The following is a 55175-nucleotide window of genomic DNA, read 5'->3' as shown; positions in this document are numbered from 1 at the left end:
GCTTTCAGCGCTTCCAGCCCTTCGATACTCTCAATCAGCAACCCCTGCTTGAGCGAGATTTCACGGATGTTCTCTTCCATGTAGCGGCCCAGCGGCCACTGAATAATCACGCTGGCAATGAGGATGATGGGGATCGCCGCCAGCGGAACATACGCCAGCGCGCCGCCAATCATGTAGATGATGAACATGAACAACGCACAGAACGGCAGATCCGACAGCGTCGCCAGCGTCGCGGAGGTGACGAAATCGCGCACCGCTTCAAAATCACGCAACTGGTTGGCAAACGTCCCGGACGACTGCGGTTTATTCTCCATGCGCATCGCCATCACCTGGCGGAACAGCTTCGCACCGAGGATCAGATCCGCTTTTTTCCCGGCGACATCAATCAGCCAGGTGCGCACCTGGCGGGTGGTAAATTCAAAAACGATGGCGATGATCACGCCCACCGCCAGCGACCATAACGTGACGTATGCCTGCGTCGGGATCACGCGGTCGTATACGTTCATGGTGAAAAAGGTGCTCGCCAGCGTCAGCACGTTCGCCAGCAATGCTGCCAGTGCTGCGCTGTAGAAATAGCGGCGATAGCGCCAGAGGGTCGAAAACAGCCAGTGGCCTTCGCCCGGCCCTTTTGGTAACAGCTGATCATCCGCGCGCGCATCCAGTTTGGGTTTCGGCGTCGCCACCAGGGCGTACCCGGCGTAGATTTCCAGCAGATCCGCTTCGGCAAGCATTAATGCGCCGCCGCTTTCCGGGACCACCACCTGATACAGGTAATGACCGCGTTTTCCCCGGCGGGCCGTCAGAATGCAATAGGTTCCGTCTTTACGGGCAATCAACAACGGAAAAAGATAAGAAGACAGTTTATTCAGATCACGCTTTACCCAGCCCGCAGAAATACCGACCTGTTCCAGCATGCGCAAGGCAGTTTCGGGATCAAGTCTTTCTGTACGGGGTAAACCGGAATATAAAACTTCCTTACTTACCAGTTTTGTGTGATGCGCGCAAATCCACTCCACRCCCCACAGAAGTGAATCTTTTCCGTGGTCTTCTATATTTTCAAAATGAGAAGAGGAGGACAATTCAGCCGCAGAATTCTGAACATTCATCTAATCTTCCAGTTTCCTTATCTTTTCCATATCTTCAATAAGATATTCAATGCAAATTTGATGTACAAAGCAACGGTTGTGGGGCGTAACATTTTTTTTGAGTTCTAAAAAATCTTTCCTGTCTTATTTGTGCGTTTGTTGTTGCGGTTGCTGTTGTAATTGTTCACAACCTTCATTAATGAAAGGGAAAAGTTTATTTATATGTTAAATTGTCTTTGTTTTTATCTTTTAAAAGATGTTAAATAATTAATGTTTATAAACTAACATGATCTTTAAATTGAATCATTAAGGATGATTCATTGTCTATATGGGATTATGCTATAATCATTTAGGAATATTCTATTAATTTATTGTATTGGCGTTGGGTGAAAGCTGTTTGTTAATCTTATTGTATGTCATAGGGATCATGTTATGACGTTTTATTATTATATATTTAGTTGTTTGTGAATATATTCAATGTATATTATAAAGTGTTATTTTCTTGGGTTTTATAAAATGTTGACACTTTTTAAATGAATAGGAAACGCAAACAATTGCATTCACGTTAGAAGGAACTTTCGTCATACAGTTTTCTACATGTAAAGAAAAATGCTATCATAAGTACTGTCTAGTTGTAGACCACACAGTATCTGTGTAGCTTTCTCGACCTGCGCTGTGCATGATAAAGTCAATTTTCATTTTCAGTATTCATGACCTTACTTCGATTAAAGTGTGTATTGTATATGCAGTAATACTATTTCTAAGTAGTGCTGTAGTTTAAGTGGGTATGGTATAGAAGCGTTGAGACAGCAGTGAGAAATAAAATGCGAAAGGCATAATTTCTACATGTATACATTATTTCGATACCTCATTTTATTGTTTTTAATCGCCTGTGTGAGGTTAGCTAGTAGTTCCTGTAAAAGTGTAATATTCTTATGAGTATAGAGAATATTCCCTTTTTATTGCATTTGTTTATGTGTTTATAATACGTTAAAAGGGAGGGATAGCTTCCATGCATAGTAATCACTGCAAATGAGTTTATCTGTGACAGGTACAGGAGGGAGAGTGATAAATTTTACTGTGATCATATCTAGATGTAATTTTAGTGCTGAGGGGTTATTGCATTTAATTACAGGTAAATATGGAAATGATAATATTGTCTCTTTTAGAGAACTTAATGAGTTTGATGGCTGGTGTAAGAGAATCCGTGGGGATGTATCACTAAAGTTATACATAATGATATCAGCCAATTTCAATGATGTTCAGGGTTTTGATTGTTTAATATCATCTTCGGATATGCTGAAAAAAAATAATGTTTTTGAAGTTATTATTTTAAATGAGGCGAGGTTGTTACCCGATTTATTTGTTTCTATTTGTTATTGCTACGGATGGAAAATTATTAACATATATAAGTTGCCATGCGTTGAAATTATTAATAAAATAATCGAGCTCGAAAGGATGGGGGGGGGGAGAAATGATATAATACTAACTCATAGAGAATATCTTGTTCTTGGGTATCTCTTAAAAGGCCTTACCTTGCGAGAAATAAACAGAATCATAGACGTTAATATGAAAACAACATATACATTCTGCACTAACTTAAAAAAGAAATTAGGGGTGATGTCTACCTGTAAAGTATATGACTACAGAAATATTATCAATAAAGCAATAACGAACGGTATCATTAGATTAAAGTAAATTCTGAGTCTTTGATTATTTATTATATTTAATGACTCTCAAGGCTCAGAGTTGGCTATTTTGTATTTGCCAGATGATTATTCTGGAATAATAATTAGTATATGTAATAAAATCGGATGTGTGAGGGTTTTTATAGTGTAGTTGTAGGGAACTGTTTTTTCTTCTGTGCAAGTTATTATGTGTATAATAACTGCATTGTGACGCTTGCATTATAGTCTTTTGGGGGATATGGCGATGACATATTTTATTGATATTATATATGCTTAACGTATTGATATATCTTTTGAAAAATAAAAAAGAGAGATTTGTGTGATGCAGATCATGTGTTCATAATTTGTTGAGGGATATATGTAATTTGTCATTTTCTTGGATGGTGTATTATTTAACATAAATTAAACATTAAGCCGCGTTTCAATATGGCTATGATTAGGATTAGTTAACATCGATATAGGAATGATAGAAAGAAGAGTTCTCTTGCATAATGCTTAAAACTAAAATAATAGAAGTATTACAATCTGGAAGGAAAAACGTATCTTATTGTAGGTGTGGTTTTCACATTTACACAATGCACTAATATTTATGCTGCAACACGGCTTATTTGGGATGATGGTCCAAGTAAGTGGTTTGACCGTGGGGACATTATTGTTACAGGTAAGAGGGTAAAACAGAAATTACCATAAATGGTGGTATCAGTTGGCGATATCCCAGCAATGACCAATCGACAGCATTTTTTGATGGTATCAAAAAAATAAATTTTAATATTCTCAGCAGTACACCAAATGTGACAATGTCTGCATTTTATGGAGGGACTGCCAATCTTATTGCCAGTGATACTGATGTTAATATTAACACTGTTTACAATAATAGCGATATATTAGGTCGTGGTAGTGAATACGGTATTATTGCCGGATCGAGTGTTGATGCAGGAGTTGCGGTAGATGATGATAAATTTACATCAACGCATTTTGCAACAACAGAGGTGAATAATTTAACTGTTTCTCAAACTATTAATACAAGTGGTCTGGTTGGGACAACTTTAAATTCTGCTATTCGTTCCATTCAAGGTGCATATAAAGATTCTGGCACTGGACCCGCCGGTCTGGTAAGAGTTAACGGTGAACTGTCAGTTTTGCTAGATGGTGGGCGTCAGGAAGCTATTTATATTTCAGGAAAAGGTAATGCTGCTGATTCAAAAGTCAGTACTGTTATATTAAATGGTAACTCATCCATTACCCTCAAGAACGGAAAAGGTACCGATAACAGTGCTATCAAAATAGGTAAGTCAAGGAGTATCGAAACTGGTGAGGGCTATCTTGAATCACATGGTCAAATGGATATTGATATGACAAATACTCCTGGCGCTGCTATTAAAATGGCTGTATCCGGGAGTACTTTGAAGGCTGGCTTCGCTAATAGTTCTACAAGCATAAAAACTAATGGTAACGCAATAAATGTTGGTCAACAGGACTGGGGAACACAACGTTCTGCTTCCGGTATTTCAGCTTTGTTTAAAGATGCTGTTTTTGTCACTTCCTCATTAAAAGATGCACTTCTGAAAGTGTATAAAAATCAAGGTGATGTAAACTTCATTTTTTCAGGTGATAAAACTGATTTATCTATGCAGGAGGATCAGTCGTCGATTGTTGATGTCGATGCTAATGATGCAGCAGATGTATTATATCATAATAATGTAAATTTTAATCTTAGTGATAGTGCTAAAATGTCGGGTTTAACAAATATACAGGGAGATAGTAAATTAACTATTAATCTCGACAATAACTCTGAATGGAACATAAGGAAAAACAATGCAGGGACAACATCTACATTTACTGATTTAACCATTAAGCAATGGGTCGATGTTGAAATCGAACTCTGATAATTATACCCTCGTTGGTAATGTAAAAAATCAGTCAAACTCAGTTACTCAGATTTATGATCCGGAAGAAAAAGGTTTTCATACATTAACCATTAATGGTGACTATTCCGGTTCGGGTGACACTTCCGTAATATTTGGAACTGCACTTGGTGATGATAGTTCTCCAACAGACAAATTGATTATTACGGGGAATGCAACAGGTACAACGAAAGTCGTTGTAAACAATGTCGGCGGTGTTTGAGCCGAGACTCTCGAGGGCATTGAGCTTATAGAGGTAGGAGCCCCTAATGCGACTGATACGTTCGTGCAAAGTTCTCGTATTGTTGCAGGTGCATGGGATTATCATTTGCAACAAGGGACAAAAAGCGGTCAAAACACGAATAACTGGTATCTTACCAGTATGAAAAGCCCAGAAGAAAAACCGGAAAATCCTGAACCACCAAAACCTGAGGAACCAAAGCCACAAAAACCAGAAGAGGAGCATAACTTTCGACCTGAAGTAGGTAGTTATGTATCTAACATCCAGGCTGCTAATAGTATGTTTAACCTTCGCCTTTACGACCGTCTGGGGGAGACTCAGTATACTGATGCTCTGACCGGGGAGCAGAAAGTGACGAGTATGTGGATGCGGCATGTAGGTGGACATAATCGTTCATCCGCAATGTCCGACAACTAGGTGAAAACACAAGCTAATTACTACGTTGTCCAGATCGGTGGTGATATCGCGCAATGGACTAGTACAGGTAATGATCGCTGGCATCTTGGATTAATGGCCGGTTATGCGCAGCAAAACAGTCATTCTAAATCCGTGTTGAGTGGTTACCATTCGCGTGGTGAGGTGAACGGATACAGTACCGGTATTTATGGGACATGGTTCAGTAACGATGAGGAACGATCCGGACCTTATTTGGATACCTGGCTTCAGTACAGTTGGTTCCGGGACAATGTTTCAGGCCAATACCTCCCATCTGAATACTATAAATCTAAGGGATTATCCGCTTCTGTAGAGTCTGGGTATCGGTTTCGTGTCGGGGAAAGAAAAACCAGTACAGGCGTTCATGAAACGTTCTGGTTGCAACCAGAAGCACAGGTCATCTGGTCTGACGTAAAGGCTGACCATCATACCGAGAAAAACGGTACGTCAGTGGAGAGTTTCGGTGACGAAAATTTCCAGACACGAATCGGCCTTCGTGCAAGTATGATGAGTCATAATGTCCTTGATAGTGGAAAGGACAAGGAATTTGAACCCTTTATGGAGATTAACTGGTTGCATAACACCAGAAATTATAGTGTAAGGATGAACAATACATATGACTATTTATCCGGCCCCCGTAATACTGGTGAAGTAAAAGTCGGGGTGGATGGTAAGGTCAGTAATCATCTTAACCTATGGGGTAATGTTGCTGTCCAGGCTGGTAAAGAAGGATACAGCGACACGAAGGGGATGGTTGGTCTGAGGTACATGTTCTAACTTGTTGCTTATGGAGGACTGGTACGTACAGACCTCCTTTTTTATAGTATTTTGGTTGTTATACGCAAACCTTCAGGGGTATTCAGGATAACATGGTGGATCTGAGTAGGGATGGCTGCAGTCTGCCCTTATATTGAACAGTTTACTGGTTTAGACGCAAAATTTTGTATTCTGGGTGCCTGGAGCACAGAATTTACCAGCAGATCGAGGTTAAATGTACACAGATGGCCGGAGCAAGCTTTGAATCACCACGGGTTTAACAGCCGTTTCTCAGTCATTTAACATGACTTAAAAAAGTGGTGTTCATCAGTAGTAAGCTTTATCCCGCAGAGTCAAAAATCGAAGCTGTCAATCAAAGGTTATTGATCACGTCCATTCTGTTTCCATGGGGCAACTCGCCTTGATATCGCTCCCCGTAGTTCTTACGTCTGGATGAAGAAGTACGGATCGGACCCCTCTATCAACAAAGAACAGACAAATATTCAGGTTAAGATCTGGCAACTCCAGAAAGAACTCAAGCGGGTGACTGACGAGCGGCTCATATTAAATACTTCGCAAAGCTGTCTGGAGATGGCGGGTCAAGATCACTTCGCAAAGTTGTCTAACTGAGCTACGTCTTCACGGGTTCACACAGATCAGGGAAGTCAGTTCACAAGTCATGAATGGTAGTTGTTACTTAAATTACAGGGACTGGAAGCCAGCATGCGCCGTCGAGGTAACTGCAACGATAATGCGGCTGCTGAAAGTTTTTCCAGCTACTGAAACGTAAAAGGATAAAATTCAGCGAGAAAGTTTATTCTCAGCTCTGGTCGCTCGATATACTTCCTCTTTTAGAGAATAGAACCGGATATTGGTTAGGTTGTTATGAATGCAAATATAAATTATATTTCACTCTTGTATGAAATTACTTTTCGTATTAATTATTTTTGCGGGCTGTTGTATGCCAGTGGCGTAATTACAGTTACGCACTCATGATGTCATGAATGCGTAACTGTTGACGCAGTATTATGTGTCATATTAAATGGTTGCAAGGTTATTAGCATTGAAATAATGAATCTGTCTTTTACCCACGACATATCTTATGATTATACTATGATAACCATTAGTTGATGTTTTAGATATTAAGATAAATGCAGGAGCATTAATTCGAAAGTCTTGAGATTAGAACTCCAAGTTTGAGCTCTATTCTTTTCTTCATTGCATATACATTTTTAACACTGGTTTCATTTTTTAGTGCTATCTTTTTGGGTAACTCACCTTTATAGAGAAAAGAAAACAGTGAGTACTCATTTGTACTTAGTTTTGGTTTATTTTCTGCTGGCTTTGTGATTTTAGCCAGAAAGGAATTTTTCACCTTCGCAACAATTTCATCTTTTGTGTCATCATAGAAAATAACTGCACTAATGATTGTGTCAACCGTATCATTGTAAAACCAGTAATGTGCAATAGCCGTCATTTTTTTATCTGCCACAAGAATTAATCTCATGTTTTTAAAACAGTCAAGCCAGTTTTTTGATAAGAAACAATCAATGTTTTTGTGGTTGAAATCAATAATCACAATCGGTTGAGAAATTAACTTGTCATTAACCTCACGGACATAAGGGAGTATTCCCTCAACAAGATATGAGTTATTGTCGGGCCAAATATAAAATTCGAGCCCATTACAATCTTTGTTTTTGTTCAACTTAGCACATTCAGTAGAACATCTTCTATCACATCCATAGCAATACATTAATGGTCTCTTGTTATCATATTTTTTATTTTCTGAATGAAATGCGGCGTTCTGGATACTCTGTTGTAAACTGTTTTGCATAACATACCTTATGTATACTTAGCGTAAAAAAATATACCAGCATCTGTAATACTGGCGCACCAAAGATGAGTCATCATTTTGTTAGGATTATCCTGCATTTGGTTAAGAGCGCTTACTAAAATGGTATGAATCATGCTGGCAAAAATTTTATTAAAATTTTTTATTTTTAATTATCAACTTGTTACGTTTCTCTTGAAAGAGGGAGTTGTGCGTGATTACGCGGCAGTAGCCAATGACAGTCGCTAATTTTAGAGGCGGAAGGCATTTATTTGATGGGCGGAATCCCATACCTATAGTGTGGTTTACTGACTTTAAGTGTTGAGGAAGTTAACACTTGGTGATGACAGAAGGATGTTACATATACTTGGTATTTATCTTTATCTGAGTGCCAGTAAATGTTTTCATGGTTCCTGTAAGAGTCTAAAAAATGAAGAGTTCTATACCTGACCTGAGCCAGTAGGGATATAATGTAGTGGATGTAACTAATTGTTTTTATCTGCATATGGCGGCATGACAGAAAAGAAGATCTTTTAACGTAAGGGAATGGGGTGTTTAGAATAAAGTTATAACGACCTTGAGGCTAATTCTTTTGGCTATAAAATGGTTTGCTATTCATAATATAAAAAGTATTGAATTATGATTTTCGTTTTTTATTTTCATGATTAGCACAGGAGCTGGAAATAGGGTTTGTTGATAACTCTATGTTACATTTTTATCCCTAATGGTTTTATAATAAACATACTTTTCTGTCAGGCATCGTTGTTTTCTGTCATTTTGTATGGTTGATCCTTTCTTGGTGAAATGCTAATCTGCACATAAAGATTTCTTTTTGCTCTTCATGCATGTTCCCCGCTACACACTTAGGATCCAGAAATGTTCCATTTTGCTGGATCTTTGCAACACTGCGAGCCAAAAAGTCTAAACCTGTAAATGAGCATGAAGAATCAAATCTCATCTGGTGGTTATGTTTGGTATGCATTTCTTATTTCCTTATGTGGTTCAATATGAGAAGTATTATGATTATTTTGTATTCTTCAGTCTATCTCTTGCTAACCATTCTTATGGTAAACGTGGACTAATCCTATGAGGTGGTGGTCTTGTCTAGATGTCTGAATTATATTCCAGTTGTTCTGTTTTATGAGTCTTTTTCCAGACATGTAAGTCAATAAAACGCTCTTTCTTCTTTGGAATATAAATCAAGGATGACGATGGCTGGTAGTCATGGGCTTCATAGAGTTGGGGCATAAATGATAGTGACTGACTGAACTCGGTATACTATCTCTGAATCATATTTTTCAATAACACAATGTCTGCACGTAACAGACTGTGACAATCAATGATGAGGATATAAATATGAAGAAAATCTCCACCTTGTGTTAAGTGTGCTGTTCCTGGTCCCAGCCGTATCTATGGCCGCGGACAAAAGTAAACCTGTCAATGACTGGACTTGTGAAGACTTCCTGGCGCTGGATGAGTCTTTCAGGCCAACAGCGGTTGGTGTAGTAGAGGCGCTTAACAATAAAGACAAACCTGAAGATGCTGTTATGGACGTACATGGTATTGCAACCGTGACACCCGTGGTCGTGCAGGCCTGTACTGATGATAATAAATCCAGTTTTAAACAAAAAGTTATTGGTGAGTGGAACAAGCTTAAAAAGCATTTGTAATTACAAATAATTGGATGTTTGTGTCATCTAATTAACCCTCCATGAACAGTATCTGATGGCCATCAGATACTGTTCTGTTTGTGATGCTCTTGCTCGTAAATCTTGTTATTATTATTCTCATGTACTTGTTGACTGAGACTCAAATTTTGACCTTTGCGAAAGTGTGGGAATGCTGAATATCTCTCCACTATAAAATCTACATATGCAGGTTACACCTGCATGCTGGTGTCCTTACCAGATGAGATTCCGGTTCTGCTGTCAATACAATTTATATTCCTTTCTAATGCATAACCTATTGATTTTAATTTATTTAGTGACTCGGAAATAAAGTGGGTATAAATTTTTTTGATTTTTTCTTTTTATGAAACAAAAAATGTACTGATATTATGACACTTCACTGCCGTGCAGACTGCTTAGAAAAGTATATATAATTACAGATAACCAGGAACAGCGTTGACTGCCGTGCGGGCAGTTGTAAGAGTCCAGCGAGAGCCGTATTGACAGAAGAACACGGATATTATTCTCCGGCTGCGTGATTTATCGTAGCAATAGTTCGCCATCGAAATCTCCATAATGGTGCTGTTGGATGAAGTGATAGCGCGAGTGTACGAAATTCACTTTATAGGGGACTGTCAGTGAACAACTTCGGCACCGGTTTCCCAGCTTGTCAAAGCTCGCTAGGCTATGACCTCGAGGTGAAAATTGACAAAAGTTTTATCGATAAAAGTGTCGTAAAGAAGAGGATTGAGTTGCTGGCGGCGGTGATCGGCTTTTGGCACAACTGGCGATGATGGTGGCGGTTGAAGGGGGAGAAAACGATGCTCAGTGGCAACTTCTGCGCGAGCTGAACTGTCCGGTGTTGCAAGGCTATCACCTCGTCAAATTGCTGCCGACGCAGGTGGTTACCGACTGGATTAAGACGTTTATTCCGGCACATATAGGATAATAACCTATGAATAATAAATGGTTACCAGCTCTCAATTTGCGGTTGTTGATAGTGTCGTTTGCACTGCTGATCACTCTCATCACCCTCTGCAACAGCTTTTACTCCGCTTACCGGGTGCAGCGGCAGGTATTGATCGACCATGCGCTGGAGCAGAATCAGGCGTATGCCGAGCGGGTGGCCTCTTCTATTGAACGGTATCTGAACGTCGCGCAAGAGCGGCTGGCTTACGGCGCGCGATTCTGGGCAACAATTTTCATAATCAGAGGGTGCTCGATGGCGAGTCGAAGCGCCTGCAACAGCAGGATTCTGACTTTGACACCATCAGTGTGGTTGGCGCCGATGGTCGGATATTGTCATCCTTCCCGCCGGAGCATGATCTGGTGGGGCAGGTGTTGATCGCACCTGATAGCCAGCAAGGGGTGCAGGAGCGCAAGCCAGCGGTGAGCAACGTCTATAAACTGAATTCCGGTACTCTCCTGGTATACGTTTCCCAGCCGATTACCGACAGTCGGGGAACCTATCTGGGGTTTATCAGTGGAGCGAACTACCTGCAGAAAAAGAACATGTTGTCGGCGCTGGTCAGTAATCATTTCCACCAAGATGACACCCAGGTCTATGTGGTGGATCGGAACGGTCAGATGCTGTCCCATTCCGATACCTCGAGGGTCGGTAATAAAGAAAGAAGTGCTGTGGTGAAAGCGGTAGTGCAGGGTAACCATGGTGCTATGGAAGTGGTGAACTCGTACGGTGTTCGCATGCTGGCGGGTTATGCCAGCGTGCCGTCATCGGGGTGGGGCGTAGTGGCTCAACAACCGAAGGAGAAGACGTTGACGGCTCTGGGCGGGTTGATGCGACAGATGTTGATGGGGGCGTTACCTCTGGGGCTGGTCGGGCTGCTGATTCTGTGGTGGCTGGCGAATGAGATTGTGCGGCCGCTGCGTCAACTGGCGGACAGTGCGGCAGTCATCGACAGCACCGACAGCGTGGAGCGGGTGCAGGCGGTGCGCTCCTGGTATTTCGAAGCGGCACATATTAAGCTGGCGTTACTGAATGGCATTAACCTGATACGGGAGAAGATTAACTGGCTGAACAGCCAGGCGCATACTGACCCGCTGACCGGGTTACTGAATCGCAGGGCGATGGAGGCGGCGCTGGTACAGATGTCTGAGACGCGGCGGCCGTTCGCGGTGATTTCGATGGATGTCGACCACTTCAAACAGGTGAACGACACCTTCGGGCACGACGTGGGGGACACCACGTTGCGTACCTTAGCCCAACTGATACAGCTGTGCTGCCGGGACGTGGATTTAGCCTGTCGGGAGGGCGGTGAAGAGTTTACTCTGCTATTGCCAGATACTACTACTGCCGATGCTGCGTTGGTTGGTGAGCGATTACGCGCGCTAGTAGAACATACCGAAATCGAAACGGTGGGACATATCACTATTTCGCTGGGAGTAGCCAGTTGGCCACATGACGACGAGATGGTAGTTGAGGTGATGAAAAAGGCTGACGAACTGATGTATCAGGCCAAACGAACCGGTCGCAACCGACTGGTGGCTTCGATAAAGTAAGAGGGAATGCCAGTAGTTTGACTTACTCGTAATGTGCCGATGAATACAGTGCGTATAGCGAGGTGGGAGGGGCCTGCGATGCAAAACAAAGGTCATGAAAAACTTGAGTTAATGTAATGAGGCATTCAGTTACAGTGGAAAGAGAATAGGGGAGCAGTCACTTGTCATTGTCTTCATATTTATCTCTATCTTGACGAAGTGATTCGATGAAATCACGCTGCTCTTGTGTCAGTTCAAGCTCATCCATCAAGCGATCCAGCTCGGTTTCCGGAGGTTTCTTTTTATACAGTGGTTCTTGATTAGGCATCTAATTTCTTAGATTATTAGGATTAATCTTAGGCTATAGGACAGGAATGAAGAATGCAATAACAAATAATAGATAGCAACTGGTCGACCTGAAAATACCAATTCATCAAAAGATGATTAAAGCCATCCGTGGCCTTTAAATCCTATTTTTTACTTTGGGCGAATTCAAACGGTGTAATGTGTTCTTCTTTGTTGGCATCAAGGTAGTCTGCCCACCATTGCAGCATAAGTTTTCTCTCTTCGAGGTGCTCTGCTTTATGAATGTATGCAGCCCGAACTGAGTTACGCTCTTGGTGGCTCATTTGACGTTCAACTGCGTCTCTTGACCATAACCCTGACTCAATCAATGCACTACAAGCCATGGTTCGAAAACCATGACCACAAACTTCTGTTCGTGTGTCGTAACCCATCGTGCGAAGAGCCTTGTTTACGGTATTTTCGCTGATTGGTTTATCATCACGACTAAAACCAATGAACATAAGATCTTTATCACCACTGATAATATGGAGCCTTTCGAGCAGAATTTTGGCTCGATTACTGAGAGGTACAAGGTGAGGAGTTTTCATTTTTGAACCTCTTCCCGAAAACCTTACCCCTTTCAACTCCTGTCGCTCCGCTGGGATCGTCCATAACGAGTTTTTGAAATTCACTTCTGACCAGCGAGCGAATCTTAATTCGCTGGAACGAATAAAGGTAAGCAGAGTCAACTGAACCGCGATTTGAGTGATACCTTTGCCTTTATAAGCATCAATCCGTTTAAGAAGAGCTGGAAGCTGTTCAAGCGGAAGGGCAGGGCGATGATTGCTCTTGGCTGTAATTACAGCACCTGCCAGGTCGTAGGCAGGGTTTTGTTCAATTAATGCATTATGTACAGCATATCGCATGATTGCTGTGATTCTTTGCTGTAAACGAGCAGCCAATTCAAGATGTCCCGTAGCTTCAGCTTTCTTTAATGGTACCAGCAGATCACGAGTTTTTAGTTCACAGATATTTCGTTTACCAATTACTGGAAACAGGTGAGTGATTAAGCTGTTCAATACCGTAGTTCGGTGACTTTCAGACCAGGTTCTGTTGCTTGAATGCCAGTTACGAGCCACAGTCTCAAAGGTGAGCAAACCTTTTTCTTCAATCTTATCTGCTTTTCTCTGTTCACCTGGGTCAACATTGTTGGCAATGAGTTGTCTTGCTTCGTCCCTTCTACGTCGGGCTTCTGACAAAGACACATCTGGGTAAACACCCAGAGCCAACATTCTCTGTTTTCCTCCGAAGCGATACTGGAGTCGCCAGTACTTGGAACCTGTCGGGTGAATCAAGAGATGCATGCCATTTCCATCAGTTAGCTTGACGGGTTTTTCTGCAGGTTTCGCCTTTCTGACTTTTACCTCTGTTAGCGCCATTGGAACTACCCCGCTGTTGGTATCTTGATTATCGAACTTACAATACCAACAGTCATACCAACAAAGCAATGTGGATGCCTGTATAACCCGGTAACCTTTGATAGACTATGTTTGATAGTAAGTGATTTAAAGTTAAGGGGAAAAATAGACTTTGATGTACGTTCGTGGACAGTATCCTGGCGTCCCCTGCAGGAATCGAACCTGCAATTAGCCCTTAGGAGGGGCTCGTTATATCCATTTAACTAAGGGGACGAAGCGGCACGAGTATAGCGTTTTTCAACCGGGGCGTTAAGTGGCTGCGCGGCTGAATGCTCAAACTCTCGCCACCGCCTTACTTTTCTTCTTCTTTCGCCTGCTGTCGCAGACGCGTTTCCTCTTTTTGTTTCGTGCTCATATCGTTACGGATCTGCGCGTGGCTGAGCAGGGCGAAGATAAAGGTGCCGCCGCAAATATTGCCCGCCAGCGTCGGCAGGGCGAACGGCCAGATAAAATCGTACCAGGAGATCGTGCCGTTAAAGATCAGGTAAAAAATCTCAACCGCACCGACCACAATATGCGTGGTGTCTGCCAGCGCGATAAGCCACGTCATGAGGATGATCACCACGATTTTCGCGGCACCGGCAGCGGGAAACATCCACACCATGGTGGCGATGATCCAGCCGGAAATAATGGCATTGGCGAACATCTCGCCGGGGGTGTTTTCCATCACCTTCATACCGATGCCGACAAACGCGTCGCGGGTCTCCTCATTAAATATTGGCATATATTCAAATGCCCACGCGGCGATGGCGGTGCCGATAATATTACCGAGCAGCACCACGCTCCACAGGCGCATCAGCAGACCGACGTTACCGGCCGTCGGGTTATGCATCACCGGCAGTACCGCGGTCACTGTGTTTTCGGTAAACAACTGCTGTCTGGCCATGATGACAATAATAAAGCCGAAGGTATAACCGAGGTTCTCCAGCAGAAAGCCGCCAGGCAGGTCTGCCAGATGGACATGAAAAATCCCCTTCGCCAGCAGCGACGCGCCCATTGACAGCCCGGCGGCGATGGCCGACCACAGCAGCGCCATCGCGTCGCGTTCCAGCTCTTTTTCCCCATCCTGACGAATATGCTCATGAATCGCCATCGCGCGCGACGGCAACCGCTCCTCATCAAGTTCTATCTCTTTTCCCTGTAATTTCTCGTCGCTTTCCACTTTCAGATCGTCGGTGTGCTTATCGATTTTGTCGTCTTTGGGTTGAGGCATATCGGTAATACTCCGCAGGATGGGCCAGTTGTAAGCGTAGTGGTTTTTTCGAACGGGGCGGGAGGGCGTAATTCTTAATTTGCCCGGATGGCAAGAATAGCGATACGGGTATGTCAAAATATGTATAAAATCACCTCAGAGCTGAGATGACTCGCTCCACGCTATGCTGAACGCTGATGTCTGCCTTTTCGGATATAGACTTCATGCCGTGCGCTGTTACAATTTGCGGCTAACATAAGACGGAATTTCAAACGGTTCCGTCATGGACGGCAATCAGCACGAGCCATACTAATCAGGGAGACCTCTATGAAATTTCGCCTGTCAGCGCTGGCGCTGGGTGCGACATTACTGGTGGGTTGCGCCAGTTCCGGTGAGCAACAGCAGGGTCGTTCAGATCCGTTTGAAGGGTTCAACCGCACCATGTACAGCTTCAACTTTAACGTACTGGACCCGTATGTTGTGCGCCCTGTGGCGGTGGTGTGGCGTGATTACATCCCGCAGCCAGCGCGCAACGGTGTGAGCAATTTCACCAGCAACCTCGAAGAACCGGCCATCATGGTCAACTACTTCTTGAAAGGCGATCCGTATCAGGGGATGGTGCATTTTACGCGCTTCTTCCTTAACACCCTGCTGGGGATGGGCGGCCTGATGGATGTCGCTGGCATGGCTAACGAAAAACTCCAGCGCGTGGAACCGCACCGTTTCGGCAGTACGCTCGGTCATTATGGCGTGGGCTATGGGCCGTATATGCAGCTTCCGTTCTATGGCAGCTTTACGCTGCGTGATGAGGGCGGCGACATGGCGGATGGCCTGTATCCGGTGCTGTCGTGGCTGACCTGGCCGATGTCTATCGGTAAATGGGCGGTGGAAGGTATCGAAACGCGCGCACAGTTGCTGGATTCCGACGGCCTGCTGCGTCAGTCTTCCGATCCTTACATCACCGTGCGTGAAGCGTATTTTCAGCGTCACGATTTTATCGCCAGTGGTGGTCAGTTGAAGCCGGAAGAGAACCCGAACGCGCAGGCGATTCAGGACGAACTGAAAGAGATCGATTCCGAGTAATCGAATCGGCAAAGAAAAAGGGTGAGCTGGTGACGCTGATGCTTGTCAGTTAAACCCTGAAGGAAGCCGTAATGCGTAGCGTTACGGCTTCTTTTTTATTGCGCGCGAATAGTATCGCACCCTGTGTGTCGACAGGGCAAAACTCTCCGCCATTGTCAGTATCTCATTTATTATCTTCGGGATTTTCCTCTGTGATATTGCAGGTCGCAGACTCAGTTGCGCCGTCATGTAATGGTGTTCTTAAGTAATTACCACTCCGGACTGTATGAGTTATTTATAGTCGGTTCTCGCATGCGATTTATGAGATCCCATAAGCGCTAAAACACAATTAGTGGATGGAAACAGCTATTGCCGATATAATAAATGATTCTGGATTGTACATCAGAATACCAGGAAAGGTAGTCACATGAACTGATTCAGATTACTTTGAATAGCCTATTGATTATAAGACCGTTTTTCAATGGCATAAAATATGTGAATTATAAGGGATATAAGTATATGGAAGATACTAAATTACCCGCTGAAATTATCCAATCATCAAATTATGTATTAGCGAAGTACTTTGACGCATTTATACAAAAAACAGGCGGTGCTTTGCGGGATGGAGTAAGAGATATTGAAACTGGTACGCTGCGCACTCTGGTAATGTTGAATTCATCCCCCCTTGGGATAGATGCCTCTATAGGACTGAAACATAGGGATCTCCTGTTAGCATATGGTAATATGGTTCGAGCCGAAGATAAGCGGATGATGTTCGCTATTTACTCCTTACTAACTAAGCATGATGTCATTTATGATATGACCGTCACCATCGTGAAATTCTTGTTTGCAAAAATGCCTGCAAGGGTTAAAAAGGATTTCACTGAAAGATATCATGAGTTTGCAAATAAACTAACTGATACCATAGCAAGCCAGGCGATAAAAGCAGCGGTGAAAATTGCAATAATTGAACTCATCATTACTATAGTATCAATCAGAATAGCAAGATCGCCTGAAGTCGTTCTCCTTATGAGAAAAACTGTTGCACGAATGCTGACAGCGTTTCAGATATATAGCTATTTTGAGAAGGCAGCCATAGCAGCGAGAAAATTGAGACGGGAAAACAGGATTATTTATGATATCCTGTACTCTCAGGAAATTGAAATGCTTTATTTTATTATAGCGGATAAAATTGATCCATTAATTAATGTATCCACTTCAAAAGACAGTACCAATGCTGATGAATTGATGATTGCTTTAGCAGAAATTATTAACAAAAGGTGATGATTATGTTTAAGATATTTGGGATACTCTCGTTGCAAATGATTAATTTGCTATTATTTTTAATTTTTCTTGTGATAATTATCGTGGTTGTTGGTTCTTTTACAAAAGATTATCTCTTCCCACTTACAATTTTGGGCGGTATGCTTGCGTTTTATCTAAGTAATATTATAACAGGCGCGCTGGAGAAACGGTTTAAACTACATTAAATTGCCTGCATTCAGGCAATTTAATGTAAACAATAAAAACATTAGAAAACCCGATCGGCCCACAAACTGTAACCGGATGTTCCTGCTACCTTGTGCTCCCATGAGATTGATTCATATTTAAGAGATATTTGTTCATATGGCATTATCTCTGAGCTATTAATTACATGCGGGTAAGTTGAGCTTACATTGGTGATGGTGGCATTTGTCAATTTGACTTTATAAAAAACCTCCATCATTCCGGCCTGATTCAGCCAGTGGATTTCAAAAACAGCGGTAAGTTTTTCATTGTTGGACACAGCAACCCCTATTAGTGGGGAGGATTTATCTATAGGTTTTATAAATTCTATCGGGTGATGATTACAGTTCTCCTCCCGGGATATGCTATGATTTAAAGACAGTACCAGTATTTCGTCAAAATGATTCTTCTGGTATTTATTACCAATTGAATCCAAAGAGTTACATCCAGCTGATATCAGACCCTGCTGATCTCCAGTTAAACTTAAAAAAATATTAAAGCTCACAATAAACTCCTTTTTAAATGTGCTGTAGACTGAAGGCAGCTCCTGGTTGTATGAAGAAGCGACCTGACACCAATGGTCTTTGAAGTATACGGACAAAATGCCCACTACATAAATATGGTTTTTCAGGTGAATTTACAATATCTAATTCGAAATCGCCAGACGATACGAAGACGTAATTCACACTGGCGGAGAAAAACCATGACTATGAATCAGCTCACCCAGACTGGTCACTTCCATCTGACAGGCCATAGGCAACTTATGTACGGTATTGAGAGCCGGGCTGAGTAGCATAAAAAAATCCGTAATCCATGGAGAGATTACGGATTCTTACACAGCGACTGGAGCGTTCAAACGATCCTTAGCTGGCTGGCATTACAGCACTTCTTATCAGAAGCGGTAGTTGAAGTTGGTACCGAACAGCCAGGCTTTACCTTCAGAACGGAAGGTGTATGGGCCTTCCTCGATGGTCACGTGCTGGCCGTGCATGTAGGACGCGCCCACATCAACAGAGGCATCTTCGTTGAACGCATAGGTTGCCCCGGCGCTCAGCCACAGACGGTCCTGATCCGGGATGGAGATAGAACGGTTGTTCGCCGGAACCGGGCTGTCATCGAACGCGATACCGGTACGGAATGTCCAGTTATCATCGTAGTAATAGGTGGTACCCAGCGCGATGCGGTAAGAGTCTTTAAAGCCTTCGTCTTTATAGAACAGCGTCTGACCCTGAGAACCGGTCGCTTTCAGCTCCTGGAACTGGCTCCAGCTGGTGTACGCCACGCTGTAGTGAACAGCCCACTGCGGCGCCACGCGATTGTAACCAGAGATTTCCCACATTTCCGGCAGATGCAGGCTCAGAGAACCCGGAATGGTCGAGCCGGAAGTGCCCCACGGGAAGGCGGTGCCTGCACCCGGAAGACCGTTTGCCAGGGAGTTGATGTTGCTCTTATAGTCGCCGTCGAAATCGATTTTCACTTCAGAGCGGTAGGTCAACGCATAGCGGTTGTTTTTGTCCAGCTCATACAGGATACCGGCGTTCCAGCCAAAGCCCCACTCGTCCCCTTTCAGTTTGGCAATCTGGGTGCCCGGCGCCGCCAGACCTGCGCCAGCCGTCTGCTCGCCCGCGTAGCGTTCGATTTTCGCATCCGCATACACGGCGTTGAAACCGAGGCCGAAGCTCCAGTTATTGTTCAGCCGATACGCGCCGCTCAGGTTCAGGTTGATGGTTTCCAGATCGGTTTTACCGCCGTATTCACCCGCCGCGTAGTTATTGTTGAACTCGGTGGACAGACCGTAGTTAGAGGTTACAGACGCGCCCCAACCAAACTGATCGTTAATTGGCGCCACAAAGTGAATGTTAGGAACCCAGGCGGTCGGCGCGATATTGTCCGCATTGGTGTTGCCACCTGGCGTCAATGATTTACCGGTAATATTCACATCCGGATCAATATAGATAGCACCCGCGGAGAATGTCGGGCGATCGAACATGGTAATCAGTGCCGGGTTGCGGCTGACGTTACCTGCGTCATCCGCAATGGCGCCTTCGCCTGAATAGGCGCGGCCAAGGCCAGATGTCGAGAACTCGTTTAGCTGGAAACCTGCAGACCAGGCGTGTGTTGAAACTAGTGCCACTGCGACTGCGAGAGCAGACTTGGTAAACCGGGTTTTCTGGCTCATGACCATAACCTCAATGAGTTTTTTTATTCAAAATTTGTTACATGCCGTAACAGAAGCGCGAAGTGTAGGGTCTGGAGTGATTCAGAGAAATCAGACCAGTGCGCAGAGTATAGGTCTGACCAGATGAAATGTTGCAACTTTGTTTATGAGATTTTTCAATTGTGATCTCAAAAACGCGATCCCGGTGGCAAAAACCGGGGAATCTTGTTACACAAATGAGGGTGGTTTTTGTTTTAGATCATTTTTAATTGTGATTTAACTCACAAATACGCATTCAGCACATAATCAACTGGAGAGCACACTTTTCGGGGCGTAAAATATCAGCATTGTTTATCTGGCACCCTGGGTGCAAATGCAGAGGAAATCTACAATGAGTAAATGCAGTGCTGATGAAACCCCTGTTTGCTGCTGTATGGATGTTGGCACCATTATGGACAACACCGATTGCACCGCATCGTACAGTCGTGTTTTCGCCAATCGCGCAGAAGCAGAAGAGACGCTGGCGCAGCTGAGCGCGAAAGCGCGCGGCGTGGAATCTGAACCCTGTAAGATCACCCCGACCTTCACGGAAGTGAACGGTGGTGTGCAACTGGATATCGATTTTGTATTCTGCTGCGAAGCTGAAACGCTGATTTTCCAGCTCGGTCTGCGTTAATCCCGCCCGAACGCCTCTGCACGACAGGGGCGTTTTCATTTTCTCACCCAACTTTTTCCCTATGTGTTTTAGCTCCCATTTTTTCGCTTCCCTGATTGGCTAAATGTAAAAAATTAGTTAAGTATGTTATCAGGTCAGACCACTAGCGTTTTATCGGTTAACAGGGGAGTGTTATGAGTCAGGCATTACCGCTAATCACCCGCCAGGGCGATCGCATTGCCATTGTCAGCGGGTTGCGTACCCCTTTTGCGCGTCAGGCCACCGTCTTTCATGGCGTCCCGGCGATCGATCTGGGAAAAATGGTCGTGGGGGAGATGCTGGCTCGCAGCGAAATTCCACCGGAAGTGATTGAACAACTGGTGTTTGGCCAGGTGGTTCAGATGCCGGAAGCGCCCAACATTGCCCGTGAAATCGTACTGGGAACCGGCATGAGCGTGCATACCGATGCTTACAGCGTCAGCCGCGCCTGCGCGACCAGCTTTCAGGCGGTGGCCAATGTCGCCGAGAGCCTGATGGCGGGCACTATCCGCGCCGGGATCGCCGGTGGCGCCGACTCCTCTTCCGTATTGCCGATTGGCGTCAGCAAAAAACTGGCGCGGACGCTGGTGGATGCGAATAAAGCCCGCACGCTGGGTCAGCGGCTGAAACTCTTCTCTCGTCTGCGTTTGCGCGATCTGCTGCCAGTGCCGCCTGCGGTAGCTGAATATTCCACAGGGCTGCGGATGGGCGATACCGCCGAGCAAATGGCAAAAACCTATGGCATCACGCGTGAGCAGCAGGATGCACTGGCACACCGCTCGCATCAGTATGCGGCACAGGCATGGGCGGACGGCAAACTGGCCGACGAAGTGATGACCGCTTACGCGCCGCCGTTTCGCGATCCCATCGAGCGGGACAACAACGTCCGTAACAATTCCACGCTGGCGGATTACGCGAAATTGCGCCCGGCGTTTGACCGCAAACACGGCACGGTGACGGCGGCTAACAGCACACCGCTGACCGATGGTGCGGCGGCGGTGATCCTGATGACCGAATCCCGCGCGAAAGAACTGGGCCTGACCCCGCTGGGTTATCTGCGCAGCTATGCGTTTACCGCCATCGACGTGAAGCAGGACATGCTGCTTGGCCCGGCATGGGCGACGCCGCTGGCGCTGGAGCGCGCCGGGATCACCTTAAACGACCTGACCCTGTTTGATATGCACGAAGCGTTCGCCGCACAGACGCTGGCCAACCTGCAACTGCTCGGCAGCGATCGTTTTGCCCGCGAGGTGCTGGGGCGTTCCCAGGCGACCGGCGAGGTCGACGACAGCAAATTTAACGTGCTGGGCGGGTCAATCGCCTACGGACATCCGTTCGCCGCGACAGGCGCGCGCATGATCACGCAGACGCTGCATGAACTGCGTCGACGCGGCGGCGGACTGGGGCTGGTTACCGCGTGTGCCGCGGGTGGTCTGGGTTCAGCAATGGTTCTGGAGGCTGAATAATGACAACGACGTCTGCATTTACGCTTGAAATTCGCCCGGACAACGTGGCGGTGATCACCATCGATGTGCCAGGCGAAAAGATGAACACCCTGAAAGCGGAGTTCGGCGGCCAGGTGCGTGAGATCCTGCGTCAGCTGCGCGAAAACAAAGATCTGCTCGGCGTGGTGTTTATCTCCGCCAAAGAAGACAACTTTATCGCCGGAGCCGATATCAACATGATCGGCAACTGCAAAACGGCGAAAGAGGCCGAAGGGCTGTCGGTACAGGGCCAGCAGATGATGGCCGAAATCCATGCGCTGCCGTTCCCGGTCGTGGCGGCGATCCACGGTGCCTGTCTTGGCGGTGGGCTGGAGCTGGCGCTGGCCTGTCACTCACGCATTTGTACCGATGACAGCAAAACGGTGCTGGGGTTGCCGGAAGTGCAGCTCGGTTTGTTGCCGGGTTCTGGCGGCACGCAGCGTTTACCGCGTCTGGTGGGTGTCAGCACCGCGCTGGAGATGATCCTCACCGGCAAACAGCTGCGTCCGCGTCAGGCGTTAAAAGCCGGGCTGGTGGATGATGTCGTTCCGCGCGCCATTCTGCTGGACGCCGCTGTTGAACAGGTGAAAAAGGGCAAGCCGGGCCATCGCCATTTGCCGGTGCGAGAACGTGTTCTCGCCGGGCCGTTGGGCCGCGCGGTGCTGTTCCGCATCGTCGGTAAGAAAACCGCACAAAAAACGCAGGGCAACTACCCGGCAACAGAACGCATTTTACAGGTGATCGAAACCGGGTTAGCGCAGGGGAGCCGTAGCGGTTATGAAGCGGAAGCACACGCATTTGGCGAGCTGGCAATGACGCCGCAATCCCGGGCGCTGCGCAGTATTTTCTTTGCCAGTACCGAACTGAAAAAAGATCCCGGCGCCAGCGCAGACGCAGGGCCGTTGCGCACCGTGGGCGTGCTGGGCGGCGGTCTGATGGGTGGCGGCATTGCTTTCGTCACCGCCTGTAAAGGAAAGTTGCCTGTTCGCATCAAAGACATTAATGCGAAGGGAATCAATCACGCACTGAAGTACAGCTGGGACTTGCTTGATAAAAAGGTGCGCCGCCGCCATATCAAAGCCACTGAGCGCGACAGCCAGCTGGCGCTGATTAGCGGTACGACGGACTATCGCGGTTTTTCGCAGCGTGACGTGGTTATTGAGGCGGTGTTTGAGGATCTGGCGCTGAAACAGCAGATGGTGGCGGAAGTCGAACAGCATTGCGCGCCGCATACGGTGTTTGCGTCTAATACGTCATCGCTGCCGATTGGCGATATCGCTGCCGGGGCGCAGCGGCCGGAACAGGTGATCGGTCTGCATTTTTTCAGCCCGGTAGAAAAAATGCCGCTGGTGGAGGTGATCCCCCATGCCGGAACGTCGGCGCGCACCATTGCCACTACCGTGCAACTGGCAAAAAAACAGGGCAAAACGCCGATCGTCGTTGCCGATAAAGCCGGTTTTTACGTGAACCGCATTCTTGCGCCGTACATTAACGAAGCGATGCGCCTGCTGACGGAAGGGCAACGCATTGATGCCATTGATAAAGCGCTGGTGAAGTATGGCTTCCCGGTCGGCCCGATCCAACTTTTGGATGAGGTGGGAATCGATACCGGCACTAAAATTATCCCTGTACTGGAGGCGGCCTATGGAGAACGTTTTAGCCCGCCTGCAAACATCATAAGTGCAATTTTGAATGACGATCGCAAAGGCAGAAAAAATAGTCGGGGTTTCTATCTTTACGCCGCAAAAGGGCGTAAAAGCAAAAAACAGCCTGATCCGGCTATCTACTCGTTAGTCGGCGTATCGGCTCCGCAGAGCGCCATTTCACCGCAGCAGGCGGCGGAACGTTGCGTGATGATGATGCTGAATGAAGCGGCTCGCTGCTTCGATGAAGGCGTGGTGCGCAGCGCGCGTGATGGTGACATCGGTGCGGTGTTTGGTATCGGTTTTCCGCCCTTCCTGGGTGGCCCGTTCCGTTATATGGATTCGCTGGGGGCGGGTGAAGTGGTTGCGATTCTGCAACGGCTTGCGGCGCAGTATGGCCCGCGGTTTACGCCCTGTGAACCTCTGTTGCGTATGGCAGAGCAAGGGCAGACCTTTTGGCCCGCTAAGGAAACTGACGCGCTAAGTTGAGGTCTAAAAAAGGGTAATCCGTCGACGGTAGCGTACACCCCTGGCGAAAATGTAAACAGAGATTGACTATACTTACGCCATTAAGGTAAAACACAACGTTTCATTCGTTGGATGGATAAGGCACAATGCCCGGCCATCGGGTTACCCTCTGACATGACGATGTCATGACGTGGGGTATGCCTGGTGCTTCTGTTTAACAAAAGCGGTGCAATATGCAAGTTTTCATTATGCGTCACGGCGACGCTGCTCTCGAAGCAGCCAGTGACTCGGTTCGCCCACTTACGGTATGCGGTTGTGATGAATCCCGTCTGATGGCAACCTGGCTGAAAGGCCAAAAAGTGGATGTAGAGCGTGTACTGGTCAGTCCGTTTCTGCGTGCTGAACAAACGCTGGATATTGTCAGGGAGTGCCTGAATCTCCCCAAAGAGGTCGATGTTCTGCCAGAACTGACACCCTGCGGTGATGTTGGACTGGTCAGCGCGTACTTACAAACGCTGGCTAACGAAGGCGTAGCGTCTGCGCTGGTGGTTTCCCACTTACCGTTAGTGGGCTACCTGGTGGCAGAACTGTGCCCGGGTGAAACACCGCCGATGTTTACGACATCAGCAATTGCAAATGTGACCCTCGAAGCCGACGGGCGCGGGGTATTTAACTGGCAGATGAGCCCTTGTAATCTGCGAATGGCGAAAGCTATTTAACAGCGATTTCTGCAAAGCGAAAAAGCGGGTAAGCCTTGTGCTTCCCGCTTTTTGTTTCAGGGTAATTCCGGCGGTTGCCACTCTTCGACTTCAATCAGCACCAGCAGCGCGGCGTCGCCGCCGTACTCTTTTGGCGCCTGATGAAAAGCCATTACATGCGGATGCTGCGCCAGCCACAGCGGGGTTTGCTGTTTAAGGATATGTTTCCCGTGGCCGTGCATCACGCAGGCGCAATAAACATGTTCCCGACGGCAGGCGGCGATCAGCGCCCCTAACTCCTGCTTCGCCTGCAACTGTGTTAATCCGTGCAAATCAAGAAACAGTTCTGGCGAGTAATCTCCGCGCCGCAGTTTTTTCAGCTCAAAATGGCTGACGTCGTCACGCACATATTTCACTGCGCCTTCGGTGTTCAGCAGCGGCTGAAACTCATCCGAAAAATAGTGGGTTGCGTCTGCCTGTTCCTGCAATAAGCGCTTCACTGGCACGTCGTTGATTTTCTTACGCTGCGGGCGATGAACGATGGTGTCCTGTTTAATCTGCTGCGTCCCGACCATCAGTTGCCGGAACAGCGTCTTGTCCTCCACGCTGAGCGAGGGTTTCTTTTTCATTAGTGACTCTCATCTTTTCTTTCAGGTAGTTTACCCGACTCGTTGCGCATCGGGCAGGAAAAACGTGTTTTTTCCTGGTTTGAGATAAGCAAGAGTGCTGATTTCTCGGCGTCTTCGTGGCAAACTAGCCGCCGAAAATAACGCGATGCGTGCCCTGGAGGAAAGCGTGGATAAAATTTTTGTTGATGAAGCAGTGAATGAGCTGCAAACCATTCAGGACATGCTGCGCTGGTCCGTCAGCCGCTTTAGTGCCGCCAATATCTGGTACGGTCACGGCACCGATAACCCGTGGGATGAAGCCGTCCAGCTGGTGCTGCCGTCGCTCTATCTGCCGCTGGATATCCCGGAAGACATGCATACCGCGCGCCTGACTTCCAGCGAGAAACACCGCATTGTTGAGCGGGTGATCCGCCGCGTCAACGAGCGCATTCCGGTGGCCTATCTCACCAATAAAGCCTGGTTCTGCGGTCATGAATTTTATGTCGATGAGCGCGTGCTGGTGCCGCGTTCACCGATTGGCGAACTGATTAACAACCATTTCAGCGGCCTGATCCAACATCAGCCACAGCATATTCTTGATATGTGCACCGGTAGCGGCTGCATCGCGATTGCCTGCGCGTATGCTTTCCCGGAAGCGGAAGTGGACGCCGTTGATATCTCCACGGACGCGCTGCAGGTGGCTGAGCAGAACATTGACGATCATGGTCTGATTCACCACGTCACGCCGATTCGTTCCGATCTTTTCCGCGACCTGCCAAGAACGCAGTACGATCTTATCGTGACTAACCCGCCGTATGTCGATGCGGAAGACATGGCTGATCTGCCGGGCGAATATCGCCATGAACCGGAACTGGGGCTGGCGTCCGGCACTGACGGGCTGAAACTGACCCGCCGGATCCTCGGCAATGCGCCGGATTATCTCAGCGACGATGGCATTCTGATTTGTGAAGTCGGGAACAGCATGGTACATCTGATAGCGCAGTACCCGGACGTCCCGTTCACCTGGCTTGAGTTTGAAAATGGCGGTGACGGCGTCTTTATGCTGACCAAAGCACAGTTGGTGGCTGCGCGCGAACACTTCAGTCTCTATAAAGATTAATAACGATAATTCGGAGCCGTAATGGCAGGAAACACAATTGGACAACTCTTCCGTGTGACCACGTTCGGTGAGTCGCACGGTCTGGCCCTCGGTTGTATTGTGGACGGCGTGCCGCCAGGCATTCCGCTGACCGAGGCCGACCTGCAACACGATCTCGACCGCCGTCGCCCTGGCACGTCCCGCTACACCACGCAGCGTCGCGAGCCGGACCAGGTCAAAATTCTCTCCGGCGTGTTTGAAGGGGTCACCACCGGCACCAGCATTGGTCTGCTGATTGAAAACACCGATCAGCGCTCGCAGGATTACGGCGCCATCAAGGATCTGTTCCGCCCGGGGCACGCTGATTACACCTATGAACAGAAATACGGTCTGCGCGACTATCGCGGCGGCGGGCGTTCTTCCGCCCGTGAAACGGCCATGCGCGTGGCGGCTGGCGCTATCGCCAAAAAGTTTCTCGCCGAAAAATTCGGCATTGTTATTCGCGGTTGCCTGACGCAGATGGGCGACATTCCGCTGGCGATCAAAGACTGGTCGCAGGTTGAGCAGAACCCGTTTTTCTGCCCGGACCCGGATAAACTCGAGGCCCTCGATGAACTGATGCGTGGGCTGAAAAAAGAGGGCGATTCCATCGGCGCGAAAGTGACCGTGGTTGCCGACGGCGTACCGCCAGGACTCGGTGAGCCGGTGTTCGATCGCCTGGATGCGGACATCGCTCATGCGATGATGAGCATTAACGCGGTGAAAGGCGTTGAAATCGGCGACGGGTTTGGTGTGGTGAATCTGCGCGGTAGCGAAAACCGCGACGAGATCACCAAAGCCGGATTCCAGAGCAACCATGCAGGCGGTATTCTTGGCGGTATCAGCAGCGGTCAGCAGATTGTGGCGAATATCGCGCTGAAACCCACCTCCAGCATTACCGTGCCGGGGCGGACGATAAATCGCCAGGGTGATGAAGTGGAAATGATCACCAAAGGGCGTCACGATCCCTGTGTCGGGATCCGTGCGGTGCCAATCGCCGAAGCTATGCTGGCGATTGTGTTGATGGATCACTTTATGCGTCAGCGTGCGCAAAACGCGGACGTGACGACCTCGATTCCTCGCTGGTAAACATGAAAAACATCGTTGTAGCGCTGCTGGCATTGCTGGCAACCACGACCGCTCTGGCGGCAACGCCATGGCAGAAAATCACCCAGCCGATCGGCGGCAGTGCGCAGTCGATTGGCGCGTTCTCCAATGGCTGCATCGTTGGCGCCGAGGCGCTGCCGTTGCAGTCGGATAACTATCAGGTGATGCGCACCGCGCAGTTGCGCTACTTCGGTCATCCCGATCTGGTTCTCTTCATTCAGCGTCTCAGCAATCAGGTATATAACCTGGGGCTCGGCACGGTGCTGGTCGGTGATATGGGCATGCCAGCGGGCGGGCGCTTTAACGGCGGGCACGCCAGCCATCAGAGTGGCCTCGACGTCGATATCTTCCTGCAGTTGCCGAAAACACGCTGGACCGCATCACAATTGATGAGACCGCAGGCGCTGGATCTGGTCGCCGCAGATGGCAGGCATGTGGTGCCGTCACTGTGGAAACCGGAAATCAGTAGCATGATCAAGCTGGCGGCGAAAGATAACGACGTCACGAGGATTTTCGTCAATGCGGCGATTAAACAGCAACTCTGCCTCGATGCCGGTACCGATCGTGACTGGCTGCGCAAAGTTCGCCCGTGGTTCCAGCATCGCGCGCATATGCATGTGCGGTTGCGCTGCCCGGCGAACAGTCTCGAGTGTGTAGATCAGGCACCGCCACCGCCGGGAGACGGCTGTGGTGCGGAACTGCAAAGCTGGTTTGAACCACCAAAACCGGGATCAACCAAACCTGTGAAGAAGACGCCGCCTCCGCTGCCGCCTTCCTGTCAGGCATTACTGGACGAACACGTACTCTAAATGGAAAATTTCGTAGAGATATTTATGGTGTCACCGCTCGTGCTGGTGACGCTTTTTTTTATTGCACTGGTGGCAGGGTTTATTGATTCACTGGCGGGCGGCGGCGGTCTGTTGACCATCCCGGCGCTGATGGCGGCAGGAATGTCACCGGCGCAGGCGCTGGCGACCAACAAGCTGCAGGCCTGCGGCGGCTCCATCTCCGCGTCGTTCTACTTTGTTCGCCGTAAAGTGGTGAATCTTGCGGATCAAAAGCTCAATATCCTGATGACGTTCATCGGCTCAACCACTGGTGCGCTGCTGGTGCAGCACGTACAATCAGAGATACTGCGGCAAATCCTGCCGTTGCTGGTGATTGGCATCGGTCTCTATTTTCTGCTGATGCCTAAGCTCGGCGAAAATGACCGGCAGCGTCGGCTGCACGGTCTGCCGTTTGCGCTGGTCGCGGGCGGCTGTGTCGGTTTCTACGACGGTTTTTTCGGCCCTGCGGCAGGGTCTTTTTATGCCCTGGCGTTTGTGACGCTGGCCGGGTTCAACCTCGCCAAATCAACCGCGCATGCCAAAGTGCTGAACGCCACATCAAACATCGGCGGGCTGCTGCTGTTTATGCTGGGCGGCAAAGTCATCTGGGCCACCGGTTTTGTGATGATGGCCGGGCAGTTTCTGGGGGCGCGCATGGGCTCGCGGCTGGTACTGAGTAAAGGGCAGTCGCTGATTCGCCCGATGATCGTGGTGGTATCCGCCGTGATGAGTGCCAAACTTCTTTATGACAGCCACGGGGCCGAAATCCTTCAGTGGCTGGGGATCAACTAATGGAACAGCAACATCATTATCAACAGCTGATCGACATTTTTGACCGCTGTTTCGCCGATGATTTTAATACCCGTCTGATTAAAGGCGACGACGAACCGATCTATCTTCCTGCTGATGACGACGCACCGTACAACCGGATCGTCTTCGCCCACGGCTTTTATGCCAGCGCGCTGCATGAGATTTCGCACTGGTGCATCGCGGGTGAAGCGCGGCGCAAACTGGTGGACTTTGGCTACTGGTACTGCCCGGACGGGCGTGATGCCGCCACCCAAAGCCAGTTTGAAGATGTTGAGGTGAAACCGCAGGCGTTTGACTGGTTGTTTTGCGTGGCGGCGGGCTTCCCGTTTAACGTCAGTTGCGACAACCTGGAAGGCGACGTTGAACCTGATCGCATCGTGTTTCAGCGGCGGGTACATGCGCAGGTGATGACTTACCTCGCGGAGGGGATCCCGGCGCGTCCGGCGCGTTTCATCAGGGCTTTACAGAATTATTACCAGACGCCGGAAATGACGGCGGAACACTTCCCGTGGCCGGAAGATTTAAACTGAGGAAAGAAGATGATCGCAGAATTTGAAACCCGTATCCTGGCGCTGATTGATGACATGGTTGAGCACGCCAGCGATGACGAACTGTTCGCCAGTGGCTATCTGCGTGGCCACCTGACGCTGGCGGTGGCAGAGCTGGAAGCCGGAGATGATCACTCCCCGGAAGCTGTTTATCAGAAAGTGACCCACAGCCTTGAGAACGCGATTCATGCAGGCGAACTGTCACCGCGCGATCAGGCGCTGGTGCTCGGCATGTGGGACACCCTGTATCAGCAGGCGAAGTTTAAATAATCCACGGGTAATAAATATGCCCGGCGTGTTCGCGTGCGGGCATCTCATCACCTTCCAGCCGCGCGGCCAGTGTCAGCGCAAAATCAAACACCCGCCCCAGACCTCTGCCGCTCAGCAGATTACCATCCTCCACCACATCGGCATCGACATAGACGCCATCGGTGACCTGTTGCCATAAATCCCCGGAACAGGTATAGCGACGCCCCTTCAGCAAGCCGTTCTTTGCCAGCACCCGCGCTGCCGCCGAGCAGATCGGGCAAATCAGCTTACCGAGATCATCGTGACGGCGAACAAAGGCCACCACGTTGTCGCTGTTGCCTAAAAACACGCTGCCCTGCGGACCGCCAGGCAGCACCACCGCGTCGTAGGTTTTGTCAAAACAGACCTGTAGCGTGTTATCCGCCATCACCGGAATGGTGTGATAGCTGATGACGTCGCGGGTGTCCCCGCAGGAGAGCGTCTCAACCTGAATATTCAGGCGACGCAGGATATCAATGGTGACGATGGCTTCGCCTTCTTCGAAGCCTGGCGCCAGCAAAACAGCGACGGTTTTCATGTTGTTCCTTACCAGTAAAGTGACCAGACCTGGCGGACGCGGATCAGCGCCTCCAGATAGAAATAATCTCCCCAGCTACAACACTCATCGACACCTTTGCCGCTCGCCATGTGATACACCGAATGTTTAAGCAGCCCTTCGCACGGTTCATCGTCGCGGCTGAGATAGTGTTCGGTCAACGAGGCGATAATGCGCAGCGCCATCTCTTCATAATGGGCGCGATGCGTATCCAGCACCGGCAGTGTGTTGACCAGTTCCAGCAAACCGCAGGCCGCGATAGCCGCCGCTGAGCTGTCGCGCACGGCATCGGTGCCGAGTAACGCCAGATCCCAGTGACAGACGTCATCGTCCGGCAGACGGTTGAGGAAATAATGCGCCAGGCTGCGGGAAAGTTCGACCATTTGTTTATCACCGGTGTGCAGGTAGCTCAGCAGGAAACCGTAAATGCCCCACGCCTGACCGCGTGACCAACAGGAGGTATCGCTGTAACCCTGGTGGGTATTGCCAAAGCGTGGCTCGCCGGTGGTCACGTCCATGTAGTACGTGTGCCAGGTGGAGGCATCCGGGCGTACGATATAATTCGCCGCCTGATTCACATGCGCTGTCGCGGCGTCGGCATAGCGTGGGTCGCCGGTCTGCTCACTGGCCCAGTACAGCAGCGGCAGGTTCATATTGCAGTCGATGATCATCCGCCCCTGTTGCTCAGGATCGGTTAAATCTCCCCACGCCTGAATGATCCGGGCAACCGGATTAAAGCGTTCCATCAGCGTATCGGCGGCCTGTAGTGCGGCGCGGCGGGCGGTTTCGTTGCCGGTCAGTCGCCAGGCGCTGACGCAGGAGAGCGAATAGAGAAAGCCGAGATCGTGCGTCGCGGTATCAATGCGTTTTTCAATGCGCTCCACGAAAGAGGGCAGATAGCGCTCCGCCGCCTGACGGTATTTCTCCTCACCACTCAACTCCCAGGCCAGCCACAGCTGTCCGGGCCAGAAGCTGGTGGTCCACTCGACATTTTCCGTGCGCGGCCAGACGCCATTTTCGCAGGCTTCACCCGGGAAGCGGTCGCCAAAGGCCACGATGTTCTTATCAAGCTGGCGCAGGGCACGTTGCAACGCGGTCTCCAGACGCGCTTTTAACGCGAGGCGATCGACAGCGTGCAGTTCAACGGGGCGCAGCGGCTCGGTAACGACAGAACGGGTCATAATCTCTCCTGAATTAATGTTTCGACGGCTCTGCGGGAACGGTATCCAGCACAGGCGTAAACGGGGCGGCAGTGTCACGCGCCGAGTGGCAGCGTGACAGGGTGAAAGCGGAAATCAGCGTGAACAGCAGGGCGCAACTGCCCATCAGCAGATAGGTATGCTCGAAGCCGATACGGTCATACAGATAACCGGCGGGCGGCGCGACGACGATCGAGCCCACGTAAATCATCGCCTGATAGCCCAGCAGATACATGGTGGCATTCACTTTTTTGTGAAAATGCTCGGCGATGTATTTGAAGACTGAGATCAGCAGCAGCGAGATCTCCACGCCATACAGCGGTTTGATGATTGAAATCACGACAGGATCGGTCGTCAGGCCGGAGGCGATCAGCCGTGCGCCAACGACCATCCCGCAGAACAGTAAGCCTTTTTTGGCGCCGTACTGATTCACTAGCCACGGGATAAACATCATCATGATAAATTCCGTGCCCGACTGGACGGTGCTCAGATAACCATACCAGGCGTTGCCCTGCTCTTTGGTGGTGAAAAACGACACGAAGTAGCGCGGGAACTGCTGCTCGGCAATAAACATCATCCATGCGACGCCCGCCACATAGAGGCTGAACATCCAGAACTTGCGGTTTTGCAGTAGCAGAATGACGTCTTTAAAGACGATCTTGCTGTCGGAAATCACGTTGTTGCTGTGCAACTGTGCGTCGCCGATTTTCAGGCTGATCAGCACCAGCAGCATCAGAACCGAGGTGCCGCTACTGAGGAGAAAGTTCGCCATCGGCGTGAAGTTAAACAGGATGCCGGACACCGACGCCGCCATCGCCCATCCCAGCGAGCCCCACATGCGAATGCGGCCAAACTCCAGGTTGTACAAGCGGCTGAAACGATCGGCGTAGGACTCAGACGCCGCGACTCCGGCATACCAGCCCAGACTCAGATAGAGCGCGCCAGTGACGATGCCGATGGTGGTGTGGCTGAGCAACAGTGGCTGGTAGACGAAGACAAAAAACGGCGCCATCAGCGCTGACACCGCGCAGACAAAATAGAGCAGCCATTTGCTCATGCCGATTTTGTCCATGATGTAGCCGTAGATGGGCTTGAGGATCACCGCGAAAACGCCGTTGATGGCGAAGACGCTGCCGATGGTAATACTGTCCAGCCCCACTTTCTGGCTGAGCCACAGCGCATAAAGCCCGAAACTCGAAGACCAGGTAAAGAAAAAGAGAAAGATAAACGTGCTCATTTTGAGCTGTGCACGGCGTGTGGTGGTCGTGTTCATGCTTTCATCCTCAACATCACGGCAGTTCGGTTAATGTGACCGCCGTGTCGCCTGCGGCAGTGCAGATGCTGACAATCCGGTCATTGATGGATACCTGCGGTAGCGACGCGCGGCTAAAATCGGCGCGATCACCGGCCCACACGGCGCTGATCAGCAGGTGTTTTCCTGCCGGTAATGCGCCTCGCAGCAGTGGAACAGCAGCGCGATCCGCAAACAGCAGGTTGCTGTTGGGCGGCGTCAGAACCATCTCGCCCTGGCGCGGCCGGGGGGTAAGGCAAAAAATGGCGGTTGTGTCTGTGTCCCCCGTCAACCGGCTTTGCCCGGCGGTACAGTGCTGTTCCGGCAGGGGACGACTGCGCAGGCTGAACCCGCCTTCCGCGCTGTCGAGGCTGCGGGCGGTGTTAATCTGATGGAGACGAATCTGCCAGTCGCCGGACGCTACCAGCCAACTATCGACAGTCACGTCGTGCCAGGGCAGCCAGCGGCTGTAAATCTGGTTATCACTCACCACCACCTCCTGACATTCGCGGCGACCGCGCCAGTAGTTGTCGTGCTCGCTTAACAGCAGCATCGAATCCGGCGAGGCATGCGCTAACCCGAATCGCCCGCGCTCAACAGTAAAACCAAAGCGGGCGGAGTAGGCGAACTTGCAGTATTTCGCCTCGGTGTTGACGAAATTATTTAGTTCCAGCTGGCCGGAGGTCAGCATCCATAAATGGTGATGTTGATGCACGAGGATCTGCGCAGCGTGCGGGATGGCGTGTGGTGTACCGCGTTCTGGCAGCGGTAGTTCTTCGGCCTGCCAGAATGCGCTGTTTTCACCCAGCGCCAGTACCAGCGCGGTTTTCAGCCCCCAGTAGGGCGAGCCTGGCGCGTTGTAATCTTCCGCCATTATCAGGTTCGGATAGCTGTAACCGACGCTGAGGACGCCATCACGATCATACGGCTGTTGTTTCAGCCACCAGCGCAGATGGCGCAGAACAATCCCTTTGAGGACGCCCGGTGAAAAGATATCAAGCTCAGCCCAGGCTGCCGCGCTCCAGAACGCGGCCTGCGCGAAGCGGTAGGTGAGGCTGCGACCAAATGCAATGGCGGCGCCATCGTCAGCAAAGAAGTGGATGAAATCACTGGCGAAGACGGCCGCCCGCTGGCGCAATGTCGCGCAGCGTTCAGGATCCACGTCCGCCATCAGCGTGGCGTAAAGTAATCCGTAGAAATGAAACCCCATCGAAATGTAATAATCGCGCGGGCGTCCCGGCCCATCGCTGTACCAGCCATCGCCGAGCCAGTAATGTTCCATCGCGGCGAAATGGCGCTCAATGGCATCTCTGTTGACCGGCATGCCGCATTGTTGAAAACCGACCTGCACCAGAATGGGGAAAAAGTGCCAGTTATTATCAGGAATAGCGGCGGTTTCGCTCTGCTTCAGCCACTGCCAGAGCTGCGTTTTTTCCTGTTCGCTAAAATGCGGAAGCAGTGTGTTATGCGCCAGCGCCAGCAGCAGTCCATAAACCGCCATTTCCACCACGCGCTGGTCGTAATCTCCAGGCTCCCCCCAGTAATCGGCATGGGCGGGATTCGTGCCGTTTTTAATCGCCTGAATGTAAAATGAAAATTGCGCAGGTTCCTGTCCACCCGCCAGTAACGGCGTGACGCCCCACAGCAAACGTGAAAAGGCTTCCATGCTGGCGATCGACTGGCCGTAGTGCGTCGTAAAATTCGCCAGATCGACGCGGCTGGCATCCTTTTTAAAAAAAGGTGTAACCGCATCAAGTACTTCGTGGACCCATTTCGCAAGGTCGCTTCGCTGCTGTAATGGATTCGTCAGGGTAATATTTTCAGGTTGCACGATGTCCTCCCGTCAGACACGAGATTTATTTAACGTGTTGTTATTCAATGTTTCTTATCACCCGGGGTGGCTGCGGAACAAAGCGTAGTCGTTTTTTATAGCATCGCCGAGTGAGCAGCTTCACAAAATTGAACCGCTATTTCATTCTGGCTGGATTTTTACTGAAGAGAGGGCGATAAATTACAAACCGTAGTGCAAAAATTTAATTTTATTGTCATGGTGGTTGAATGAACGAAACGCAGCAACTGGAGAGGATCACGCTGGCGCAGCAGGCGATATCGTTTAACCGCATGCAGGGTTCCAGCGCCCGATATTATCACTGGCACCAGTGCGTCGAGTTTCTCTATATTTCCCGTGGCTATGGTATTGTGGTGGTGGATAATCAGCACTACACCGCACGCCCTGGCAGGTTGTTTCTCTTTCCCCCGTTCCGGCTGCACAAGGTGCATGTCGATGACAGTGAACGTAACCAGTATTTCCGCACCACCATGCATATTGACCAGTCGGCAGTAGAAAGCACGCTGCATCATTTTCCGCGTTTTCAGACCCAGTTTTCTCTTGCCACCGCCAGCCATGCTCCGGCGCAGGCGTGGGATCTCAGCGAATATGCTGCATTCATGGAAACCATCCTCGCGCGTTTCGAGGCGCTGAATACGTCACGACAGTATCCGGCGGAAGAGGTAGCTTTCCTGGTGATGCAGATGATGGCGCTGCTGCCCGCGCAGCCGGTGATGATGAAGCCGCAGCAGCAAACGGCGGCGGCGCGCATTATGCAATGGGTGGAAAACCATTATGGCGGGAAGTTTTCGCTGGATGCGCTGGCGCGGGATATCGGCTATTCGCGCAGCTATACCTCGCGCATTTTTCGCCAGCAGACCGGGGGCAGCATCCATGAATACCTGATGACCCGGCGGTTAAAGCGCAGCTGTGATTTGCTGCGCTCCACCTGCATGAGCATTGATGCGATTGCGGAAGAGGTGGGATTCTCTGAGGTGACCTACTTTATCACCTGCTTTAAAAAGATGATCCGCCAGACGCCGTTACAGTATCGCAAGCGGGTGTCTGGCGACTAATTGACTCACTTCACCGCTTTACCTTTCAGCAGCTTACGCACCCACAGCCGGTTCGGGTTGAGCGCGGCAAGCGTCTCGCCATCAAGCGGAATGGGTTCATCGCTCATCTGCGCCGCCAGAATTTCGGCTGCCAGCGGTGCGGAGCAAAGCCCGCGCGAGCCGAGCGCCCCGAGCATAAACAGGTTCGGATATACCGGCGCGCTGGCCGCTGTCGCTTTGTTTTCCGCCAGATCCGCATATTGCGTCAGCGTGGCGGCATAATCCGGCACGTTGCCGACCATGGGCAGGTGATCGCGGGTGGCGCAGCGAACGCCGCAGCGGGCGTCGTTATCGCTGACATCCACCTCCTGCGCCCAGTCAGCCTGGGGCAAACAGTCGATGAGCCGCTGGCGGTTGTGCTGCTGATCGTCCTCGCTGAAGGTCATTTCCGCGCGACCGCGATGGTAACTGGCGCCAATACAATGGTGCTGATTGTTAGGGTTCTGCGGCGTCAGGTAGCCGTCATAGCACAATACCTGGCGCAGCCGGGAGAGCGTGGTGGTGGTCGGAATGTGGCTTACCTGACCGCCAACCGGGTACACCGGTAATTGCGCTGTCTGGCTGAACTGGTTGATGTTGTGACCGTTCGCCAGCACGACCGCGGAATGCGTCTGTGATCCCCCCTCCGCAAACCGGAGTTGCCAGCCGTTTTCTGTCTGTTCCAGCGTTTCCAGCGATCGGTTCCAGACGGTTTTCAGGCCACGTTCACTGGCCAGCGCGACAACTGCTGTGGTTAGTTGCGCCGGGCACAACCAGCCGCCGAGCGGATACTGCACGCCGCCACATTCCAGTTCAACGCCGGTCGCTTTCGTTGCCGCCTGCGCAGACACCGCAGTGGCAATCTCATCAGGCAGGCCGAGCGCCAGCATCTGTTCAATTTTTTGCTGACTTTTTTCATCCCAGCCCAGTTGCGTTACGCCGCACCAGTCGTGATCAAATGCCACAGGCAGAGCATCGTACAACTGTCGCGCAAAGGTGAATGCCAGCGGGAAAAAGTGCGCCAGAGCAGGATCGTGGGCGCTGAGCAGCGGGTAGAGCGCCCCCTGACGATTACCGGAGGCACCTTCCGCCGGGGCGTTGTCGGCGCAATACAACGTGACTTGCCAGCCACGGCGCAGCAGGGCGAGCGACAGTAACGCGCTGGCAATGCCACCGCCGATGATGGCCACTTCCTGCGCGGTCGATCCCGGACGGGCAAACCACGGTGCGCGCGGGGTAACGTCCGGCGTTTGTATCATTTCACCGGTCAGCATTTCACGTTTGCGACCAAAGCCTTTGCGTTTGTGCATGGTGAATCCCGCGTCCTGCAGACCGCGACGGACAAATCCGGCCGAGGTAAAGGTCGCCAGCGTCCCGCCGGGACGTGACAGCCGCGCCATCGCCGAAAACAACGCAGGCGTCCACATGTCCGGGTTTTTCGCTGGCGCGAAGCCATCAAGAAACCAGGCGTCAACCTTTTGATTCAGCGTGTCGTCGAGGGTTTCGGTCAGCGTGTTGATATCCCCGAACCACAAATCCAGCGTGATGCGACCCCCCTCAAGCAACAGGCGATGACACCCGGCGATGGGCAGGGGCCACTGCGCCTGTAGTTGTTCCGCCCAGGGCGCGAGTTCCGGCCAGTGCTGATGCGCCAGTCGCAGATCGTCTGCCTGCAACGGAAATTTTTCAAAACTGATGAAATGTAACCTTTGTAAGGTAGCGTCCGGGGAGGTGGCGTGAAAATCGTCAAACGCCTGCCAGAGTGTCAGAAAGTTGAGCCCGGTGCCGAAACCACTTTCTGCTACGACGAATAACGAACGGGGATGTTCCGAAAAACGCGCTGTCACCCGGTTTCCGCCGAGAAAAACATAACGTGTCTCTTCCAGGCCGTTATCATTAGAGAAGTAGACGTCATCAAAATCTCGGGAAACAGGTGTACCCTCATTGTTGAATTCGAGGTTGGCAGATTGTATGGCGTTATGTTTCACGTAAGTTACTCGTATCACGGGAAGTCTGACGATCTTAACGATGTGTGGGTACAGGAGCAAATTTCACAGAAACTGGCTGATCGGACTTGTTCGGCGTACAAGTGTACGCTATCTTGCGACTCGAAACTTCAAAATAGTGCGACAAACAGAGGTATTGAATGAAACGTGCAGTGATTACTGGCCTGGGCATCGTTTCCAGCATCGGTAATAACCAGCAGGAAGTCCTGGCATCTCTGCGTGAAGGACGCTCCGGGATCACTTTCTCGCAAGAGTTCAAAGATTCTGGCATGCGTAGCCACGTATGGGGAAACGTCAAACTGGACACCACCGGTTTGATCGACCGTAAAGTGGTTCGTTTCATGAACGATGCCTCTATCTACTCCTATCTCTCCATGCAGCAGGCGATTGCAGACGCCGGGCTGAAAGACGAGGTTTATCAGAACAATCCGCGTGTGGGCCTGATTGCAGGTTCTGGCGGTTCGTCTAAATCTCAGGTATTCGGCGCCGACGCGATGCGCAGCCCGCGTGGTCTGAAAGCAGTGGGGCCGTATGTCGTGACCAAAGCGATGGCATCTGCGGTCTCTGCGTGCCTCGCCACGCCGTTCAAAATCCACGGTGTAAACTACTCTATCAGCTCCGCCTGCGCCACCTCTGCGCACTGCATCGGTAACGCGGTTGAGCAAATTCAGCTGGGCAAACAGGACATCGTCTTTGCTGGCGGCGGCGAAGAGCTGTGCTGGGAAATGGCCTGTGAGTTCGACGCGATGGGCGCACTGTCCACCAAATTCAACGAAACGCCAGACAAAGCTTCCCGTACTTACGATGCGCACCGTGATGGTTTCGTTATCGCTGGCGGCGGCGGTATGGTCGTTGTGGAAGAGCTGGAACATGCGCTGGCGCGCGGCGCGCACATCTATGCGGAAATCGTCGGCTACGGCGCGACCTCTGATGGCGCTGACATGGTTGCACCGTCAGGCGAAGGCGCAGTGCGCTGCATGCAGATGGCGATGCACGGTGTCGATACCCCAATCGACTACCTGAACTCGCACGGCACGTCTACACCGGTAGGCGACGTGAAAGAGCTGGGCGCCATCCGTGAAGTGTTCGGTAACAACAGCCCGGCAATCTCCGCCACCAAAGCGATGACCGGCCACTCTCTGGGTGCGGCGGGTGTGCAGGAAGCGATTTACTCCCTGCTGATGCTGGAGCACGGTTTTATCGCGCCGAGCATCAACATCGAAGAGATGGACGAGCAGGCGGAAGGTCTGAACATCGTCACGCAGCCGACTGAACGCAAGCTGACGACCGTGATGTCCAACAGCTTCGGCTTCGGTGGCACTAACGCCACCCTGGTGATGCGCAAGCTGAACGCGTAATTTCCGCGCGAGACAGTGAAAGGGAGCCTGATGGCTCCCTTTTTTAATTACGGGTACCGACCTTCCCGTACCCGTTGTTCTGACCAGGCCTGAGCGGCAGTAATATCACCGCTACTGTAGATGGCGTGTTCATAGTGATTTGTCAGATCCCTGACGCGATATATTTTCCACTGATTATTTTCCTTGCGGGTATAAACAAGCCGTTGGGTAAAACGATGATTCGCCTCGGCCAGAAAAACCTCAACCGTTTCGCCACCTAAAAATGGTGTGACCCTGCCAGTGTGAAATTCAGATATCCATTCTGGCGCGTAGTCCTGCACATACAGGAAATAATCTGAGCTGACAATTTCCTGCTCATAATATCCATCGATTCTTTTCAATCTCTGAATAGTATCAGCTGAAACATATTTATCATAAACAGGATTCGAATAGTCAATGAGACTCTGATTCTGGTCGCTGGTATATAGCCTCATATATTGCTGATAAAACTGCGTGACGATATCCCGACTTGTTGATTCCCCGGTAGCTGCACATCCGGTTAAAAGCGTCATCAGAAGAACGAAGATAAATCGCATTAGTCTTTCCTGTAAATGATGTAATCGGGTTTTGCCGCCCGGTAACCAGGGCCTGACCACATATCTCGTTGCCGAAAGTCTGAATACCAGTCCTGCCCATCAAAAATGGCCATATGCCCGCTGGGATTTCCACCCTCATAAGGTTGCAGGATAACGACATCTCCGGCTTTCGGCGATTCGTGAGGAGAGATAGCCCTGAAGCCTGCATTGATTAACAGGGAGCCATAATCTTTAGCATGCCCGGTATTCCCTAAAATAATTCCTCCAGCGCCTATCGCTTTCCGCGTATATTCCGCGCAACGATGGACAGAATGTGCATGGGCGTGATTTTTTGCATAACTGGTTGCGGTTCTGATATCCCAGGTCATAACACATCTCTTTTTATTGAGTGAGAGCGTTAATGACTAACACTACTGATACTTTTTAAATAAACGTTGTGTGCTATAGAAATTTTTTATTAAAGCCCTGTAAAAGGGCGACAAATTTATAATATTTATTTTATAAATAAATTAATGCACCGGTTTACGTGAGCTGTATTATTATTCTCTGCTTTGAAATATATTTTGTTTGGCTGGATGCCGGAACGCTGTGGCGGGCGCCATTTCCGCCGTGGTCGGCATCATCATTACGTCCGCCTGTTTCCGCAAGGGTTAAATCACGATCCACACCAGCGCCATCGCGACCAGCAGCGCAATCAGCAACAGACCCGGGCGTGCCGACATCGTTTTTACTGCCTCGATGAACGGTGTGAACGGGCTGTAGATGGGCTGAATATCGCGAATTTCGAGAGTATCCTGCGAACGTTCGACGCGTCTGAGGAATATCTGATTTAACAGATCCTGTACCTGGGCGATGGTCAGAACGGATTGCGGTGTGACGTTCCAGGTCTGCTGGGCGTAATCCTGCAGCGTCTGCATTTCACGGGGTTCCAGCGGTTGTTTAAGCGCTGCCTGTATCGAGTGCAGTGTTGGCGTCGGCTGGCTGCTGAGTGTTTGCCGCGCCTGCAGCCAGGTCACCAGTTGGGCGAAGTGCTTAGCCGGGATCAGCTCACCGGTTTTCACGCCCGAGAGTTCCAGCATTGATTGCCAGATAAGCTTGCTGGACTCGCCGGTCGCCGCCGCCAGGCGGGTGACCAGTTGGTTCAGCGTATTATGCTCGGCGGGCGCCAGCGGGCGATCCGTGGCCGGGCGTTGCAGCGGTTGTGGAATAGAAAGCTGACCGTTCTGCAACAGATGCAGTACGCTTTTAAGCTGCTCAGGCGTCAACTGGCTCAGCGCGGTTTGCCCGAACTGCTGACGCACATAGTCGCTCACTGCCTGACGGTTATTGCCCTGATTCAGTAATTCGGTTAATTGCGACAACGTCTGACGGGTGCTGAGGTTCTGCTGCGCCGTGGTCAGTCGCTGGTTTAAATTCTGTTCGGCTGCGGGGAAATGACGCGAGAGCAGGGGCGCATCGCCTTTCAGTCCCAGATCATGCTTAATGCCCGCCCACACTTCTGCGCTCTGTTGCGACGTCAGCGCCACCAGACGGGTGATCAAACGCTCCAGCACCGTACGTTGCTGAGTTGAAAGCGGTTGTTCGCCGGACGTGGATGTGGCGGGAACGCCTTCACCGGGCGGGCGAGCAGGCAGGCCTGAAATGGGTTGCGTCATGAAAAATCCTTACCGTCGGGGCTGTGTCCGCCAGGTTGCAGGTATGCCTGGCGGCGAGATTATGGCACACTTCTGCGGTTAACTCTCGTTCTCAGACAGGTACAAACTGTGAAAATCCTCGTTGATGAAAATATGCCTTACGCCCGCGAACTGTTCAGTCGCCTGGGCGAAGTCAGGGCCGTGGCTGGTCGTCCGCTTCCCGGGGAAGCGCTGGATGACGCGGACGCACTCATGGTGCGCTCAGTCACGAAGGTCAATGCCGCATTGCTGGAAGGCAAACCGGTGAAATTTGTCGGCACGGCCACGGCAGGAACGGATCATGTGGATGAGGAGTGGCTTGCGCAGGCGGGGATCGGTTTTTCCGCCGCGCCAGGCTGTAACGCGATTGCCGTGGTGGAATATGTATTTTCCGCGCTGCTGATGCTGGCGGAACGAGACGGTTTTGCGCTGACTGACCGCACGGTGGGTATTGTCGGCGTGGGGAACGTCGGCGGACGTCTGCAAAAACGGCTCGAAGCGCTGGGGATCAAAACGCTGCTGTGCGATCCGCCGCGTGCCGATAAAGGCGACGAAGGACATTTTCTGCCGCTGGAAACACTGGTAGAACAGGCCGATATCCTCACCTTTCATACACCGTTATTTAAAGACGGTCCGTACAAAACATTGCATCTGGCGGATGAGGCGCTGATTAGCCGCCTGAAACCGGGCACCATTCTGATTAACGCCTGCCGTGGCGCGGTGGTTGACAACAGCGCGCTGCTGGCGCGTCTCAACGCCGGGCAACCGTTAAGCGTGGTGCTTGATGTCTGGGAGCCCGAGCCGGATCTCAATACCGAACTGCTGGCGCAGGTGGATATCGGTACCGCGCATATCGCGGGCTATACGCTGGAAGGTAAGGCGCGTGGCACCACGCAGGTGTTTGAAGCCTATAGCGAATTTATCGGTCAACGCCACCAGATTTCGCTGGATACCCTGTTACCGGCGCCGGAGTTTGGCCGCATTACCTTGCACGGTCCGCTCGATCAGGCAACGCTGAAAAGGCTGGTGCATTTGGTGTATGATGTGCGCCGCGATGATGCGCCGCTGCGACAGGTAGCGGGCAAAGCGGGCGAGTTTGACAAGCTGCGCAAAAATTATCAGGAACGCCGTGAATGGTCCTCGCTGTATGTGCAGTGTGATGATGCCCTGGCAGCGGAAACGCTGAAAAAACTGGGTTTCAACGCCGTTCATCACGCAACGCGTTAATGTCTTCTTAATACGCTTCGCCGACGATAGTGGCGGGGCGGCTATTTTTTTCTGGAGTAACCACCATGTCTGAAGGCTGGAATATTGCCGTACTGGGCGCCACCGGCGCCGTGGGTGAAGCCCTGCTCGAAACCCTTGCTGAGCGTCAGTTCCCGGTGGGTGAATTGCATGCGCTGGCGCGCAGCGAAAGCGCGGGTGAATCGCTGCGCTACGAGGGCAAAACCGTGCAGGTGCAGGATGCCGCCGATTTTGACTGGACGCAGGCGCAACTGGCGTTTTTCGTCGCCGGTGCTGAAGCCAGCGCGCAGTACATTGAAGAGGCGACCAACGCCGGTTGTCTGGTTATTGATGCCAGCGGATTGTTTGCGCTGGAGCCGGATGTACCGCTGGTGGTGCCGGAAGTGAACCCGTTTGTGCTGGCGGATTACCGCAATCGTAACATTATCGCCGTACCGGACAGCCTCACCAGCCAGTTGCTGGCGGCGCTGAAACCGCTGATCGAGGAAGGCGGCCTGTCGCGCATTGCGGTCACCAGCCTGATGTCTGCTTCTGCTCACGGCAAAAAAGCGGTCGATGCGCTGGCAGGGCAGAGCGCGAAACTGCTGAACGGTATTCCGATCGATGAAGACGATTTCTTCGGTCGTCAGCTGGCGTTTAACCTGCTGCCGCTGCTGCCGGATCGCGAAGGCAGCGTGCGCGAAGAACGCCGCATTGTTGATCAGGTGCGTAAAATCCTGCAGGACGACGGGCTGATGATCTCTGCCAGTTGCGTACAGTCGCCGGTTTTCTACGGTCACGCGCAGATGGTCAGTTTTGAGGCGTTGCGCCCGCTGGCGGCGGAAGAGGCGCGTGACGCCTTTGCCCGCGGCGAAGACATTGTGCTGTCGGAAGCAAATGAATTCCCGACGCAGGTGGGCGACGCCTCCGGCAATGCGCAATTGTCAGTGGGCTGCGTGCGCAATGATTACGGTATGCCAGAGCAAATCCAGTTCTGGTCAGTCGCTGATAACGTTCGTTTCGGCGGCGCGCTGATGGCGGTCAAAATCGCTGAGAAGCTGGTGCAGGAGTATATGTACTAATGTCAGAAGTGGCAGAGCAGCCGGTTTACCGTATTGCCCTCGGCATCGAGTACGACGGCAGCAACTATTACGGCTGGCAGCGGCAAAACGAAGTGCGCAGCGTGCAGGAAAAGCTCGAAAAAGCGCTATCGCAGGTGGCGAACGAGCCGGTTCATGTGTTCTGCGCCGGGCGTACCGACGCAGGCGTGCACGGCACCGGGCAGGTGGTGCATTTCGATACGCACGCGCTGCGTAAAGACGCGGCGTGGACGCTGGGCGTAAATGCGAATTTGTCTGGTGACATCGCGGTGCGTTGGGTGAAACATGTTGCCGATGATTTTCACGCGCGTTTCAGCGCCACTGCGCGCCGTTATCGCTATGTCATCTACAATCATCGGTTGCGCCCCGCAGTGTTAAGCCAGGGGGTGACCCATTACCATCAACCGCTGGACGCCGAACGGATGCACCGTGCGGCGCAGTGTCTGATTGGCGAGAATGATTTTACCTCGTTTCGTGCTGTTCAGTGCCAGTCGCGCACGCCGTGGCGAAACGTGATGCACATTGACGTTCAACGTCATGGCCCGTATGTGGTGGTGGATATCAAAGCGAACGCCTTTGTTCATCATATGGTCAGGAATATCGTGGGCAGCCTGATGGAAGTGGGCGCCGGAAACCAGTCAGAGAACTGGATTGCAGAGCTACTGGCAGCGAAGGACAGAACGCTGGCGGCAGCAACGGCGAAAGCGGAAGGGTTGTATCTGGTGGCGGTGGACTATCCCGACCATTTCGACCTGCCGAAGACGCCAATGGGCCCGCTGTTTCTGGCGGACTAAGTGCGAAAATGCAGTAACTAAAGGCTAAGCAACTATGGATTTGATTCGCTTTCTGATTGATTTCATCCTGCATATTGACGTGCATCTGGCTGAACTGGTCGCGCAGTACGGCGTCTGGGTGTACGCCATTCTGTTTCTGATTCTGTTCTGCGAAACGGGTCTGGTGGTGACGCCATTCCTGCCAGGTGATTCGCTGCTGTTTGTCGCAGGCGCACTGTCGGCGCTGCCGACCAACGATCTCAATGTGCATCTGATGGTGCTGCTGATGGTCATCGCGGCCGTTCTTGGCGATGCGGTGAACTATACGATTGGCCGCCTGTTTGGCGAGAAATTGTTCAGTAACCCGGATTCAAAAATCTTTCGTCGCAGCTATCTTGATAAGACCCATGCGTTCTACGAGAAGCATGGCGGTAAGACCATCATTCTGGCGCGATTTGTGCCCATCGTCAGAACTTTCGCCCCCTTTGTGGCGGGAATGGGACATATGTCTTATCGTCATTTTGCGGCGTATAACGTGGCTGGCGCGCTGCTGTGGGTGCTGCTGTTTACTTACGCGGGCTATCTGTTCGGTGATTTGCCAATCGTGCAGGAGAATCTGAAGCTGCTGATCGTGGCGATCATCGTGCTCTCTGTCCTGCCTGGCGTGGTGGAAATCATCCGTCACAAGCGGGCGGCGGCGAAGCAGACGAAACAGACGAAGTAGGGGTTCGACCACTTTTTTATCCCATGTTTCGGGCGCTTATGTTTTAATGTGCAACATTTCATGGTCTGTAAGCGGCAAAAATGGCATTATTCGCCCCTTACGGCAAAACTGGCATCGACCAGGTTCAGGCAGAAAGGTTATCAATGAGCTGGATTGAACGAATTAAAAGCAATATAACCCCCACCCGCAAGGCCAGTATCCCTGAAGGGATCTGGACCAAGTGTGACAGCTGCGGTCAGGTACTTTACCGTGCCGAGCTGGAGCGTAACCTGGAGGTTTGCCCTAAGTGCGATCATCACATGCGTATGACGGCGAGAAACCGCCTGCATAGCCTGCTGGATGAAGGATCTCTGGTTGAACTGGGGAGCGAACTTGAGCCGAAAGACGTGCTGAAGTTCCGTGATTCCAAAAAATACAAAGACCGTCTGGCAACGGCTCAGAAAGAAACCGGCGAGAAAGACGCGCTGGTGGTGATGAAAGGCACGCTGCACGGCATGCCGGTCGTTGCGGCGGCGTTTGAATTCTCCTTTATGGGCGGCTCGATGGGCTCGGTCGTCGGCGCGCGTTTTGTCCGTGCCGTTGAACAGGCGCTGGAAGACAACTGTCCGCTGATCTGCTTCTCCGCCTCCGGTGGCGCACGTATGCAGGAAGCGCTGATGTCGCTGATGCAGATGGCGAAAACCTCCGCCGCGCTGGCGAAAATGCAGGAGCGTGGTCTGCCGTACATCTCTGTACTGACCGACCCGACCATGGGTGGCGTTTCCGCAAGCTTCGCGATGCTCGGTGATCTCAACGTCGCTGAACCTAAAGCGCTGATCGGTTTCGCAGGTCCCCGCGTTATCGAACAGACAGTGCGTGAAAAACTGCCGCCAGGATTCCAGCGCAGTGAATTCCTGATTGAAAAAGGGGCGATCGACATGATTGTCCGTCGTCCGGAAATGCGCCTGAAGCTGGCCAGCATTCTGGCTAAGCTGATGAATCTCCCGTCGCCGGATCCCGATGAACCGCGCGAAAGCGTGGTGGTACCGCCGGTACCGGATCAGGAACCTGGGGCCTGATAATGCAAAGGGCAGGGCCAGACGGCGCTGCCCTTTTTGTTTCGTTAACTATCGCGGGCATCATGGAAAAACAACGTACTCCTCAGGCTACGTCGCCGCTGGCTGCGTGGCTTTCTTATCTGGAAAATCTGCATTCCAAAACCATCGATCTTGGCCTTGAACGTGTCAGTGAGGTTGCGGCACGAATGAAGGTGCAGAAACCGGCGCCGTTTGTCTTTACCGTGGCCGGAACGAACGGCAAAGGCACCACCTGCCGCATGCTGGAAGCGGTGCTGATGGCGGCGGGTTATAAGGTGGGCGTCTACAGTTCGCCGCATCTCGTGCGTTATACCGAGCGCGTTCGCGTGCAGGGCGAAGAGCTGCCGGAAGCGGCGCATACCGCGTCGTTTGCTGAAATTGAATCGGCTCGCGGCGATATTTCACTCTCCTATTTTGAATTTGGCACTCTGTCGGCATTGTGGCTGTTTCAGCAGGCGCAACTGGATGTGGTAATTCTGGAAGTCGGGCTGGGTGGTCGTCTCGACGCCACCAATCTGGTGGATGCGGATGTTGCCATCGTCACCAGTATCGCCCTTGATCACACCGACTGGCTGGGGCCGGATCGCGAAAGCATTGGCCGTGAAAAAGCCGGTATTTTCCGCCACGGTAAACCGGCCATTGTCGGTGAACCGGATATGCCGTCGACCATTGCCGACGTAGCGCAGGAAAAAGGCGCGCAACTGCTGCGCCGTGATGTGAACTGGCGTTATACGGTCAGCGACACCGGCTGGAACTTCAGCGACGCGCAGGGAGAATTGCGCGACCTGCCATTACCGCAGGTGCCGCAGCCGAATGCGGCGACGGCGCTTGCCGCGCTGCGCGTCAGCGGGCTTAACGTCAGCGAGCAGGCGATCCGCACCGGCATTGCGCAGGCCATTCTGCCCGGGCGCTTCCAGATTGTCAGCGAGTCACCGCGCCTGATCCTCGACGTGGCGCATAATCCCCATGCGTCGGCGTATCTTGCCGGACGTCTGAAAATGTTACCCAGAGCCGGACGTCTGCTGACGGTCATTGGTATGCTTCATGACAAGGATATTGCCGGTACGCTGGAGAATCTTACCGGAATGGTCGATAACTGGTATTGTGCCCCGCTGGAAGGGCCGCGCGGGGCGACAGCGGAACAACTGCTGGAACATTTGCCTCGCGGCGTAGTCTATGCCAGTGTGGCAGATGCCTGGCATGCCGCAATGGCTGAGGCAAAACCAGAAGATACGGTGCTGGTGTGTGGCTCGTTCCACACGGTAGCGCATGTAATGGAAGCGATGGACGCGGGGAGAACCGGTGGCGAGTAAGTTTCAGAACCGTCTGGTCGGGACAATTGTGCTGGTAGCACTGGGGGTGATCGTACTGCCAGGGCTGCTCGATGGTCAGAAAAAACATTATCAGGATGAGTTTGCGGCGATCCCGCTGGTACCGAAACCGGGCGACAGGGATGAGCCGGATATGCTGCCTGCCGCCACGCAGGCGCTGCCCGCTCAGCCGCCGGAAGGGGCGGCTGAAGAGGTGAGGGCGGGCGATGCCGCCGCGCCGTCGCTGGATCCGTCACGAATGACGGGCAATGGTGATATCGACGAGGTGCCCGCGCCAGTAACGCCGCAGAAGCCGAAACCGGTCGAAAAACCGCAGCCTAAACCGACTCCGGCCAAACCTGTGGCAACGCCTGCAGAAACACCGCCGCCAGCGCCCGCCGAAAAACCGGCGCCGGAGGAGAAACCTGCGCCGACCGGTAAAGCGTATGTGGTGCAGTTGGGTGCGCTGAAAAACGCCGATAAAGTCAACGAGATCGTAGGCAAACTGCGCGGAGCGGGGTATCGTGTTTACACGTCGCCTTCCACGCCGGTACAGGGTAAAATCACCCGGATTCTGGTTGGCCCGGACGCTTCGAGAGATAAGATGAAAAACTCGCTTGGCGAGCTGAAACAACTGTCGGGGCTGAGTGGGGTAGTGATGGGTTACTCGCCGAATTAACCCTGCTCCCCGGTGATGAACCGAATGGCGTTGAACATTTTTTCAGCGCCATTTTTATTTAAGCGCGGGAAGGAAATCCCTACGCAAACGTTTTCTTTTTCTGTTAGAATGCGCCCCGAACTGGATGACAGGGCGTGAAATCGTGGGACACATATGGTCTGGATTGATTACGCCATTATCGCGGTGATTGGTTTTTCCTGTCTGGTGAGCCTGATCCGCGGCTTTGTTCGTGAAGCGTTATCGCTGGTAACCTGGGGTTGTGCTTTCTTTGTTGCCAGCCATTACTACACTTACCTGTCAGTCTGGTTTACGGGCTTTGAAGACGAACTGGTTCGAAATGGGATTGCGATCGCGGTGCTGTTCGTCGCGACGCTGATTGTCGGCGCTATCGTGAACTATGTCATCGGAGCGCTGGTGGAAAAAACTGGCCTGTCCGGGACCGACAGGGTGCTGGGGATCTGTTTCGGTGCGTTACGTGGCGTACTGATCGTCGCCGCCATTCTGTTCTTCCTCGATACCTTTACCGGTCTGTCCAAAAGTGAAGACTGGCAGAAGTCGCAGTTGATCCCGGAATTCAGTTTCATCATCAGATGGTTCTTTGACTATCTGCAAAGCTCGTCGAGTTTCTTGCCCAGAGTATAAACTTTGGGCAGTTCTTAACGAGGAAAATGACGTATGTGCGGTATTGTCGGTATCGCCGGTGTTATGCCGGTCAACCAGTCGATTTATGACGCGTTAACGGTGCTTCAGCACCGCGGGCAGGATGCCGCAGGCATCATCACCATCGATGCGAACAACTGTTTCCGGTTGCGTAAGGCCAACGGTCTGGTGAGTGATGTGTTTGAAGCTCGCCACATGCAGCGTATGCAGGGCAATATGGGGATTGGCCATGTGCGTTATCCCACGGCCGGTAGCTCCAGCGCATCCGAGGCGCAACCTTTTTACGTCAACTCTCCTTTCGGCATTACTCTGGCGCACAATGGTAATCTGACCAACGCGCACGAACTGCGTAAAAAGCTGTTCGAAGAGAAGCGCCGTCACATTAACACCACCTCAGATTCTGAAATCCTGCTCAATATTTTTGCCAGCGAGCTGGATAACTTCCGCCACTATCCTCTGGAAGCGGACAACATTTTTGCGGCGATTGCCGCCACTAACCGGCAGATCCGCGGCGCCTATGCTTGCGTGGCGATGATTATCGGTCACGGGATGATCGCCTTCCGCGACCCGAACGGTATTCGCCCGCTGGTACTTGGCAAGCGTGATATTGGCGACGGTCGTACCGAATACATGGTGGCTTCCGAGAGCGTGGCGCTCGATACGCTGGGCTTTGAGTTCCTGCGTGACGTCGCACCTGGCGAAGCCATCTACATTACCGAGAAAGGGCAACTGTTTACCCGCCAGTGCGCGGACAACCCGGTCAGCAATCCGTGCCTGTTTGAATACGTTTATTTCGCGCGTCCGGATTCGTTCATTGACAAGATTTCCGTCTACAGCGCCCGCGTGAACATGGGCACCAAACTCGGCGAGAAAATTGCCCGTGAGTGGGAAGATCTCGACATCGACGTGGTGATCCCTATCCCGGAAACCTCCTGCGATATCGCGCTGGAAATCGCCCGTATTCTCGATAAACCGTACCGCCAGGGTTTTGTGAAAAACCGTTATGTCGGCCGCACCTTTATCATGCCGGGGCAGCAACTGCGTCGTAAATCGGTGCGTCGTAAACTGAACGCTAACCGTGCCGAGTTCCGCGACAAAAACGTGTTGCTGGTGGACGACTCCATCGTGCGTGGCACAACCTCTGAGCAGATCATCGAAATGGCACGCGAAGCGGGGGCGAAGAAAGTGTATCTGGCGTCTGCCGCTCCGGAAATTCGTTTCCCGAACGTGTACGGCATTGATATGCCGACCGCTAACGAACTGATTGCCCATGGTCGAGAAGTTGATGAAATCCGCCAGATCATCGGCGCAGATGGCCTGATTTTTCAGGATCTCAACGATCTCATCGATGCGGTACGCGCCGAGAACCCGGACATTCAGCAGTTTGAATGCTCGGTCTTTAACGGTGTGTACGTGACCAAAGACGTCAACCAGCAGTACCTCGACTATCTCGATTCCTTGCGTAATGACGATGCGAAAGCGCTGCTGCGTCAGAACGAAATGGAAAATTTAGAGATGCATAACGAAGGTTAAGCCGCCTCAGGTGCGTTCTGTTTTCGGACAGGACGCGCTTTCCTTGCAACTCCCGCTCGTTTGCGGCATTGTCAGCCTGAAAATGTCGGGAGGATCCCAGTTATGAAACGACTCATTGTAGGCATCTCAGGCGCCAGTGGCGCGATTTATGGCGTACGCCTGTTACAGGTGCTGCGTGATGTCGCCGGGGTGGAAACCCATCTGATCATGAGTCAGGCGGCGCGTCAGACGCTGTCGCTCGAAACCGACATTACGCTGCGCGAGGTGCAGGCGCTGGCCGATGTTGTGCACGATGCCCGTGATATCGCCGCCTGTATCTCCTCCGGTTCGTTTAAGACGACCGGGATGGTGATATTGCCCTGTTCGATCAAAACGCTTTCCGGAATTGTTCACAGCTATACCGACGGGCTGCTGACCCGCGCGGCGGATGTGATCCTCAAGGAGCGGCGTCCGCTGGTGTTGTGCGTGCGCGAAACGCCGCTGCATCTCGGCCATCTGCGTCTCATGACCCAGGCGGCGGAAATCGGGGCGGTGATTATGCCGCCAGTCCCGGCGTTTTATCATCGTCCTGAGACGTTGGATGACGTGATTAATCAGACGGTTAATCGGGTGCTTGATCAGTTTGATATTGATTTGCCAGAGGATTTATTCACCCGCTGGCAGGGTGCATAACGACGCACCAAAGTAGTGCATATTCTTTCGCTTCGCCCTGTTCTGGGGCGATTTTGCAACCACGATCAAATCCTCAACATTTAATTTGTTTTTTTGCGCTGCACCACTGCGGTTTATCTGTCATTGCTGTTATCTTTCCTTCTGACGATAACATGCAACTTTTTATTAACATATTTAACGTTGATTTCGCGCTGCCCGGTGAATATGGCATAAAAGATGCAAGAATTGTCTGCAACAACAACACACAACACGCAAACGACATAACAAGACACTTACTACATCACGACATCTTAAGGGTAATGTATGAAGAAGACGGTTCTGGCTCTCACGTTGTTATCAGGTATCTGCAGCGCATCCAGCGTATTTGCTGCATTGCCGCAGACGGTTCGTATTGGTACAGACGCGACTTATGCGCCTTTCTCATCGAAAGACGCGAAAGGGGATTTTGTCGGGTTTGATATCGATCTGGGTAATGAGATGTGCAAACGCATGCAGGTGAAATGTACCTGGGTGGGCAGCGATTTTGACTCTCTGATCCCTTCGCTGAAAGCGAAAAAAATCGATGCCATCATTTCTTCGCTCTCCATCACTGAGAAGCGTCAGCAGGAGATCGCGTTCTCTGACAAACTTTACGCCGCGGACTCCCGCTTAATTGCCGCGAAAGGGTCGTCGGTGAAACCGGATCTTGATGTGCTGAAAGGCAAACACGTTGGTGTGCTTCAGGGGTCGACTCAGGAAGCCTATGCCAATGAAAAATGGCGCACACAAGGCGTTGATGTTGTTGCCTACCAGAACCAGGATTTGATCTACTCTGACCTTGCCGCCGGTCGTCTGGATGCTGCATTCCAGGACGAAGTGGCTGCCAGTGAAGGTTTCCTCAAACAGCCAGCCGGTAAAGATTTCGAATTTGCTGGTCCTTCCGTGAAAGACAAAAAATACTTCGGTGACGGCACCGGCGTGGGTCTGCGTAAAGACGACGCTGAGCTGAAAGCGGCCTTCGACAAAGCGCTGAGCGATCTGCGTAAAGACGGTACTTACGACAAGATGGCGAAGAAGTATTTTAACTTTAACGTCTACGGCGAATAAGTCGTCTACCGCAGACCTTCCCGACTAACGGAGTGTAATGCATCAAAATGATGACTCGTTTTGGTGCATTACCCTAATGAATGCATTAGATGCGCGCTGGATATGCTGTTTTGCGGCTTATTAGTGCATATTTAAGCATTTGTGATGCAAAAAAACGTGTCGACTTACCTCAAAAAATGGCACGATAACCTGTACCGTACTTTTGCTTAACCCCGTTAGAATGACAGTCTGTTGAGGATAGATATGAAAAAAATGGCGTTGTCTCTCTCATTAATGCTGGCGCTTTCCAGCATATCCACCGTTTATGCAGCAATCCCGCAAAAAATTCGTATCGGCACCGATCCCACTTATGCGCCGTTCGAATCGAAAAATGCCCAGGGTGAACTGGTGGGTTTTGACATCGATCTGGCGAAAGATCTCTGTCAGCGCTTAAAAACGCAATGTACCTTCATTGAAAGCCCGCTGGATGCGCTGATCCCCTCTCTGAAAGCAAAGAAAATCGATGCGATTATGTCGTCGCTGTCGATCACTGAAAAACGTCAGCAGGAGATTGCCTTCACCGACAAACTCTATGCGGCGGATTCCCGTCTGGTCGTGAAAAAGGGCAGCAACATCACGCCTGATCTCGCCACGCTGAAAGGCAAACGCGTCGGTGTGTTGCAGGGCACCACCCAGGAAACCTACGGCAACGAGCACTGGGCGGCGAAAGGGGTCGAAATCGTCTCTTATCAGGGGCAGGACAACATCTACGCTGACCTGACGGCAGGACGCATCGACGCCGCGTTCCAGGACGAAGTCGCTGCCAGCGAAGGTTTCCTCAAGCAACCGATCGGCGGCGATTATGAATTTGGCGGTCCGTCAATCAAGGATCTCAAGCTGTTCGGCGTGGGTACCGGTATGGGCCTGCGTAAAGAAGATAACGAACTGCGTGAAGCGCTGAACAAAGCGTTCGCAGAAATGCGTGCCGATGGTACCTACGAAAAATTAGCGAAGAAGTACTTCGATTTTAATGTGTATGGTGATTAACCAGCACGTATGAGCCTTCGCGCCCTCTGGCGCGAAGGTGTTACACAGACGGGACAGGCGCAATGCTGTACGGGTTTTCACAAGTTATTTTTCATGGCGCCATCGTGACGCTGGAACTGGCTATCAGTTCAGTGCTGTTAGCCGTGGTGATCGGGCTTGCCGGGGCAGGCGCGAAATTATCGAACAATCGCCCGCTGGCGCTGCTGTTCGAAGCCTACACCACGCTTATCCGTGGGGTACCGGATCTGGTGCTGATGCTGCTGATTTTTTATGGTTTGCAGATAGCGCTCAATACCATTACCGACGCCTTAGGCGTGTCGCAGTTTGATATTGACCCGATGGTCGCGGGGATCATCACGCTGGGCTACATCTATGGCGCCTATTTTACCGAGACCTTTCGCGGCGCCTATCTGGCGGTGCCGAAGGGGCATCTGGAAGCGGCAACGGCGTTTGGCTTTACCCGTCGCCAGACCTTCCGCCGCATTATGTTTCCGGCGATGATGCGCTTCGCGCTACCGGGCATCGGCAACAACTGGCAGGTCATTCTGAAAGCCACCGCGCTGGTGTCACTGCTTGGACTTGAAGACGTGGTTAAGGCCACGCAGCTCGCCGGGAAAAGCACTTGGGAGCCGTTCTACTTTGCCGTCGTTTGTGGGGTAATTTATCTGGTGTTTACCACGGTATCCAACGGCGTGCTGATGTTGCTTGAACGTCGCTATACCGTGGGTGTGAAGAGGGCTGACCTGTGATCGACATTATTCAGGAATACTGGAAGGCTCTGCTGTGGACTGACGGCTATCGCTTTACCGGGGTGGCGATTACGCTCTGGCTGCTGATTTTATCTGTGGTGATGGGCGGCATGATGGCGGTGCTGCTGGCGATTGGGCGTGTTTCCAGCAATAAATTTATCAGCATGCCCATCTGGCTCTTTACCTATATTTTTCGTGGTACGCCGCTTTACGTTCAACTGCTGGTGTTTTACTCGGGGATGTATACGCTGGAAGTGGTGAAGGGAACGGAACTGCTGAACGCGTTTTTCCGCAGCGGCCTGAACTGTACCGTGCTGGCGCTGACCCTGAATACCTGTGCGTACACCACGGAGATTTTCGCCGGGGCCATCCGCTCAGTGCCGCACGGTGAAATTGAGGCGGCGCGCGCGTACGGCTTCTCCAGCGGCAAAATGTACCGCTGTATCATTTTGCCGTCGGCGTTACGCATTGCTTTACCGGCCTACAGTAACGAAGTGATCCTGATGCTGCATTCCACCGCACTGGCTTTTACCGCGACGGTACCGGATCTGCTGAAAATCGCCCGTGATATCAACTCGGCGACCTATCAGCCCTTTACCGCATTCGGGATCGCCGCCGTGCTGTATCTGATCATTTCGTATGTGTTGATCAGCCTGTTCCGCAAAGCGGAAAAGCGCTGGATGCAGCATTTATCACCTTCTTCAACGCATTGAGAACATCATGGCTGAGAACAAATTAAACGTCATCGATTTGCATAAGCGCTACGGTGAACATGAAGTACTGAAAGGCGTCACGCTGAAGGCGAATGCCGGCGATGTTATCTCGATCATCGGTTCATCGGGCTCCGGGAAAAGTACTTTCCTGCGCTGCATTAACTTCCTCG

51 protein-coding genes, 1 tRNA gene and 2 pseudogenes (1 of these 54 running past the window's edge) are annotated in these 55175 nt (G+C 51.3%); 36 read left to right on the top strand and 18 right to left on the bottom strand.

All coding sequences use genetic code 11. The features are described from left to right. Window positions 1-914, bottom strand: a 914-nt coding sequence (locus tag AOY23_RS10525; protein WP_268807335.1) for an ABC transporter transmembrane domain-containing protein, incomplete at its 3' end; no start/stop codon positions are given. A gap of 1215 nt (window positions 915-2129) precedes the next feature. Between AOY23_RS10525 and AOY23_RS10520 the strand changes: the two genes are divergently transcribed. From AOY23_RS10520 to AOY23_RS23005, 4 genes and pseudogenes are all read left to right on the top strand, one after another. Further along, complete coding sequence (locus AOY23_RS10520; protein WP_160316735.1) at window positions 2130-2783, top strand: LuxR C-terminal-related transcriptional regulator; 654 nt, start codon at window positions 2130-2132, stop codon at window positions 2781-2783. Between the two features lie 787 nt (window positions 2784-3570). After that, window positions 3571-4659 (top strand): hypothetical protein, encoded by a 1089-nt coding sequence (locus tag AOY23_RS10515; RefSeq protein ID WP_054179344.1) that lies wholly within the window; start codon window positions 3571-3573, stop codon window positions 4657-4659. After that, window positions 4640-6130, top strand: a pseudogene (locus AOY23_RS23010) (autotransporter outer membrane beta-barrel domain-containing protein). The gene AOY23_RS10515 and the pseudogene AOY23_RS23010 overlap by 20 nt, the downstream one beginning before the upstream one ends. 624 nt (window positions 6131-6754) lie before the next feature. Beyond that, window positions 6755-6927: pseudogene (locus AOY23_RS23005) on the top strand (IS3 family transposase); the annotation flags it as partial. Between the two features lie 344 nt (window positions 6928-7271). Here the strand turns inward: AOY23_RS23005 and AOY23_RS10500 are convergent. Together AOY23_RS10500 and AOY23_RS23205 are read right to left on the bottom strand one after the other, a co-directional pair. Next, on the bottom strand, window positions 7272-7943 hold the full coding sequence (locus AOY23_RS10500; protein WP_235501698.1) for a hypothetical protein: 672 nt from the start codon (window positions 7941-7943) through the stop codon (window positions 7272-7274). Between the two features lie 769 nt (window positions 7944-8712). Then, window positions 8713-8898, bottom strand: coding sequence for a hypothetical protein (locus AOY23_RS23205; RefSeq protein ID WP_407830015.1), 186 nt, complete (start codon window positions 8896-8898; stop codon window positions 8713-8715). Window positions 8899-9352: 454 nt separating this feature from the next. On the opposite strand from AOY23_RS23205, the gene hdeA reads away from it, so the two are divergent. The 3 genes from hdeA to AOY23_RS10485 all read left to right on the top strand — a co-directional run bounded on the left by hdeA (window position 9353) and on the right by AOY23_RS10485 (window position 12127). Next, window positions 9353-9610, top strand: coding sequence for an acid-activated periplasmic chaperone HdeA (hdeA, locus tag AOY23_RS10490; protein WP_054179364.1), 258 nt, complete (start codon window positions 9353-9355; stop codon window positions 9608-9610). A gap of 772 nt (window positions 9611-10382) precedes the next feature. Continuing rightward, complete coding sequence (locus tag AOY23_RS22565) at window positions 10383-10556, top strand: EAL domain-containing protein (RefSeq protein WP_152958506.1); 174 nt, start codon at window positions 10383-10385, stop codon at window positions 10554-10556. A gap of 266 nt (window positions 10557-10822) precedes the next feature. Next, on the top strand, window positions 10823-12127 hold the full coding sequence (locus AOY23_RS10485) for a sensor domain-containing diguanylate cyclase (RefSeq protein WP_235501628.1): 1305 nt from the start codon (window positions 10823-10825) through the stop codon (window positions 12125-12127). 157 nt (window positions 12128-12284) lie between these two features. Here AOY23_RS10485 and AOY23_RS22875 read toward each other — a convergent pair whose 3' ends face one another. The 4 genes from AOY23_RS22875 to AOY23_RS10470 all read right to left on the bottom strand — a co-directional run bounded on the left by AOY23_RS22875 (window position 12285) and on the right by AOY23_RS10470 (window position 15082). After that, on the bottom strand, window positions 12285-12434 hold the full coding sequence (locus tag AOY23_RS22875; RefSeq protein WP_162838553.1) for a hypothetical protein: 150 nt from the start codon (window positions 12432-12434) through the stop codon (window positions 12285-12287). Window positions 12435-12576: 142 nt separating this feature from the next. Continuing rightward, window positions 12577-13830, bottom strand: a complete 1254-nt coding sequence (locus AOY23_RS10480) for a tyrosine-type recombinase/integrase (protein WP_054179342.1) — start codon at window positions 13828-13830, stop codon at window positions 12577-12579. Window positions 13831-14007: 177 nt separating this feature from the next. Beyond that, window positions 14008-14082, bottom strand: a tRNA-Arg gene (locus AOY23_RS10475). 79 nt (window positions 14083-14161) lie between these two features. Next, window positions 14162-15082: a formate/nitrite transporter family protein gene (locus AOY23_RS10470; RefSeq protein ID WP_054179341.1), complete on the bottom strand. Its 921-nt coding sequence runs from the start codon at window positions 15080-15082 to the stop codon at window positions 14162-14164. Between the two features lie 306 nt (window positions 15083-15388). On the opposite strand from AOY23_RS10470, the gene mlaA reads away from it, so the two are divergent. Then, entirely contained in the window at window positions 15389-16144 is a 756-nt protein-coding gene (gene mlaA, locus AOY23_RS10465) for a phospholipid-binding lipoprotein MlaA (RefSeq protein WP_054179340.1), read from the top strand. 498 nt (window positions 16145-16642) lie between these two features. Further along, window positions 16643-17407: a hypothetical protein gene (locus AOY23_RS10460; RefSeq protein ID WP_054181229.1), complete on the top strand. Its 765-nt coding sequence runs from the start codon at window positions 16643-16645 to the stop codon at window positions 17405-17407. Between the two features lie 247 nt (window positions 17408-17654). Here AOY23_RS10460 and AOY23_RS10450 read toward each other — a convergent pair whose 3' ends face one another. Both AOY23_RS10450 and fadL read right to left on the bottom strand, forming a co-directional pair. Beyond that, window positions 17655-18134, bottom strand: coding sequence for an Hcp family type VI secretion system effector (locus AOY23_RS10450; RefSeq protein ID WP_054179337.1), 480 nt, complete (start codon window positions 18132-18134; stop codon window positions 17655-17657). A gap of 387 nt (window positions 18135-18521) precedes the next feature. Beyond that, window positions 18522-19808, bottom strand: a complete 1287-nt coding sequence (gene fadL / locus AOY23_RS10445; RefSeq protein ID WP_054179336.1) for a long-chain fatty acid transporter FadL — start codon at window positions 19806-19808, stop codon at window positions 18522-18524. Between the two features lie 370 nt (window positions 19809-20178). Here fadL and AOY23_RS10440 point away from each other — a divergent pair, with 370 nt between their 5' ends. The 4 genes from AOY23_RS10440 to sixA all read left to right on the top strand — a co-directional run bounded on the left by AOY23_RS10440 (window position 20179) and on the right by sixA (window position 24795). After that, on the top strand, window positions 20179-20463 hold the full coding sequence (locus tag AOY23_RS10440; protein ID WP_054179335.1) for a YfcZ/YiiS family protein: 285 nt from the start codon (window positions 20179-20181) through the stop codon (window positions 20461-20463). Window positions 20464-20636: 173 nt separating this feature from the next. Then, the gene (fadI, locus tag AOY23_RS10435; RefSeq protein ID WP_054179334.1) at window positions 20637-21947 is read left to right on the top strand and encodes an acetyl-CoA C-acyltransferase FadI; all 1311 of its coding nucleotides are present in this window, start codon (window positions 20637-20639) and stop codon (window positions 21945-21947) included. After that, window positions 21947-24097 (top strand): fatty acid oxidation complex subunit alpha FadJ, encoded by a 2151-nt coding sequence (gene fadJ / locus AOY23_RS10430; RefSeq protein ID WP_054179333.1) that lies wholly within the window; start codon window positions 21947-21949, stop codon window positions 24095-24097. Before fadI ends, fadJ begins: the two co-directional genes overlap by 1 nt. Window positions 24098-24309: 212 nt before the next feature. Continuing rightward, entirely contained in the window at window positions 24310-24795 is a 486-nt protein-coding gene (sixA, locus tag AOY23_RS10425; protein WP_038156747.1) for a phosphohistidine phosphatase SixA, read from the top strand. A 56-nt stretch (window positions 24796-24851) separates the two neighbouring features. Here sixA and smrB read toward each other — a convergent pair whose 3' ends face one another. After that, window positions 24852-25403, bottom strand: a complete 552-nt coding sequence (smrB, locus tag AOY23_RS10420; RefSeq protein WP_054179332.1) for an endonuclease SmrB — start codon at window positions 25401-25403, stop codon at window positions 24852-24854. Between the two features lie 166 nt (window positions 25404-25569). On the opposite strand from smrB, the gene prmB reads away from it, so the two are divergent. Genes prmB through AOY23_RS10390 form a run of 6 tightly spaced genes read left to right on the top strand, consistent with a single transcriptional unit; the run spans window position 25570 to window position 30082 of the window. Beyond that, window positions 25570-26502 carry a 50S ribosomal protein L3 N(5)-glutamine methyltransferase gene (prmB, locus tag AOY23_RS10415; protein ID WP_054179363.1) on the top strand — a complete coding sequence of 311 codons (933 nt, stop codon included), beginning with the start codon at window positions 25570-25572 and terminating at the stop codon, window positions 26500-26502. Between the two features lie 21 nt (window positions 26503-26523). Next, entirely contained in the window at window positions 26524-27609 is a 1086-nt protein-coding gene (gene aroC, locus AOY23_RS10410; RefSeq protein ID WP_054179331.1) for a chorismate synthase, read from the top strand. A gap of 2 nt (window positions 27610-27611) precedes the next feature. After that, complete coding sequence (gene mepA, locus AOY23_RS10405; RefSeq protein WP_054179330.1) at window positions 27612-28436, top strand: penicillin-insensitive murein endopeptidase; 825 nt, start codon at window positions 27612-27614, stop codon at window positions 28434-28436. Then, complete coding sequence (locus AOY23_RS10400) at window positions 28437-29246, top strand: sulfite exporter TauE/SafE family protein (RefSeq protein ID WP_054179329.1); 810 nt, start codon at window positions 28437-28439, stop codon at window positions 29244-29246. It abuts the gene before it with no gap. After that, window positions 29246-29794: an elongation factor P hydroxylase gene (locus tag AOY23_RS10395; protein ID WP_054179328.1), complete on the top strand. Its 549-nt coding sequence runs from the start codon at window positions 29246-29248 to the stop codon at window positions 29792-29794. The genes AOY23_RS10400 and AOY23_RS10395 overlap by 1 nt, the downstream gene beginning before the upstream one ends. A 9-nt stretch (window positions 29795-29803) precedes the next feature. Next, window positions 29804-30082 (top strand): YfcL family protein, encoded by a 279-nt coding sequence (locus tag AOY23_RS10390; RefSeq protein WP_054179327.1) that lies wholly within the window; start codon window positions 29804-29806, stop codon window positions 30080-30082. On the opposite strand, the gene AOY23_RS10385 is transcribed toward AOY23_RS10390, so the two are convergent. Genes AOY23_RS10385 through AOY23_RS10370 form a run of 4 tightly spaced genes read right to left on the bottom strand, consistent with a single transcriptional unit; the run spans window position 30075 to window position 34977 of the window. Continuing rightward, window positions 30075-30638, bottom strand: coding sequence for a DJ-1 family glyoxalase III (locus tag AOY23_RS10385; RefSeq protein ID WP_054179326.1), 564 nt, complete (start codon window positions 30636-30638; stop codon window positions 30075-30077). The genes AOY23_RS10390 and AOY23_RS10385 overlap by 8 nt on opposite strands. Window positions 30639-30646: 8 nt before the next feature. Continuing rightward, window positions 30647-31837: a glycoside hydrolase family 88 protein gene (locus AOY23_RS10380; RefSeq protein WP_054179325.1), complete on the bottom strand. Its 1191-nt coding sequence runs from the start codon at window positions 31835-31837 to the stop codon at window positions 30647-30649. Between the two features lie 13 nt (window positions 31838-31850). Beyond that, a complete protein-coding gene (locus AOY23_RS10375) occupies window positions 31851-33128 on the bottom strand; it encodes an oligosaccharide MFS transporter (RefSeq protein ID WP_054179324.1) in 1278 nt (425 codons plus the stop codon). Between the two features lie 16 nt (window positions 33129-33144). After that, window positions 33145-34977: a DUF2264 domain-containing protein gene (locus AOY23_RS10370; protein WP_054179323.1), complete on the bottom strand. Its 1833-nt coding sequence runs from the start codon at window positions 34975-34977 to the stop codon at window positions 33145-33147. A 227-nt stretch (window positions 34978-35204) separates the two neighbouring features. Between AOY23_RS10370 and AOY23_RS10365 the strand changes: the two genes are divergently transcribed. Continuing rightward, entirely contained in the window at window positions 35205-36050 is an 846-nt protein-coding gene (locus tag AOY23_RS10365) for an AraC family transcriptional regulator (protein WP_054179322.1), read from the top strand. 5 nt (window positions 36051-36055) lie between these two features. Here the strand turns inward: AOY23_RS10365 and mnmC are convergent, their stop codons facing one another. Beyond that, window positions 36056-38056 carry a bifunctional tRNA (5-methylaminomethyl-2-thiouridine)(34)-methyltransferase MnmC2/FAD-dependent 5-carboxymethylaminomethyl-2-thiouridine(34) oxidoreductase MnmC1 gene (gene mnmC / locus AOY23_RS10360; protein ID WP_054179321.1) on the bottom strand — a complete coding sequence of 667 codons (2001 nt, stop codon included), beginning with the start codon at window positions 38054-38056 and terminating at the stop codon, window positions 36056-36058. 158 nt (window positions 38057-38214) lie between these two features. Here mnmC and fabB point away from each other — a divergent pair, with 158 nt between their 5' ends. Beyond that, a complete protein-coding gene (gene fabB, locus AOY23_RS10355; RefSeq protein WP_054179320.1) occupies window positions 38215-39432 on the top strand; it encodes a beta-ketoacyl-ACP synthase I in 1218 nt (405 codons plus the stop codon). Window positions 39433-39479: 47 nt separating this feature from the next. Here fabB and AOY23_RS10350 read toward each other — a convergent pair whose 3' ends face one another. From AOY23_RS10350 to flk, 3 genes are all read right to left on the bottom strand, one after another. Then, a complete protein-coding gene (locus tag AOY23_RS10350; protein WP_054179319.1) occupies window positions 39480-40007 on the bottom strand; it encodes a DUF3828 domain-containing protein in 528 nt (175 codons plus the stop codon). After that, complete coding sequence (locus AOY23_RS10345) at window positions 40007-40375, bottom strand: CHAP domain-containing protein (protein ID WP_054179318.1); 369 nt, start codon at window positions 40373-40375, stop codon at window positions 40007-40009. Before AOY23_RS10345 ends, AOY23_RS10350 begins: the two co-directional genes overlap by 1 nt. A 282-nt stretch (window positions 40376-40657) precedes the next feature. After that, the gene (gene flk / locus AOY23_RS10340) at window positions 40658-41662 is read right to left on the bottom strand and encodes a flagella biosynthesis regulator Flk (protein ID WP_054179317.1); all 1005 of its coding nucleotides are present in this window, start codon (window positions 41660-41662) and stop codon (window positions 40658-40660) included. Window positions 41663-41770: 108 nt separating this feature from the next. Here flk and pdxB point away from each other — a divergent pair, with 108 nt between their 5' ends. From pdxB to hisP, 15 genes are all read left to right on the top strand, one after another. After that, on the top strand, window positions 41771-42907 hold the full coding sequence (gene pdxB / locus AOY23_RS10335) for a 4-phosphoerythronate dehydrogenase PdxB (RefSeq protein ID WP_054179316.1): 1137 nt from the start codon (window positions 41771-41773) through the stop codon (window positions 42905-42907). Between the two features lie 65 nt (window positions 42908-42972). Next, window positions 42973-43986, top strand: a complete 1014-nt coding sequence (locus tag AOY23_RS10330) for an aspartate-semialdehyde dehydrogenase (protein WP_054179315.1) — start codon at window positions 42973-42975, stop codon at window positions 43984-43986. Then, window positions 43986-44798: a tRNA pseudouridine(38-40) synthase TruA gene (truA, locus tag AOY23_RS10325; protein ID WP_054179314.1), complete on the top strand. Its 813-nt coding sequence runs from the start codon at window positions 43986-43988 to the stop codon at window positions 44796-44798. Before AOY23_RS10330 ends, truA begins: the two co-directional genes overlap by 1 nt. A gap of 34 nt (window positions 44799-44832) precedes the next feature. Next, window positions 44833-45501 carry a DedA family protein gene (locus AOY23_RS10320; RefSeq protein WP_054179313.1) on the top strand — a complete coding sequence of 223 codons (669 nt, stop codon included), beginning with the start codon at window positions 44833-44835 and terminating at the stop codon, window positions 45499-45501. A 143-nt stretch (window positions 45502-45644) separates the two neighbouring features. Beyond that, window positions 45645-46559: an acetyl-CoA carboxylase, carboxyltransferase subunit beta gene (gene accD / locus AOY23_RS10315; protein ID WP_038156687.1), complete on the top strand. Its 915-nt coding sequence runs from the start codon at window positions 45645-45647 to the stop codon at window positions 46557-46559. A gap of 62 nt (window positions 46560-46621) precedes the next feature. Beyond that, window positions 46622-47890: a bifunctional tetrahydrofolate synthase/dihydrofolate synthase gene (folC, locus tag AOY23_RS10310; protein WP_054179362.1), complete on the top strand. Its 1269-nt coding sequence runs from the start codon at window positions 46622-46624 to the stop codon at window positions 47888-47890. Then, entirely contained in the window at window positions 47880-48566 is a 687-nt protein-coding gene (dedD, locus tag AOY23_RS10305; protein WP_054179312.1) for a cell division protein DedD, read from the top strand. The genes folC and dedD overlap by 11 nt, the downstream gene beginning before the upstream one ends. A gap of 153 nt (window positions 48567-48719) precedes the next feature. Beyond that, on the top strand, window positions 48720-49208 hold the full coding sequence (cvpA, locus tag AOY23_RS10300) for a colicin V production protein (protein ID WP_054179311.1): 489 nt from the start codon (window positions 48720-48722) through the stop codon (window positions 49206-49208). 33 nt (window positions 49209-49241) lie between these two features. After that, the gene (purF, locus tag AOY23_RS10295) at window positions 49242-50759 is read left to right on the top strand and encodes an amidophosphoribosyltransferase (protein ID WP_054179310.1); all 1518 of its coding nucleotides are present in this window, start codon (window positions 49242-49244) and stop codon (window positions 50757-50759) included. 102 nt (window positions 50760-50861) lie between these two features. After that, window positions 50862-51431, top strand: coding sequence for a UbiX family flavin prenyltransferase (locus AOY23_RS10290; protein ID WP_038156682.1), 570 nt, complete (start codon window positions 50862-50864; stop codon window positions 51429-51431). A gap of 303 nt (window positions 51432-51734) precedes the next feature. Then, window positions 51735-52517 carry a lysine/arginine/ornithine ABC transporter substrate-binding protein ArgT gene (gene argT, locus AOY23_RS10285; protein WP_054179309.1) on the top strand — a complete coding sequence of 261 codons (783 nt, stop codon included), beginning with the start codon at window positions 51735-51737 and terminating at the stop codon, window positions 52515-52517. 243 nt (window positions 52518-52760) lie between these two features. Next, complete coding sequence (hisJ, locus tag AOY23_RS10280) at window positions 52761-53543, top strand: histidine ABC transporter substrate-binding protein HisJ (protein WP_054179308.1); 783 nt, start codon at window positions 52761-52763, stop codon at window positions 53541-53543. A 62-nt stretch (window positions 53544-53605) separates the two neighbouring features. Beyond that, the gene (locus AOY23_RS10275; RefSeq protein ID WP_054179307.1) at window positions 53606-54292 is read left to right on the top strand and encodes a histidine ABC transporter permease HisQ; all 687 of its coding nucleotides are present in this window, start codon (window positions 53606-53608) and stop codon (window positions 54290-54292) included. Then, window positions 54289-55005: an ABC transporter permease gene (locus tag AOY23_RS10270; protein ID WP_054179306.1), complete on the top strand. Its 717-nt coding sequence runs from the start codon at window positions 54289-54291 to the stop codon at window positions 55003-55005. The genes AOY23_RS10275 and AOY23_RS10270 overlap by 4 nt, the downstream gene beginning before the upstream one ends. 7 nt (window positions 55006-55012) lie before the next feature. Beyond that, window positions 55013-55175 carry the 5' portion of a histidine ABC transporter ATP-binding protein HisP gene (hisP, locus tag AOY23_RS10265; RefSeq protein WP_054179305.1) on the top strand. 611 nt of this gene lie beyond the right edge of the window, so the window shows 163 of its 774 coding nt (coding positions 1-163); the start codon lies at window positions 55013-55015; its stop codon lies off the right edge, out of view.

It is taken from the genome of Trabulsiella odontotermitis (assembly GCF_001297775.1).
In the GTDB taxonomy this organism is placed as follows: Bacteria; Pseudomonadota; Gammaproteobacteria; order Enterobacterales; family Enterobacteriaceae; genus Trabulsiella; species Trabulsiella odontotermitis.
The sequence above is the reverse complement of the archived record's forward strand: the minus strand, read 5'-3'. Positions and strand labels throughout refer to the sequence as shown.

What these genes read in the sequence shown, in the direction of transcription:
- purF (WP_054179310.1), top strand. Translation starts at nt 49,242, where the DNA reads ATGTGCGGTATTGTCGGTATCGCCGGTGTTATGCCGGTCAACCAGTCG.
- sixA (WP_038156747.1), top strand. Translation starts at nt 24,310, where the DNA reads ATGCAAGTTTTCATTATGCGTCACGGCGACGCTGCTCTCGAAGCAGCC.
- AOY23_RS22875 (WP_162838553.1), bottom strand. Translation starts at nt 12,434, where the DNA reads ATGCCTAATCAAGAACCACTGTATAAAAAGAAACCTCCGGAAACCGAG.
- fabB (WP_054179320.1), top strand. Translation starts at nt 38,215, where the DNA reads ATGAAACGTGCAGTGATTACTGGCCTGGGCATCGTTTCCAGCATCGGT.
- aroC (WP_054179331.1), top strand. Translation starts at nt 26,524, where the DNA reads ATGGCAGGAAACACAATTGGACAACTCTTCCGTGTGACCACGTTCGGT.
- fadL (WP_054179336.1), bottom strand. Translation starts at nt 19,808, where the DNA reads ATGAGCCAGAAAACCCGGTTTACCAAGTCTGCTCTCGCAGTCGCAGTG.
- AOY23_RS10275 (WP_054179307.1), top strand. Translation starts at nt 53,606, where the DNA reads ATGCTGTACGGGTTTTCACAAGTTATTTTTCATGGCGCCATCGTGACG.
- truA (WP_054179314.1), top strand. Translation starts at nt 43,986, where the DNA reads ATGTCAGAAGTGGCAGAGCAGCCGGTTTACCGTATTGCCCTCGGCATC.
- AOY23_RS10480 (WP_054179342.1), bottom strand. Translation starts at nt 13,830, where the DNA reads ATGGCGCTAACAGAGGTAAAAGTCAGAAAGGCGAAACCTGCAGAAAAA.
- AOY23_RS10460 (WP_054181229.1), top strand. Translation starts at nt 16,643, where the DNA reads ATGGAAGATACTAAATTACCCGCTGAAATTATCCAATCATCAAATTAT.
- AOY23_RS10390 (WP_054179327.1), top strand. Translation starts at nt 29,804, where the DNA reads ATGATCGCAGAATTTGAAACCCGTATCCTGGCGCTGATTGATGACATG.
- fadJ (WP_054179333.1), top strand. Translation starts at nt 21,947, where the DNA reads ATGACAACGACGTCTGCATTTACGCTTGAAATTCGCCCGGACAACGTG.
- AOY23_RS10320 (WP_054179313.1), top strand. Translation starts at nt 44,833, where the DNA reads ATGGATTTGATTCGCTTTCTGATTGATTTCATCCTGCATATTGACGTG.
- AOY23_RS10290 (WP_038156682.1), top strand. Translation starts at nt 50,862, where the DNA reads ATGAAACGACTCATTGTAGGCATCTCAGGCGCCAGTGGCGCGATTTAT.
- AOY23_RS23205 (WP_407830015.1), bottom strand. Translation starts at nt 8,898, where the DNA reads ATGAGATTTGATTCTTCATGCTCATTTACAGGTTTAGACTTTTTGGCT.
- fadI (WP_054179334.1), top strand. Translation starts at nt 20,637, where the DNA reads ATGAGTCAGGCATTACCGCTAATCACCCGCCAGGGCGATCGCATTGCC.
- mepA (WP_054179330.1), top strand. Translation starts at nt 27,612, where the DNA reads ATGAAAAACATCGTTGTAGCGCTGCTGGCATTGCTGGCAACCACGACC.
- AOY23_RS10330 (WP_054179315.1), top strand. Translation starts at nt 42,973, where the DNA reads ATGTCTGAAGGCTGGAATATTGCCGTACTGGGCGCCACCGGCGCCGTG.
- hisJ (WP_054179308.1), top strand. Translation starts at nt 52,761, where the DNA reads ATGAAAAAAATGGCGTTGTCTCTCTCATTAATGCTGGCGCTTTCCAGC.
- smrB (WP_054179332.1), bottom strand. Translation starts at nt 25,403, where the DNA reads ATGAAAAAGAAACCCTCGCTCAGCGTGGAGGACAAGACGCTGTTCCGG.
- AOY23_RS10385 (WP_054179326.1), bottom strand. Translation starts at nt 30,638, where the DNA reads ATGAAAACCGTCGCTGTTTTGCTGGCGCCAGGCTTCGAAGAAGGCGAA.
- AOY23_RS10375 (WP_054179324.1), bottom strand. Translation starts at nt 33,128, where the DNA reads ATGAACACGACCACCACACGCCGTGCACAGCTCAAAATGAGCACGTTT.
- flk (WP_054179317.1), bottom strand. Translation starts at nt 41,662, where the DNA reads ATGACGCAACCCATTTCAGGCCTGCCTGCTCGCCCGCCCGGTGAAGGC.
- hdeA (WP_054179364.1), top strand. Translation starts at nt 9,353, where the DNA reads ATGGCCGCGGACAAAAGTAAACCTGTCAATGACTGGACTTGTGAAGAC.
- AOY23_RS10365 (WP_054179322.1), top strand. Translation starts at nt 35,205, where the DNA reads ATGAACGAAACGCAGCAACTGGAGAGGATCACGCTGGCGCAGCAGGCG.
- AOY23_RS10395 (WP_054179328.1), top strand. Translation starts at nt 29,246, where the DNA reads ATGGAACAGCAACATCATTATCAACAGCTGATCGACATTTTTGACCGC.
- AOY23_RS10500 (WP_235501698.1), bottom strand. Translation starts at nt 7,943, where the DNA reads ATGCAAAACAGTTTACAACAGAGTATCCAGAACGCCGCATTTCATTCA.
- cvpA (WP_054179311.1), top strand. Translation starts at nt 48,720, where the DNA reads ATGGTCTGGATTGATTACGCCATTATCGCGGTGATTGGTTTTTCCTGT.
- AOY23_RS10515 (WP_054179344.1), top strand. Translation starts at nt 3,571, where the DNA reads ATGTCTGCATTTTATGGAGGGACTGCCAATCTTATTGCCAGTGATACT.
- accD (WP_038156687.1), top strand. Translation starts at nt 45,645, where the DNA reads ATGAGCTGGATTGAACGAATTAAAAGCAATATAACCCCCACCCGCAAG.
- AOY23_RS10350 (WP_054179319.1), bottom strand. Translation starts at nt 40,007, where the DNA reads ATGCGATTTATCTTCGTTCTTCTGATGACGCTTTTAACCGGATGTGCA.
- AOY23_RS10345 (WP_054179318.1), bottom strand. Translation starts at nt 40,375, where the DNA reads ATGACCTGGGATATCAGAACCGCAACCAGTTATGCAAAAAATCACGCC.
- AOY23_RS10470 (WP_054179341.1), bottom strand. Translation starts at nt 15,082, where the DNA reads ATGCCTCAACCCAAAGACGACAAAATCGATAAGCACACCGACGATCTG.
- AOY23_RS10400 (WP_054179329.1), top strand. Translation starts at nt 28,437, where the DNA reads ATGGAAAATTTCGTAGAGATATTTATGGTGTCACCGCTCGTGCTGGTG.
- folC (WP_054179362.1), top strand. Translation starts at nt 46,622, where the DNA reads ATGGAAAAACAACGTACTCCTCAGGCTACGTCGCCGCTGGCTGCGTGG.
- AOY23_RS10380 (WP_054179325.1), bottom strand. Translation starts at nt 31,837, where the DNA reads ATGACCCGTTCTGTCGTTACCGAGCCGCTGCGCCCCGTTGAACTGCAC.
- argT (WP_054179309.1), top strand. Translation starts at nt 51,735, where the DNA reads ATGAAGAAGACGGTTCTGGCTCTCACGTTGTTATCAGGTATCTGCAGC.
- AOY23_RS10440 (WP_054179335.1), top strand. Translation starts at nt 20,179, where the DNA reads ATGAGTAAATGCAGTGCTGATGAAACCCCTGTTTGCTGCTGTATGGAT.
- mlaA (WP_054179340.1), top strand. Translation starts at nt 15,389, where the DNA reads ATGAAATTTCGCCTGTCAGCGCTGGCGCTGGGTGCGACATTACTGGTG.